Origin of the sequence: Enterobacter sp. 18A13, assembly GCF_007035975.1 — a bacterium.
Taxonomy (GTDB): Bacteria; Pseudomonadota; Gammaproteobacteria; order Enterobacterales; family Enterobacteriaceae; genus Enterobacter; species Enterobacter vonholyi.
The window spans coordinates 2456899-2514266 of record NZ_AP019634.1 but is presented as its reverse complement, the minus strand read 5'-3'; the positions used below and the strand labels follow the sequence as shown (position 1 = coordinate 2514266).

Below are 57368 nucleotides of genomic sequence, written 5' to 3'. Positions count from 1 at the left end.
GAAGCGCAATGGCGTCGCCAGAATGAATAAATAATTCCCTGCTAACCAGTGCTCCATACACACTATTTTTTTGGCTTCGTCTGAGATATCGCTCCCGCCCATGCGGAGCTGGCGGGAGCAGAGGTGGGCTATTCTAACAACTCACTAAACTTCGCCAGCCACTGCGGATGCGCAGGCCAGGCGGGAGCCGTCACCAGGTTACCGTCTACATGGGCCTGATCGATGCCGATAGTGGCGTAGTGTCCACCCGCGAGACGTACCTCAGGTGCGCAGGCCGGGTAGGCGCTACAGGTTCGTCCTTTCAGAATGCCCGCGGCAGCAAGCAGCTGCGGGCCGTGGCACACCGCAGCAATCGGCTTACGCGCGGCGTCAAATGCCTGTACCAGCTTTAACACGTCCTCATTTAGCCGCAGATACTCGGGGGCTCTCCCGCCGGGGATGAGCAGCGCGTCGTAATCCTGCTCCTTTACGGTTGAAAAATCGGCGTTGAGGGTAAAGCGGTGACCGGGCTTTTCGCTGTAGGTCTGGGCACCGTCAAAATCATGGATTGCCGTCATGATGTAGTCGCCTTTCGGTTTGTCGGGGCAGACCGCATCAACCTGATGGCCAATCATCTGCAAAGCCTGAAAAGGCACCATGGTTTCGTAATCTTCGGCGTAATCGCCAACCAGCATCAGGATCTTCTTGCTCATCATTCCTCACCTTTTTCAATAAAGATGATTAAGATATAGCCTGGCATGGCTGAATTGCCGGAAATAAAAAAGCCCGTCAGAGCACGGGCAACATAAGCAAATGAATAAATGATTCGTTATCAACGTTGTTGGAGGATAACGCCGTATATTTTACGCGGCAGTAAGACAAGCAGATACCTGACATATTCGGTAGGTGAAACAAGCGATTAAACGTGCGTTACAGTGCGTCGAAGGTCGGGTAAAGGCTATTTTCAAGGAATTCTACGAGATACCAGATCTCACCGCTAAAAATAAACCAGAAGCCAAATATAATAAGGAGCAAAATAATAAAGGTGAGTATTATTTCAGTTTTTCCCATTGCTGCTTTTACCCACCTGAAGCTAATTGATTCGAGGTGGGCATTGTAGCGGGGCTTTTCCGGATACTCCAGTTTCATGCAGCAAGGACTTTATTGCGTCCGTCATTTTTAGCGCGATACAGGGCATCGTCCACACGCTTAAACAGCTCGTCAATACTCTCCCCCTGATTGTGCCGCGCCACCCCAATGCTGACGGTAAACCGTGGCAAGCCCGGAATCGTGATGCGTGCAACGGCTGCACGGATTAACTCGGCAATCTGCAGGGCGGTATCGAGAGAGGTACGCGGCAGCAGGATAACGAACTCTTCGCCACCCCAGCGGAACACCATGTCGCCCTCCCGACTACAGGCTTCCAGCGTTCGGGAAAGGGCGATTAGAACCTCATCGCCTTTCAGATGACCGAACAGGTCATTAATGTTTTTGAAATGGTCGGTATCCACCAGCAGCAGGCTAAATTGCTGCTGCGCAGGAAGTTTATTACGGTTGCTTTGATCGGTAATTGCGTAGAACTGGCGCCGGTTGAGTAGTCCCGTCATGGAGTCACGTAACGCGGCATGTTCCAGCTCCTGCTCCAGCCTTTTTTGCTCGGTGATATCGTGGATGATGCACAGCATCAGCTTGTCGCCGTAAATCTCAATGGGCCCGGCATACGTCTGAACGTGGCGGGTGGTTCCATCGGCAAGGCGGTGAATAAAATTGAGCGGCTTATGACCACCGGGCAGCGCTGCAATCGCAGTCATAATGGGCATCACATCTCGCCCCAGCGTATTGATTTCCCAGGTATGCTTACTGCACATGTCATCATGTGAGTAACCATAAAAATTGAGTGCGGCCAGATTTGCATCGACGATTTGCCCGTCGCGGGCCGGATCGATTAACAGCATCGGGGCGCTGTTGGTCAGAAAAAAGCGCGCATAGAAACCCTGTTTTTTCCGTCGATAGGTGGCGGAACGGCTTGCCTTCAATCCTGAGAACATTTGTTGGGAGATGCCTTCGAAAACAATCACATCTCCCCAGGGAGCGTAGTGGGCGAGCGAGAGCCGACAGCTTAACGGCGTGTCCTGTCCATCCCGGCTAGCCGTCCAGATTTCGACGATCTCCTGCTCTGTTTTCAGTTCAGGTACATACATCGTCAGGAGGGTTTGCGCCCTGGCTGAATAGATCCCTTTGCGCAGGTCCTCGAGGGTTTTATCCCCCATGAGCTGCCTTGCTGCCACATTCGCAAAAATGATCTTTTCCGACACGGGTGAAACGAGCCACACGGGTGTTTTAATTACATTCAACGCATCAAAACAAGGTTGCGACATAGGCGTTTCCTGTTCATCGACAACATGTGCCTGACAATCATGTCAGAATTGACTCGCGTGTACTCCTTTGAAACATACTCCACTTAACCCCGTCAGGCATGATTTTTTTGTGAAATAAATGCGGGGTCCGTTTGAATTTTATTAATGGGGATAATCTGTTTGTCTGAGTTTATCTGCAGCAGTAGCCACGGTACCTGTTCGGCAGGTAAGGGCCGGGAGAAAAGATACCCCTGCAGGTAATCGCAGCCGAGACGGGTGAGAACCGCCTCCTGTTCTTCCGTCTCGATCCCTTCTGCCACCACATTCATCTCCATGGTCCGGGCGATACTGATTATGGTCTCGACCAGCTTGTAGCTTTTTTCATTCCCCAGCATCGATGTGACAAAGCTTCTGTCGATCTTGAGTTCTTTTGCGGGAAGCACGCTAAGCATCAGCAGGTTGGAATAGCCCGTACCAAAATCATCAATCGAGACGACGATCCCCGCATGATTAAACGCGTTAAGCAACTCAATGCTGCGGTCGAGATTTTTAAGCGCGGTGCTTTCCGTTACCTCCAGGATCAGTCGGGACGGAGGCAGGTTATATTTTTCCAGCATCGACGAGATGATCTGGAAAATGTCCGGCTGTTCGAACTGAACGGGGGATAGGTTGAGCGACAACGTCCACTGGCTGAACCCTTGTTCAGTCCAGAAATGAAGCTGTCGGCATGCCGCTTCAATGGCCCAGTTACCTACCGGAATAATTAAGCCTGTTTGTTCCAGCGAGGGGATAAACAGATTGGGCAATACAACGCCTTGCTCTGGATGTCGCCAGCGCAGAAGGGCTTCAAAACCATGAATCGTTTTCTCTCCCGCATGCCAGGTTGGCTGATACCAGAGTTCAAACTGATCCCGTTCAAGCGCCTGCGAGAGTTCCTGCAGAAAGCCGGGTTTCGCCGGGATCGCTGTTGACATCTCGGCCCGGTAAATCGCCCAGCCTTTACGGCCATCTTCCTTGACGCGGTGTAAAGCTGCATCCGCCTTGAGTTTCAGCTCATGCAGCGTTTCGCCATCCTGAGGATAGAGACTGACGCCCGCGCTGATCGTCGTGCTTAACGTATGCCCGCATATCGACAGAGGGCGTCGTACATCTTCGAGCAGCGCGGTGAGCAGGGCGCTGAGCTTGTCGTCATCACATTCAGGCACCAGCAGGATAAAGGCGTCTCCTCCCAGTCTTGCCAGGGTCATCTCACGCGTGAGCCTTGCCGTGATGCGCTGGGCGACAGCGATCAATAACTCATCACCGACGCTGTGACCCCACGTATCGTTAACGCGTTTGAAGTGATCGACGTTCAGGAAAATAACCGCAAATGGCTTCTTGCTCAGCAGCGCGCTGCGCAGACAGTCCTGCATGCGGAGATCCATCTGGTGGCGGTTTGCGAGCCCGGTGAGTGCGTCAAAACGCGCCTGCAGCTCTAGCTGACGGTTGAGCTGCTGCAGATTATCCGTCAGCCGGCTGGTGCGCCGGTGAGAATCGATAAGTGAAATGATTAACATCACGCCGAGCAGGCAGAGCGTGGTGACTGAAACCCAGATGGATAAACCCAGCTCGCCGATCCCTCCGGGGACGGCATGCGCCATTTCCTGAAACTGCGCGGCGCTCATGCCGGTATAATGCATCGCACAAATCGCGGCAGCCATAACGAAGGCCGCGATAATTCGATCGATAAAGACGCCTTTATGTTTATCGCGCAGTCGGAAAGCCAGCCACAGCGCCGTACCTGAGGCAACAACGGCAATGACCACGGATAACCCCACAATGCGTCGATCCCAGATGATGCTGCCATCCAGCATCAGGGCTGCCATACCGATATAGTGCATAGACACCACGCCAGCGCTCAGGAGCGTCGTGGCAAAGATCAGTCGAAAAGGGGAAAGTTTTTTACCCGTGACGGCAATATTAAGCGCCGTTGTCGACGCAATCACCGCGACGCCCAGTGACGCAAGGGTTAACCAGAGGTCGTAGCTCATCATCATGGGCATTTGCATCGACAGCATGCCGATAAAGTGCATCGACCAGATGCCAATACCCAGCGTGACCCCACCGGCAATCCGCCAGAAGAGTGCAGCCTTTCGGCTGGAGAGAGGGATCTTTCCGGCGCTGTCCAGCGCCACAAATGAGGCAATAAACGCCACCAGATAAGAGATAGCGATTAACACAGGGTCCCACGATATATTGAGCATTATGCAATCCCACGCCTGAGAGGGTTACCGATTTCGCCTGCCGGGTACATCTTTATCGGGCAACGAACATGCGCATTCAAACCATATTAGTTATTTATCGTGAATAATGACCAGTCATATTAATACTCTAAAACTCATCAAGAATATAAAATATATTCTTTTTGTTAATGTATTAAGCGTTGCTAAACAAGAACGAATAACAGTAGCAAAGCTCCTTAAATATGAGTGCGATCGTATCGTCTCACCGCGGGCGATACTATCGCTTAAGATGGCTGGAAACCAGTATTGCAGCATGCTGAGTAGAACATTTTTACTAATACGCTCTTTTAATCTGACTTAAGGTAAATCTCGGGATGCTAACGGCGAAACAAAAAACAAGCGTTGTTTGCGATGAAAAACTTCTGGGCCAATGCTATAAGTCTAAGTGCCGACTTAAATATAAAACGTGGGTATTATCATGCTAAAAAATATTAGTGTCAGGACCTTTATTATCGGGTTCCTTTTATCTCTTTTTTTGGTAAGTGCAGGTGTCGTTGTTCTATTTTCCAGCAATCCCTCTCTCTTTATTTCGCTTAATGCCATCAATTTCGTTGCACTATTTTTGCTCTGGGTCTACATGACGAAGTATCTTGTGACGCCGATCAATACGGTGAAGAAAAGTATTGAAGAGGTGACAGCAGGCAACCTTGGTGTATCTATCCCTGAGTTTGGCAATAACTGTGCGGGCCGACTCATCCCCGGGATCAATAGCCTTTCCGGTAATATTGCGACGCTTGTACGTGAGATCAGGGCGTCATCGCAAACCGCCATGACCCTATCGGATCAACTCTCGCAACGTAGCGCTCAGCTTTCGGTGAAAACCGAGCAGCAGTCTGCATCATTAGTGCAAACCGCAGCCAGCATGGAGCAAATGGCCGCGAGCACCAAAAACAATGCCGATAACACGCGTCTGGCGAGCGAGCAGGCAAATGTGGCGACGCTGCAGGCGCGCAAAGGCGGTGAGCTGATGGGACAGGTCGCCAGCAATATGCAGTCCATTACCGAATGTGCGCAGCAGATGACGGAGATTATTTCGCTCATTGACGGTATTGCGTTCCAGACGAATATTCTTGCGCTCAACGCGGCCGTTGAGGCGGCAAGGGCGGGCGATCATGGCAAGGGTTTTTCTGTGGTTGCGGAAGAGGTAAGAAACCTGGCACACCGCAGCGCAGAGGCCGCGAAGAATATCAAAACGCTGATTGAAGTCACCAGCAGTAACGTCACGCAGGGAGCCAGCGTTGTGTCACAGGCAGAGAAAAATATGCATGAAATCGTAACGGGTTCAGGGAATGTCAGCCGCTTAATGGACGAAATTTCCGCGTCGACGTCTGAGCAGGAGAAAGGTATTTCTCAGATCACGCTGGCGCTATCTGAGCTGGAGCGGGTCACGCAAAGTAATGTGGCAATGGCAGAGGAACTCAACGGCTCCTCTGATGTACTGCGTAATCAGGTGATTGAGCTGCAGGCCAGAACGCGCAATTTCAGACTTGACCAGAACCCTTCTTCCTCATTACCTGGCGGCTCGCCATCCTTCCTCCACCGGCCAGAACACTCTCTCTGATTAAACCTCAAAGCCTGGCGTGCCAGGCTTTTTTTTGCCTCTTGCCAGCATGTTCATTTCCTGAGCGATTTCAGCGCGATGGAAAACATAGTTGTTGATTAAGCCCTGATGGAGGCTAGACTGACACCGAAAGAGCTAAAAAGGCGGAGGCGCTGTGGAAAGCATTAAAGGATCTGAACTTAACGTTCCTGACGCAGTTTTTGCGTGGGTGCTGGATGGTCGCGGCGGTGCGCGACCGCTGGAAGATAATGATGCGATCGATAGCGCGCATCCCTGCTGGTTACATTTGAACTACACCCACACGGACAGCGCTGACTGGCTGGCCTCGACTCCGCTCTTGCCTAATAACGTGCGCGATGCGCTGGCGGGTGAAAGCCTGCGGCCCCGCGTGAGCCGAATGGGTGACGGGACGCTGATCACCCTACGCTGCATTAACGGCAGCACGGATGAACGCCCGGATCAGCTGGTTGCGATGCGTGTCTACATGGACGATGGGCTGATTGTGTCCACCCGGCAGCGAAAAGTTCTGGCGCTGGATGACATCGTCAACGATCTGAAAGAGGGCACCGGGCCAACCGACTGCGGCAGCTGGCTGGTGGACGTGTGCGACGCGCTTACCGATCACGCGAGTGAGTTCATCGAAGAGCTGCACGACAAAATCATCGACCTGGAAGATAACCTTCTCGATCAGCAGATCCCGCCGCGCGGTTTTCTGGCCTTGCTTCGTAAGCAGCTGATTGTGATGCGCCGCTATATGACGCCGCAGCGCGACGTTTATGCGCGTCTTGCCAGCGAAAGGCTCGCCTGGATGAATGACGATCAGCGACGCAGAATGCAGGATATTGCCGACAGGCTGGGCCGCGGGCTGGATGAAATAGATTCCTGTATTGCCAGAACGGCGGTGATGGCGGACGAAATCGCGCAGGTAATGCAGGAATCTCTGGCGAGAAGAACCTATACGATGTCCCTGATGGCGATGGTGTTTTTACCGAGCACGTTTCTGACCGGGTTGTTTGGCGTCAACCTGGGCGGTATTCCGGGGGGCGCTTATCGCTACGGCTTTACGGCCTTTTGCGTGATGTTAGTTGTTTTGATTGGGGGTGTTGCATGGTGGTTGCATCGTAGTAAATGGCTGTAAATTTACGCTTTTTTCCTCTTTTTCCGGGATTAAAACGCTCTTTTAATTGAGCGAAGTCAATAAACATCTACCCCGTAAGGTGCAATATTACTCCCGCAGGTGAATGCAACGTCAAGCGATGGGCGTTGCGCTCCATATTGTCTTACTTCCTTTTTTGAATTACTGCATAGCACAATTGATTCGTACGACGCCGACTTCATAGTCGGCTTTTTTTTGCCTCCTGATTCTCAGCGTCTACCCTAAAAGGGATGACAGCCAATTCTGGAGGGAATGATGAGCATCCTTTACGCTCTGCTACTGCAACATTCACGTCAATCCGATCCCATCCCCACCGATCCGGTGCCCATGCCCGATCCCATACCGCGTCCGCAGCCAATGCCCGACCCGCCGCCCGATGAAGAACCGATTAAATTGTCGCATCGGACCGCGAGATCTGCGAGGATACGCGCCATCTGACCGCTAAGATCACCACGAGAGACAATTGTGACCGCTTTTTCTACCCTGAATGTCCTGCCCGACGCCCAACTCGCTAACCTCAACGAGTTGGGATACCTCACGATGACGCCTGTTCAGGCGGCCGCGTTGCCCGCCATCCTCGAGGGCCGTGACGTACGCGTACAGGCGAAAACGGGCAGCGGGAAAACGGCGGCATTTGGCCTTGGCCTGTTGCAGCATATCGATGCGGCGCTTTTTCAGACCCAGTCTCTGGTACTGTGCCCGACCCGCGAACTGGCAGACCAGGTCGCGGGTGAACTGCGTCGCCTGGCGCGTTTCCTGCCCAACACCAAGATTTTAACCCTCTGTGGCGGACAGCCGTTCGGCGCCCAGCGTGATTCACTCCAGCATGCGCCGCACATTATTGTCGCCACGCCCGGACGCCTGCTGGATCACCTGCAAAAAGGCACCGTCTCGCTGGATGCGTTACAAACGCTGGTCATGGATGAGGCCGATCGGATGCTGGATATGGGCTTCAGCGATGCGATTGACGAGGTGATCCGTTTCGCACCGTCCGATCGTCAGACGCTGCTGTTCTCTGCGACCTGGCCCGAAGCTATCGCCGCCATCAGTGGTCGCGTGCAGAAAAATCCACTCACCATTGAAATCGACAGCGTTGATGCGCTGCCCGCCATCGAGCAGCAGTTCTTTGAAACCTCTCAGCAGGGTAAAATCCCGCTCCTGCAGAAATTGCTGAGCCAGCATCAGCCTGCATCCTGCGTGGTGTTCTGTAATACCAAAAAAGACTGTCAGGCGGTCTGTGATGCTCTGAATGCCGCCGGTCAGAGCGCATTGTCGCTGCATGGCGATCTGGAACAGCGCGATCGCGATCAGACGCTGGTTCGTTTCGCTAACGGCAGCGCCCGAGTTCTTGTCGCAACCGACGTCGCTGCACGCGGTCTGGATATCAAATCGCTTGAGCTGGTGGTGAACTTTGAGCTGGCATGGGATCCTGAAGTACACGTGCACCGTATTGGCCGTACCGCGCGCGCGGGAAACAGCGGACTGGCCATCAGCTTCTGCGCACCTGAAGAGGCGCAGCGCGCCAATATTCTTTCTGAGATGCTGCAGATTAAGCTGAACTGGGTGAATGCACCGGCCGGCGTTAGCCTTGTGCCGCTGGAGGCTGAAATGGCGACGCTGTGCATTGATGGCGGTAAAAAAGCTAAGATGCGTCCAGGTGACGTATTAGGCGCGCTGACCGGGGATGTGGGGCTGGACGGGGCGGATATCGGTAAGATTGCGGTCCATCCGGCGCATGCCTATGTCGCGGTTCGCCAGAAGGTTGCCCATAAGGCATGGAAGCAGCTGCAAAACGGGAAAATTAAGGGTAAAAGCTGTCGCGTACGTCTGCTGAAATAAAGAATGAAGCGTCTCAGACGGTTTTTCTGAGACGCTAATCGTTTACTTCACTTCAAGCACGTTCAGACGCAGCTCTTCAAACTGACTGTCATCTTCTTCCGGCTGCCAGCCCGCTGGCTGCATGGGAATATCTTCCCGATCGAACGCCAAGTCCCCGCCGTTCACAACTTCTGACTCGTGGTTGATGCCTTTAAAGTCGAACAGCTCCACATCCGCGAGATGGGAAGGGACGACATTCTGCATCGCGCTGAACATGGTTTCGATACGACCCGGATAACGCTTATCCCAGTCACGCAGCATGTCACCAATTACCTGACGCTGCAGGTTCGGCTGAGAGCCGCACAGGTTACATGGAATGATCGGGAACGCTTTCGCCTGAGAAAAACGTTCAATGTCTTTTTCGCGGCAGTAGGCGAGAGGGCGGATCACAATGTGCTTGCCGTCATCGCTCATCAGCTTAGGCGGCATGCCTTTCATCTTGCCGCCGTAGAACATGTTCAGGAACAGCGTTTGCAGGATATCGTCGCGGTGATGGCCCAGCGCAATTTTGGTCGCGCCCAGCTCCGTCGCGGTACGATACAGAATGCCGCGGCGCAGGCGAGAGCAGAGTGAGCAGGTGGTTTTCCCCTCCGGGATTTTCTCTTTCACAATGCCGTAGGTATTCTCTTCGACGATTTTGTACTCAACGCCCAGCTTTTCGAGGTATTCCGGCAGAATGTGCTCCGGGAAACCCGGCTGTTTCTGGTCAAGGTTGACCGCCACCAGGGAAAAATTTACCGGCGCACTTTGCTGGAGATTACGCAGGATCTCCAGCATGGTATAGCTGTCTTTACCCCCTGACAGGCAAACCATGATGCGGTCGCCTTCTTCAATCATGTTGAAGTCTGCAATGGCTTCGCCCACGTTACGGCGCAGTCGCTTTTGCAGTTTGTTGAGGTTGTATTGCTCTTTTTTGTTAATCTCTTGATTCTCTTGCATTGAGTACTACCTTCGGAGCCAGCAGGGGCAAACATTGTATGCCGCGTATGGTACGGATTCCGGCGACGAATACCAGCACGTTTTACAGCTCATTAAATCCGGAGCCGATACGCGAAAAGCGTAGCAGGCTTTCTGTGTGCCCCTGTGCATCCTGGGCATAAAAACAAATCGCAGGTTTTGATACTCCCATGAGGACCAGCGCGAGGAGAACTTACGTTGTCTTTTACCGGAACGAATTCAGCGAAGGTACTATCCTGGCCACTTAATCTCCGCTTACAGCACATCAACCAATTCAAATTCTTCTGCGATCAGTTCCATATCTTCAGAAAAATGGCCTTCGCAGACGAAAAATCGCTGATGCTCTTTCTGCCAGTATTCAAGGCTTAAATCACCTTCACCCTCTTTGCGAGCGAATTCTTCAGTAACATCGCAAAAACGCACCAGCCGCTGTGAAACCAGCCTGATCACACAGACCGGGACGTTTTGTCCATCAAGGATTATGTTGTAGCTACCCACCCGCGGTGCAGACACATCCTGCGAGTACGAGGCAAAAGATCCGCAGGTGGCCGTTTTGATTCCTTTTTTAATCAGGTCCGCAAGCTTGCTCGCCAGTTCCGGGCTGTCACCCATTTGCCAGGCCGCTGCGCCTGGGTACTTCGTTTTTAATTCCTCAACCTTAACCATTCAAATTCCTTCTTAACATTTGACTAAAAGAAACGAAGTAGCGTTTTTAGCATAACCCCCCTCGATATTAGAAGCGTAGTCGGCTTCCCTTCCACCTTTTTGCTCTGGTGGGTACGAAAACAAAGCGTTGCGCGTATTGCCCGACTAAATATAACCTTATGGGGTTATCTGTGTGGTGAATCTGCTGTCTTCAGCCAGGCGCGTGGCTTTGTATATCATTAACGTGTCACCAGGATGCAATCAGCACCATGCTTTTCTTATAACTTTATCCCATTGGAAGGGGGCACGTGTTCAAATTTAATTCATTACTACTGGCGGTTTTGCTGTTATCAGGCTGTAGTTCCGATCTTGTTCTCAATCCACCTACGCAACCCGAATACAAGTCAATGCCAGAAATTACGCAGTCTGTGACGCCAACGCAACAGCGTGCCATCATGGCTGGCGAGCGACCTGACTGGTCAGAAAGAACCCCGATCAATACAATAAAGCGGTACTAATAAACACTTATCCACCAGGGCTGCCGTTCGGCGGCCTTTTGTTTCCACCCCATCTGGCTTTCGAGAAAATTTCTGACGCCTGATATGGTATTTATTTCTTTATCAACCATGCTTAAGACGAAGATAATTCAATCACTTCAGGATCGCTGAAGCGGCAACTTTACTCAAATCGAGAACCCTAAATGCGCCATGCATCTATTCCCTTAGCTGCAGCCACGACAATGTTTTTGCTCGGCGTTTTTATCATCAATTTACAGGTTTGGTATTCTGCACGTGCTGACAGCCTGGCAGAGGCGCGCTACGTCGTACGGAACATGAACGTTATTCTTAAAGAAGCCCGTCATGCGACTCAGATGGCAATGCAACTTGCCGAGAATGAGTGTGATGCAGAAGGGCAATATCGGCTGGGTACCGAGGCAGCATTACAGCCTCACCTGAGAACGATCATTATTCTGAAAAATAACGCGGTCTGGTGCTCCTCATTACCGGGAAACCGCGTATTGTTGGTCAATAGCTCAGTGCTGCCTGAGTCATCATTGCTCCTGGTTCCTTCGGGGAGTACCGTCAACGGTCTTCCGGTTCTCTTATACCAGACAACCCACGCCGGAAGCCGAATCATCGTTAGTATAAGTGATAGCCATATCCGGGATGCGCTGGATATGCCATTAAACGGCGTTGAATATTCTCTAAGAGTAGGCAATACCCTTTTAGGCCTGACAGGCGATGTGACTACGGTAGACCATACGAAGAAAGAGGTATTAACGGTCAAGGCCTCAGCTTTTCCTTTCTCGGTACAATTTAATTCTCCACCTCTTTTTAGTATTAAGAGATTACTCAATCGAGCCGGAGGCGTAGTGTTATTCCTGCTGATAATATCGTCTCTTTCTGCTTATATTCTTCAGCGATATCTTTCTAAGGATGTTTCACCGGAAGAGTCACTGCGTACCGCCATATACAGAAATGAAATTATTCCGTATTACCAGCCCGTAGTCAGCGGCAAAGAGGGGGCGCTACGAGGTGTGGAAGTGCTGGCCAGATGGAAGCATCCACAGTCAGGGTTTATTTCTCCGGCTTCATTTATTCCTCTCGCGGAGAAATCAGGCTTAATCATTCCCTTAACTCAGAGCTTAATGCGTCAGGTTGCATCGCATATGAATTCGATCTCTACGTTGCTGCCAGAAGGGTTCCACGTCGGTATTAACTTCAGCGCGTCCCATATCGTTGCGTCCACCTTCGTTGAAGAGTGTCTCCATTACAAGCAAAGCTTTACTCGACAGGATCTTAACCTGGTCATTGAGGTGACCGAGCGTGAACCTCTCGATATCGATGACCATCTCGTTAAGACCCTCAATGCGCTACATGAGATTGGATTTGCCATTGCTCTTGATGATTTTGGTACGGGGTATTCTGGTCTGTCCTACCTGCAGGATCTGCATATCGATTACATTAAAATCGACCAAAGCTTTGTTGCCAGGGTTAATGCCAGTGAGGACTCAACCGTTATACTGGATTCGGTACTGGAACTGGCAAAAAAATTATCAATCAGTATTGTGGCGGAAGGTGTTGAAACACAAGAGCAACTTGATTATCTCACCCATAACCACATCAAGTTCTTACAAGGTTTCTTCTTCTACAAACCCACGCCGTTTAAGGAACTGGTAAAAGTCCTTCTGTCGAAACCAAAAGTGAAGATAATGGTGGAATGAGGTTTATCACATCGGAAAAATGGGGGGACATCACCCCCCTAAAGGAATGCAGATATTATTTTTTAACTACGGTGATATTTTGTTATTCATTGACCATCTGGTCAAATTAATTGTGTTCAACTGTAATGCTAAACGCTGGGCATGACACGACGCGGCTAAAAATTATCTGCTTGTTTTATAAATTGATCTCCATCAATATTTCTTACCCGTCTGTTTACACAGCCACTGCATTCGTTTTTATTTTGTTAAAGGGATGCACGCACAATGTGTTTTTGCAGTGAGCCGTTTCAGAATATTTTTTTAAGAAAAATATGTAAACTGCACGATTATAATGAAAGGATGCTTTACTGATTAATGCAGTTTAAATGTTAATCAGTAAAGCGCCAGGCATTCACCCTGTTTTAAAGAAGTAAACTTTACCTGTTTTGGGTATCATATGCCGTCGAAAACCGTTTAACAGCCTGTGACCAGAACAATGACTCTCAATCGCTTTTGCTATGTACTACTGATTTTCGCTGCTATTGCTAGCCTGTTGACTCCGAATCCGTTGGTAATCTGGTTTCTGCTGATCAATCTGCTGACAATAGTCATGTATGGCGCCGATAAAATGGCGGCGCGGAAGGGGATGCGCAGGGTGCCGGAAGCTACTTTGCTGGTATTTGGCGTAACAGGTGGCTGGCCTGGCGCCATTGTGGGGCAACAGCTCTTTCGCCATAAAACCCAAAAGCAGCCTTTCAAAACGTACTTTTTCATCAGCGTCGTGGTCAGCATCGCCATGATGGCGGTGGTTTACCATTTATCTTCTTATTCTTCTTTGTATTAATCCCTCCGTTACTGCCAATAGTAGTAGGGCTTTTCTTAAGGGGTTGCTGTTTTTTGCACAATCTGAATAATACGTGCAACAACACGGACGACAACATCCCATGAAAATAGAATCTCTTATACTGGCAGTGCTGGTGGTCTTTTCTGCGCCTTCCTGGTCTGCTTTTCAGGAGCGGGAATATAATACCTGGTATATGAAAAATGCCGTCCTTTATGATATGACACAGACCTCGGAAGGTTTCCCGGTCATGGTGAGTGTTTCTCAGCCAGGGAGGAAATCCGCTAACTTGCTGGTGTCATTTATTACTGAAGGCCGTTGTGGTGAAAACAACCAGTCGCTAAATGTTAATGGTAAGGAGCTGCCCGCAAAATATTATTGTGTTGAGGTAGGGCAAAATAGAATTGAACATTTTTCTGTGGTTGATGCGGACAGCGTCAATGGAATGGTGACGCATTTAAAATCAGATTTCACTATTCTGTTGCAAAACAATATCAAGGTTTGGGCTGCAAATATCAAAACGCCAAAGTATGGGCTGACGCCGAGATTCTAAATAGAGAATGCCTGTGTTGTCACAGGATTTTTTGGATGTAAGACAATCATTTATAAAGTAATAGTTTCTGCGCATTACTAATCAAAATGAAGGGTAAGTGGCCCTGTTTTTTTACGTGTTTAAATGTACTGTATGCAAACCAATACGAAACAGCAGAAGTAAACCTTGCTGAAATTATGGATAAAGCTCACTGCCAGACTTACGCTTGTTAGCAACTTTTTAGTTGTTCAACACATCTTTATTGGTAAGGAGCAGAAAATGTCACAACGTAATAGTCTGGATTTACTAAGCCGTAAAGAAGGAATGTGTTTGTTAGAGCAAAGCATGGGTTTTGTCTGGCAGGCAGCACTTCGGGCTGTCGCGGTATTAGGGGTCGCAGATCGTCTGGTTGAAGGAAAAAAAACCGTTACGCAACTGGCGGAGGAGCTTAATGTCGATGGCGACTATCTTCATCGGATCATGCGCTTATTGTCCTCTCGTGGAGTTTTCAACGAATTATCTGACGCTGAATACAGCCTTAGCCAATCAGCACAATTCCTCTGTTCTGAGCATGAATTTTCCTTGCGTGCAGCAGTGCTCATGCTGACAGACCAGACATTCTGGCAGCCAGCGGCAAAAATGGATGAGATATTGCAAGGCAAACCTGTCTTTAATGAATTGTTTGGCAAGCCTTTTTACGAGTACTGGCAGCATGACGATAGTGGGGCTGACAGCAACATTTTTCATGCCGGTATGGCCTCTATGTCATCCGTAGAGAATGAAGTCATCGCAGATAGCTATTCGTTCCCTCAAAACGCTGTCGTTGCCGATATCGCCGGTGGGCTGGGTAATTTATTGCTGGCCGTTTTACGTCGAAACCCGACCCTGACGGGGATCCTTTTCGATCAAACAGACGTGCTTGAGCGGAATCGACTGTATCTGTTGAATGATCATCGCCGATGGGAGACCGTAGAGGGCAGTTTTTTTGAAGCCTGTCCTGTAGCAGACATTTATCTACTTAAATACATTTTAATGGACTGGCCTGATGAAAAGGCCATTCAGATACTTCAATGCTGCAGAAATGCTATGAAAGAAAACTCCAGGCTATTAATTTTTGAGCCACTTATTAAAAAAGAAAATAATGAACAGGGACGATTTGAAATTGACCTTCTTTTGTTAACAAGCTTTGATGGAGGACGTGCAAGAACTGAGTCTGAGTATCAGACCTTGTTTGAAAAGACTCGTCTGAAGCTAAACAAAATAATAGACACCCGTTCGTATCTGTCGATTTTAGAAGTCGTACCTGTTTGAACTGTTTAAATATTATTCACAGATCATGTGTCTGGCATTCCGTTTTACCATATTCCTGCTACCCTTGTTTGTTGTACCAGGAGCATGAATATGAAAAACAAAGATGAACAAACCGGATTAGTGGGGCTGGCGATTGGGGCCGCCGTTATTGGGCTGGTTTCAGCGCAAAAACCGATCCATCGCAACAGTATAGTGGATGAACTGGTCAGACTCGGCAGGCAAAAAGGCGATGGTGTAGAAGACGAGGTTTTCGTTAAAGCGGCCGAGCTCGTGAGAAAAGGGGTATAGCCCATGGCTGAAAGACGAAATGCGAAGTGCCACTGCGGCGCGGTGGCATTCACCGTTGAACTTACTGATGGTCTCAACACCGCGCGGCGCTGCAGCTGTTCCTTTTGTCGAATGCGAGGCGCTGTCGTCGTTTCTGCGCCGCTGTCGGGGATTACGGTGACCAAAGGTGAGGATAAGCTCACCGAGTACCGCTTTAACACGGGAACGGCACGGCATTTCTTCTGCTCGGTGTGCGGGATTTACACGTTCCATCAGCGGCGTTCTAACCCAAACGAATATGGTGTGAATGTCGCCTGTTTTGAAGACGTTTCACCATTTGATTTTCCAGAGGTGAAGGTGATGGACGGGGTTAACCATCCCATGGATGGAGAAAGTGGCGTATTTGGCTATCTCACTTTTCGCGAGAAAGGTGAACAGCAGGCATGATTGCCGCCTGGCCACTCTTTAATCAGCCTGGCTATAGTGGAGAATGGTTATCTGATACAGGAGAAACTATGCTTTGTGTTGAAAAAGACGATCCGCGTGAGGCCCCTGAATCAGGCGATAAAAAGCCTCAACCTGTGAAAAAATAACGCGACCTATGCGTATATCCGCCACCGACACTGCTGGTGGCTTTTTGTTTCCAGGGAAACGGTCAACTGCCATCCAGATGGTTTAACAGCGCGCCGAGATGCCCGACAATATCACCAAAATCAAAAATTAACGCCATCCACACCAATGCTAAAAGGGTAAGAACGGCAAGAGATACACGACCGAACAACGCTGTTATCCTTAATGGAAAAGGGCTATCTCCGTAGTCTAACCAGCTTTCTTTCAACTTTCCCTCAACCAATCCCTTTCTGACACTATCTCTTGTGACTTACTTCAAAAACAAGCGAGCCCGCACCATGATGCGGGCTCTGACAATCAGAACTGGTAAACCAGACCTAACGCTACGACGTCATCCGTGCCGATGCCGTTGTTTTTGTAGAAGCTGTCATCTTCATCCAACAGGTTAATTTTGTAATCAACGTAGGTGGACATGTTTTTATTGAAGTAATAGGTCGCGCCTACGTCAGCGTATTTAACCAGATCCCGATCGCCCTGACCGTTGCCCAGATCCTTACCTTTCGACTGCAGGTAGGAAAGGGACGGACGCAGGCCAAAGTCGAACTGGTACTGGGCGGTCACTTCAAAGTTCTGGGTTTTATTCGCAACGGAATCGGTTTTATCACCATACGGGGTCATATTGCGGGTTTCAGAGTACATTGCCGCCAGATAGATGTTATTGGCGTCATATTTCAGACCCGCAGTCCACGCATCCGCTTTGTCACCGCCCGCTGTGGTATTCATGACCTGTTCGTTGGTACGGTCTGAAGAGGTGTACGCCGCACCTGCAGTAATGCCCATGCCGAAGTCATAGGTGGTAGAGATACCGAAGCCGTCGCCGTTCTCGTGACGCGTGTCGCGACCGTTGTTGGTGCCTTCCTGGTTGTTGCTGGCGTCTTCATTCTTGCCCTGATACTGCAGCGCAAAGTTCAGGCCCTGCACCAGACCATAGAAGTCGGTGTTACGGTAGGTTGCCACACCGTTGGCGCGGCTGGTCATAAAGTTGTCGGCTATAGAGTAGGAGTCGCCGCCGAACTCAGGCAGCATATCGGTCCAGCCTTCCACATCGTACAGCACGCCGTAGTTACGACCGTAATCGAAGGAGCCGTAGTCACCCACTTTGACGCCCGCGAAGGCCAGACGCGTCCAGGACTGATTATCAGACCCTTCGGTGTTATTTGCCTGAATGTTGTATTCCCACTGCGCGTAGCCGGTCATCATGTCGTTGATCTGGGTTTCGCCTTTGAAGCCCAGACGCATGTAGGTTTGATCCCCGTCAGCGCCTTTATCGTCGGAGAAATAGTGCAGACCATCTACTTTTCCGTACAGATCTAATTTGTTGCCGTCTTTATTATAAATCTCTGCTGCATGAGTTGCGCCAGCCATTAACAGAGCCGGAATCATCAGGGCCAGTACTTTTCTTTGCATTTTGATATTCCATTGTGGTTGTTTTTATTTAATTAACTGTTGAACTTTCAGAATGAGAAAGTTGTCTCATGCTAAATCACTCCGCTGCGAGAGTAATAAAATATAATTGTTACGAACTAAGTAAAATCTAAACCGAATAAATCAACTGAAACGGTCATTGACTTGATGAATGATTTAAAGTTAAGCATATTAAATTGAAATTATTAATCGGGCGTTAATTAAGGTAACCTTGATGCGTTATATGCCTTTAAGATCATTCATCCATAATTAACATGAATACTATTAAGTAAACAAAATAGATATTCATTGATTATCTGGATTCGCCCGGTGTGAATGCGCCGGGCTTTTTTATGGCAAAAATATGCCCGGACAAGCCGGGCAGAGGTACTAGTCGCTGGTCGGTTTTTCGGCTTTACCCGCCATTTGCGCCAGGAAGTCATAACGTTTTTGCAGATCGGCCGCGGCATCTTTCCAGAGCTGTTCGGCCACTTCCGGCTGCTGCGCGTTAAGGCGACGGAAGCGCTGTTCCTGCATTAAGGTCTCGGCCAGGGCATCTGACGGCGGACGCGAATCCAGCGCCAGCGGTAATTTACCCTCATCAGCACGACGCGGGTCGAACCGGTACAGCGGCCAGAAGCCCGTCGCGGTCAGCTGACGCATCTGGTCGTGGCTGAGCGCCAGATCGTAGCCATGCTCTTCGCAAGGGCTGTATGCAACGATCAGCGATGGGCCAGGATACGCTTCCGCTTCCTGAATCGCTTTTACCGTCTGGTTAAGCTGGGCACCCAGCGAAATTTGCGCGACGTAAACGTGACCGTACATCATCATGCTTACACCGAGATCTTTGCGCGCCTTGCGTTTACCGTGTTCGCCGAATTTCGTCACAGCGCCTAACGGTGTCGCTTTCGATGCCTGACCGCCGGTGTTGGAATAACACTGCGTATCCAGAACCAGGATATTGACGTTTTCGGTCAGGCTCAGCACGTGATCCAGCCCGCCAAAGCCGATGTCGTAAGCCCAGCCGTCACCGCCAATCAGCCAGATCGATTTTTCGACCAGCGCGTCCGCGTCGGTCAGCAGCTGCTCAGCTCCCGCCACGCCCTGAAGCGCCTGACGCAGCTCGGCGACTTGCTCACGACGTTCTTCTGGCGTTGCATCCGCATGAAGCGCGTCATTGAGCCCGGCAGGGAGCTGCCCGGCAAACTGCTCCAGCAGGCGCATCACGCGTGCGCGGTGCTGATCAACGGTCAGGCGGAAGCCCAGACCAAATTCGGCGTTGTCCTCGAACAGCGAGTTTGCCCATGCCGGACCGCGACCGTTGGCATCGGTGGTGTAGGGCGTGGAGGGCAGGTTACCGCCATAAATAGACGAACAGCCGGTTGCGTTGGCAATCAGCATCCTGTCACCGTACAGCTGGGTAAGCAGCTTGATATACGGCGTTTCACCGCAGCCTGAACAGGCGCCGGAGTATTCAAACAGCGGCGTGATCAGCTGCGAAGTGCGAATATCAATGCGTTCCAGTTTGCTGCGATCGATTTCCGGCAGGTTCAGGAAGTAGTCATAATTGACCTTCTCCTCTTCAACATGCTCCAGACGCGACATCATATTGATGGCTTTGATCTCCGGATCCTGCCTGTCTTTCGCCGGACAGACCTCGACGCACAGGTTACAGCCGGTGCAATCTTCCGGCGCGACCTGCAGAACGTATTTCTGTCCGCGCATATCGCGGGATTTCACATCCAGTGAATGCAGGCTCGCAGGCGCGGATTCCATCTCTTCCGGTGAAACCACTTTGGCACGAATGGCAGAGTGCGGGCAGGCCGCAACGCAGTGGTTGCACTGGGTACACAGCTCTTCTTTCCAGATAGGGATCGCTTCGGCGATGTTACGTTTTTCCCAGCGCGTGGTGCCCATCGGCCAGGTGCCATCCGGCGGCAGCGCAGAGACGGGCAGGGCATCACCCAGACCGGCCAGCATCGCCGCCGTCACGGTCTTAACGAAATCAGGCGCCGCATCGGACACCACCGGAGGGCGGTTCGGGCTTGCGGCATTGACCGGCTGCAGCGCTACCTCATACAGCGACTCGCGCGCCAGCGCCAGCGCCTGCCAGTTACGCTCGACTAATTCCTGTCCTTTGCTGCTGTAGCTTTTGGCAATCGCGCCCTGCAGTTCCGCCAGCGCGCTGTCGCCCGGCAGGATGTTCGTCAGATGGAAGAAGGCCATCTGCATAACGGTATTGATGCGCGCGGCCAGGCCACATTCGCGGGCAATTTTCGCCGCGTTCACCACAAAGAAACGGGCTTTTTTCTGGTTCAGCACCGCCTGCACTTCCCGCGGCAGGCGAGACCAGACTTCATCCACGCTGTATGGCGTATTCAGGAGGAAAATACCGCCAGGCTTCAGGCGCTCGGCCATCTGGTATTTATCGATAAACTGCAGCTGGTGACAGCCAACAAAATCAGCCTGAGAAATAAGATACGCAGAGCGGATGGGCTGTTCGCTCACGCGCAGGTGGGAAACGGTCAGGCCGCCTGCCTTTTTGGAGTCGTAAACGAAGTACCCCTGGGCATACCACGGCGTGGAGTTACCGATGATTTTGATGTTGTTTTTGGTCGCGGAGACGCTGCCGTCGCTGCCCAGACCATAGAACAGCGCCTCAAGTTTGGCGGTCGAGGGCAGGGTGTTTTCCGGCAGCGACAGGGACAGATTCGTCACATCATCATAAATACCGACGGTAAAGCGCGGCTTGGGCTTCGCTTCGCTAAGTTCGTTGAATACCGCCAGCACGCAGTCCGGCCCAAATTCCTTGGACGATAACCCATAGCGACCTCCGATCACGCGCGGCAGCGTTTCACGTTCGCCCTGATTAAAGGCTTCTGCCAGGGCCGTCATCACATCCAGATACAGCGGTTCCGCCTGCGCGCCCGGCTCTTTAGTGCGATCGAGCACCGCCACAGCGCGCGCGCTTTCAGGCAGAGCCGAAAGCAGATGTTTGGCCGAGAACGGGCGATAGAGCCGCACCTTAAGCACGCCAACTTTTTCGCCGCGCGTCAGCAGTTCATCAACAACTTCCTCGCAGGTGCCAATGGCCGACCCCATCAGCACAATGACCCGTTCCGCCTGCGGATGGCCGTAGTACTCAAAAGGTTTATATTCCCGACCGGTCGCGGCGGCAAAGTCATTCATAGCCTGTTCAACATGGTCGTAAACCGCGTTGTACCACGGGTTCGTGGCCTCACGGGACTGGAAATAGGTATCCGGGTTTGCCGATGTGCCACGAATAACCGGGTGTTCCGGATTAAGGGCCCGGGCACGGTGCGCGTCAATGTCCGCCTGCGGGAGCAGATTCAGGATTGTCTCGTCAGCCAGCGGGACGATTTTGTTAATTTCGTGAGAGGTTCGGAAACCATCAAAGAAGTGAATAAACGGCACGCGGCTTTTGAGCGTGGCGATATGCGAAATCAAGGCAAAGTCCTGGGCTTCCTGAACGCTGCTGGCGCACAGCATCGCGCAGCCGGTCTGACGTACCGCCATCACGTCAGAGTGATCGCCAAAGATAGAGAGCGCGTGAGTGGCAACGGTACGCGCCGCAACGTGCAGAACGAAGGGGGTCAGTTGACCGGCGAGTTTGTAAAGAGTAGGGATCATTAACAGCAATCCCTGAGATGAGGTAAACGACGTGGAAAGCGCGCCGGTTTGCAGCGCGCCGTGCACCGTGGCAATCGCACCGGCTTCAGACTGCATTTCTACCACTCTCGGGACATCGCCCCAGACGTTTTTTAACCCGTTACCAGCCCAGGCATCCGCCTGCTCGGCCATGGTAGAACTTGGCGTAATCGGGTAGATGGCGATAACTTCACTGGTGCGAAACGCGACTGAGGCAACTGCACCATTACCGTCAATAGTTTGCATAGGACAACACCCTTACATTGCGCAAAAAATAGGGGTCTGTATTACGGCAACAAACCCTGAATATTATCTGTGTATTCTAGCAAACGGGGGATTTTACGATTTTCGCTTTTGTGTCCTTGGTATTCTCGCCATCAATGAGTAGATCAAACTTTTGGCGAAAAAATTGCGAGAAATTGTTTCCGGAGCGCATAAATACGCACTTTCGCTCTCGACGACATGGGCTGTGATGCCTATTATGCATAGGTTTCGCATCATTTATGGGGGAGAAAGCATGCGCTCAGCGTTTTTGGTAGGGTGTGCCGCATTATTGTTGTCGGCATGTAGCAGTGAACCCGTTCAGCAGGCAACGGCAGCCCACGTGGCGCCGGGAATGAAAGCGGCGATGTCCAGCGCTGGTCAGGCTAACTGCGCAATGGTTGGCGGTTCGCTGTCTGTCGCTCGCCAGCTTGATGGTTCTGCTATTGGGATGTGCGCCTTGCCAAACGGCAAACGCTGTAGCGAACAGTCGCTTGCCGTTGGAAGCTGCGGTAACTACTGATTATTCTACACGCTTAAACATCAGCGTTTTATCGGCTGTCGCCAGCGTTAACTGGTCCTCAGTCAGGTCGACCTGCGCCCCTTTGCGCAGCATGTCGCCGATGGCCTGATCCAGCTCATTCAGCTGCGGTTCAGTACAAAGCTTGCGCGTCATGGCCAGCGTTTTAACCTTAAGCTCGCCTTCGGACAATTTCCCCTGTCCGTTGAAACGGTTACACATCTGGCCGGAAACGCTGATGTTATTCACCAGGCTGATATCAGGCAGCGCGCTAAAACTGAGCTCAGGTTGCGTTGTCGCGGTCTTCACGGCCTTACCGTTCACGTTTTCCAGCACGAAGCGGTGATTCTGAAGTTGCTCCGGCTGAACGGAGGCTTTACCCGGATTAACGCAGCCGGTAAGAACAAGACTGATAACACTTAACGCGATGAGCTTTTTCATTTTTCTTCTCAAACTATAAACACTGTGAATCTTTTTCCAGTGTAACGATACGCTGCCATGCGTTAATGGGGTTTATCTGAAAGTGCGGGGGAACAGGGCAACGCAGCGGTTGCCCGGAATGATGTTAATGCGATTTAAACCCTGCAGCCGTCATCAGCATACGGAAGAGCATGCTGACAGCAGCCAGTGCCAGTACGCTGCCGCCCCAGATAATGGCCAGCCACAGTAATCTTTTCCAGACCGGTTGTTGCATCAGTGATAACCCTCCCCATGCTGAACTTTTCCGCGAAATACGTAGTAACTCCAGAAGGTGTAGACCAGAATAACGGGAATGATCAACAGCGCGCCGACCAGCATAAAGCCCTGGCTTTGCGTCGGTGCGGCGGCCTGCCAAAGGGTGATCGACGGTGGAATAATATGCGGCCAGATGCTGATCCCAAGCCCGCTAAAGCCGAGGAATACCAGCCCCAATGTCAGAATAAACGGACGGCTATGGCTGGCGGGATTATTCAGGCAGCGCCACTGGTACAGGCTGAAAATCACCACCAGAGCAGGAACCGGCAGCAGATAAAACAGATTCGGCAGCGTAAACCAGCGCGCGGCGATGGCCGGTTGCGCTAGCGGCGTCCAGAGGCTAATGGCGGCAATAAACGCCAGCAGCACGATTAACAGCGTTTTCGATACCTCGCGCATCCGCTGCTGCAGCGCGTTTTCGCTTTTCATCACCAGCCAGGTCGAGCCTAACAGCGCATAGGCCACCACCAGCCCGGCGCCGCAAAACAGGTTGAACGCGGTAAACCAGTCAAAGGGGCCGCCGGTATAGGCCCGGCCGGTGACGGTAAAGCCGTTAATGACGGCGCCCACCGTCACGCCCTGGGTAAACGTCGCCAGAATGGAACCACCTATAAACGCCTTATCCCAGAACGGACGGTGCGCCGGGGTGGCCTTAAAACGAAATTCAAATGCCACCCCGCGGAAAATAAGTCCGATCAGCATTAACGTCAGTGGAATGGTGAGGGCATCCACGATCACCGCGTAGGCAAGTGGGAATGCGCCGAACAGCGCAGCGCCGCCAAGCACCAGCCAGGTTTCATTTCCGTCCCAGACCGGCGCGACGCTGTTGACCATTACGTCGCGATCGTCGGCGTTCTGCGTTGCCGGGAACAGAATGCCAATCCCCAGATCAAAACCGTCCATGACGATATACATCAGCGTGGCGAAAACGATGATCACAAACCAGATAATGGAAAGATCGATACCCATTATGGCTGCTCCTTATGTTCAGTTGTGACGGCAGAAAGCGGGCGCACCGGACGTCCGTCGGACTCGGTGGCGAAAGATTCATGCGGCTGCGGGCCTTTTCGGATGAGGCGCACCATATAGCTGTAACCCACGCCGAATACCGAGGTATAGACGACGAAGAAGGCCAGCAGGCTCACGCTCATATGCAAATCACCATGGGCAGAAACCGCATCCTTCGTTCGCTGAAGCCCATAGACCACCCAAGGCTGGCGGCCCACTTCGGTGGTGATCCACCCGGCCAGAATGGCAATTAGCCCGGATGGCCCCATCAGCAGCGCAAACCACAGGAAAGGGCGCGATGAATAAACGCGCTTTTTATATCGCAGCCAGAGAGCCGTTACCCCAAGCAGCAACATCAGCATGCCCAGGCCCGCCATAATGCGGAACGACCAGAAGACGATAGTGGAATTCGGGCGGTCTTCCTTTGGAAACTCTTTCAGCGCCGGAACCTGTTTATCCAGACTGTGCGTCAGGATGAGACTCCCCAGCGCCGGGATCTCCAGCCCAAAGCGGGTGCGCTCCTGCTCCATATCCGGCCAGCCAAACAGCAGCAGCGGGGTAGGCTCACCCGGCGGATTTTCCCAGTGTCCTTCAATCGCGGCTATCTTGGCGGGCTGGTGCTTTAAGGTGTTCAACCCGTGCATATCGCCAACCATGGCCTGGATGGGGGCGACAATCAGCGTCATCCACAGCGCCATCGAAAACATCGCCCGGATGGCGGGGGTATTATTCCCACGCAGCAGATGCCATGCCGCGGATGCGCCCACAAACAGGGCGCTGCTCAGGAACGCGGCTATCGACATATGCAGCAGGCGGTAAGGGAAGGAGGGGTTAAACACCACCGCGAACCAGTCCACCGGCACCACCTGACCGTTGACGATCTCATAGCCCTGCGGGGTCTGCATCCAGCTGTTTGAAGAGAGGATCCAGAAGGTAGAGATAATGGTCCCCAGCGCCACCATGCAGGTGGAGAAGAAGTGCAGACCCGGTCCGACCTTGTTCCAGCCGAACAGCATTACGCCGAGGAACCCGGCTTCGAGGAAGAAGGCGGTAAGCACTTCGTAGGTCAGAAGCGGGCCGGTAATACTGCCCGCAAACTGTGAAAAGCCGCTCCAGTTGGTGCCAAACTGGTAGGCCATCACCAGCCCGGAGACCACGCCCATGCCAAAGTTGACGGCAAAAATCTTCGACCAGAAATGGTACAGCGAGCGCCAGACCGGATTTTTTGTTTTCAGCCACAGCCCTTCGAGCACGGCAAGGTAGCTTGCGAGACCAATGGTAATGGCCGGGAAAATAATGTGAAAGGATACGGTAAAGGCAAACTGTATCCGCGCAAGGTGAAACGCATCCAAACCAAACATGCAAAACTCCGCGATGTAATTATGTCGATGCCATTCTAAGCCGCGTCTGGGGGAGGGGGCAGAAACAGACCCAGCTTATTTTGCTATAACAGTTTTCGCGCTTTTGAACATCCAGTAAGCACCTTTACTGATGTGACGAATAATAAATGAGCTGCCATAGCCATCAATATGGTGATGCATTCAGAAGGATATTGGCAAGTTTAGACGTATTATGGAAAGAGTATACGTCACCTCGAACACGCAGATATACACCATCGTCTTTAACATCGATTTTCACCGCAGGATCGTTAGTCACCATGAATGGCGTGGCCTGATCGATATGCGTTAAAAAATCTTCTTCGCTTCTTTTTGCATCTAATAAATAGTAATGATAGGTAAAGGATGTCATGGCTCCTCCATTAGCTTGTGTGACGTACAAAACAGCCCACTTATTAACGTTCACTTTTGAATGTAATTCTTGTTCGACAGGGAAGTTGGTGAAAAATAAAACCCATCCTGCGTAGGCGAGTGCGAAAAATACAGGTGCGAGTATATAGCGTTTTTTAAAACCCCGTTCTTGCTGCATAGTCTATTCCGCATTTTATCCAGAGTTGATCATTCGGGTCATCCCCAAAAGGAGGGGAACCATACCAGTGTCCATCATTTGAGTTGCCATTCCCTGACTTTGACTGCGCCCAGCCTGCAGCACGTAAAAGAATGGAGGCAGATATTCCAGCCGCAGTACCAACTGCACCATAGTGAAAATTACCAAAATTCTCGTATTGGCGGCCTATTCTTGTTTTATAATCCCATGGGCCATGTAACCTGACCTGTTGGTAAAACCACTCATATGTTAGTGCTGATGGGCCTCGATGAAATCTTGCCAGCATCATATTATTTATAATATTAACGCCTGGCGGAGAGAAAGATGAAATATCATAAGATGGATGAGGAGATACCGCTAAAGTTGGGTACCTCATGCTTGCGGTCTCTCATTCCAGTTGTCGCTAAACATAATGTTACCGTCACAGTGTTTCCAGGTGATTTTTTCATATCGAAATTCTACGCACTCGAGGTGATTATGTTTTTCCTTTGTGGGATCTTTTGTGTCATGCATCATTGGTGAGACACCGACGATTTTCACGCCTTCAAGAAACATGTTGAAGTATTCTTCTTCTTGCCCCGCATCATTAATCTTGTACCATCTAAACTCAGCCGATTTAAGAGTTTGACCGGTTGCAACTGCCTTATAAAGATACGGTGACGATGAATCAAAGTCTTTTTGTATGATTATGGATGAATGTTTGCGGGTACCGGTGATTTTTCCCGTAAGACCATCTGTAGGCAGACTGAGATTGTGGGAAAAACCATTAACTTCTATGCTTCCTTCCCGATTCTGTATATCAACCGCACCCTTAATATCCGCTCCGCCATCGTCTTTTATCCATAAATATGCTGGGATTGCCATGTAAAGCTCCTTTCTCATTAAGTCAATGGTATTTGTGAGTAATTTAATACTCCAGAACGGGCAAGCCAATTAGGCAAAAAATGGCATTTAAATTATTTATATTTCATGGGGTTATGTACTTGGTTGTAGCTATAGGCTTAATCAATATCCCACTGTAATGTGAGCATCACAGTTCAAAACTGTATTTTTATGCATTTTACACATAAAACAGCTTGCTTTGTCGTCAACGCCGTGCGTTAATGGTCTTCTGGTTTTGAGTCCAAATAAATATCTGACGTAGTTTTATAAAGCAGTTCTCATCACGTTGTGCCTCTCCGCAGCCTCTCTTGGGTCTTTATCTACATTCCGATTCGTTTTGTTTAAAACCATTATGCCCAATCGGCCCATTAGTAATTTACGTTTTTACGTTCACAGGAGAATCCTATGACTTCTTATATTCATTTCCGCTGCCCATGCTGTCATGGCTCGCAGTACCGTACCTCAGTCTTTGATGTGTCTGAGAAAAACCCACTCGGCGCGAAATGCATCTTTTGCAAATCGTCGATGATAACGCTCGATCACCTGGCCGCTGCGCGTCAGGCGCAAAGCCACGTTACCGAGTACCGCAAGTAATTCGTTTCCCGAACTATAACAGTTAGCTAAATCTTCTCTTTTTCTCCTGCTGATATACACTGTCAGCCACAAGGAGAATCTGATGAAAAAATACCAGCGTCTGGCGCAACAAATTATCTCGCAGATAGAGCTCGGCGTATGGCTGCCGGGCGATAAGCTGCCTTCTCTGCGAGAGCAGGTGGCGAGCAGCGGCATGAGTTTTATGACCGTTGGCCACGCGTATCAGATGCTGGAAAGTCAGGGGCGCATTGTCGCCAGACCGCAGTCGGGCTATTACGTTGCCTCGCGCCCGACCGCACATCAGCCTGCTCCACCTGCCCAGGTGATGCGTGACGAAGTCGTGGATATTAACACCTACATCTTCGACGTCTTACAGGCCAGCCGCGACCCGTCCGTTGTCCCTTTTGCCTCCGCCTTTCCCGACCCACGGCTTTTCCCGCTGCAGCAGCTCAACCGCTCGCTGGCGAACGTCAGCAAAACCGCGACGGCGATGAGCGTGATTGAGAACCTGCCGCCGGGTAACGTCGATCTCCGCCACGCCATTGCCCGCCGCTACGCGCAGCAGGGGATGAACATCTCCCCGGAAGAGATTGTGATCACCGCAGGCGCCCTTGAAGCGCTCAATCTCAGCCTGCAGGCGGTGACCGAGCCGGGCGACTGGGTGATAGTCGAAAACCCCTGTTTCTACGGCGCGCTGCAGGCGCTCGAACGCCTGAAGCTTAAAGCGTTGTCGATTGCGACGGACGTCCGCGAAGGGATTGACCTGAATGCCCTTGAACAGGCGCTGAAGGAGTATCCGGTTAAAGCCTGCTGGATAATGACCAACAGTCAAAACCCGCTTGGCTTCACGCTGAGCGCGGAAAAAAAAGCGCAGCTTGTCGCGCTATTAACGCAGCACAACGTTCCTCTGATTGAAGACGACGTCTACAGCGAGCTCTATTTTGGGCGCGAAAAACCGCTTCCGGCGAAAGCATGGGATCGTCAGGATATGACGCTGCACTGCTCGTCCTTTTCAAAATGTCTGGTGGCCGGTTTTCGCATCGGCTGGGTTGCGGCAGGAAAACACGCGCGACGTATTCAGCAGCTGCAGCTGATGAGCACGCTCTCCACAAGCTCACCTGTGCAGCTGGCGCTGGTTGATTACCTGGCGACGAAACGCTACGACGCCCATCTGCGCCGCCTGCGGCGTACGCTCGCCGAGCGAAAGCAGCAGGCCTGGCAGTCCCTTTTGCGCCATATGCCTGCCGGCGTCAAAATCCATCATAACGACAGTGGTTACTTTTTATGGCTGGAGCTTCCGGCGCATCTGGACGCGGGGCTGCTGAGCGAAAAAGCCTTAACGCACCACATCAGCATTGCCCCCGGAAAGATGTTTTCCACTTCTGACGCATGGACGCCGTTCTTCCGTTTTAATACGTCGTGGGCCTGGGGAGAGCGAGAAGAGCAGGCGGTCATTCAGTTAGGCAAATTAATTAGCACGATGCTGGAATAATCCTTTTTTCGTTTTTTAAATATTCATTTCTTATCCTGATGACGGCACTGTGAATATTTCGCGGTGCCCTGTCATAGGAAATCTGCATACCGTCTCTCGCGCCTAACTCCTTGTCTATAATCCAGTTAACGGGGAATGCGCCCTCGGTCACACCTTGATGAAATTTCCTGAAGCCGTACGGTGCGGCGCATTTGCGCGGTCTACGTTTAATGAGAGAGATATTTTTACGGCACGGCTGCCGCTAAATTTCATTGCGACAGGAGTAACCCTTATGAGCAAAAAATTTGCCCGCAGCAGCCTGTGCGCGCTCGGCATGACTATCATGACAGCGCAAGCCGCAGAACCTCCAAAGGCCATCGGCGACGGGGAAGGTCGACTGGATATTATCGCCTGGCCGGGATACATCGAACGCGGACAGACGGATAAAAACTACGACTGGGTCACCCAGTTTGAAAAAGAGACCGGGTGTGCGGTCAACGTCAAAACGGCGGCCACGTCGGATGAAATGGTCAGCCTGATGGCGAAAGGGGGATATGACCTGGTCACCGCCTCAGGTGACGCTTCCCTGCGCCTGATCATGGGCAAACGCGTCCAGCCGATTAACCCCGACCTTATCCCCAACTGGAAAACCCTCGACGGACGTATTGTGAAAGGGGAATGGTTTAACGTCGGCGGGAAAGTCTACGGCACGCCGTACCAGTGGGGGCCAAACCTGCTGATGTACAACACCAAAACCTTCCCGACGCCGCCTGACAGCTGGAGCGTGGTCTTTACAAAACAGGATCTGCCGGACGGGAAAACCAATCAGGGACGCGTGCAGGCGTATGACGGCCCGATTTACATCGCGGATGCCGCGCTGTTCGTCAAAGCCACGCAGCCGCAGCTGGGTATCAAAGACCCGTACCAGCTTACCGAAGCACAGTATGCTGCCGTGCTTAAGGTGCTTCGCGACCAGCATGCTCTGATTCACCGCTACTGGCACGACACCACCGTCCAGATGAGCGATTTCAAAAACGAGGGCGTCGTGGCCTCCAGCGCCTGGCCATATCAGGCGAATGCCCTGAAGGCGGAGAACCAGCCTATTGCAACCGTCTTCCCGAAAGAGGGGGTGACCGGCTGGGCGGATACCACCATGCTGCACGCGCAGGCAAAACACCCGATGTGCGCCTACAAGTGGATGAACTGGTCGCTGACGCCGAAAGTGCAGGGCGATCTGGCAGCATGGTTTGGCTCCCTGCCCGTGGTGCCGGAAGGGTGTAAAGCCAGCACGCTGCTGGGCGATAAAGGCTGTGAAACAAACGGTTATAACGAGTTCGACAAAATCATGTTCTGGAAAACCCCCATCGCCGAAGGCGGCAAATTTGTACCTTACAGCCGCTGGACGCAGGATTACATCGCCATCATGGGCGGTCGTTAATTGCCCGGGAGCAGAACATGACGTACGCGGTAGAGTTTAACAATGTTTCCCGTCTGTACGGCGACGTACGGGCGGTGGATGGGGTCACCATTGCGATTCGTGACGGAGAGTTTTTCTCCATGCTGGGGCCTTCGGGCTCCGGCAAAACCACCTGCCTGCGCCTGATTGCCGGTTTTGAACAGCTGTCAGGCGGGACGATCTCTATCTTCGGCAAAGAGGCGAGCGAACTGCCTCCCTGGGAGCGGGATGTAAACACCGTCTTTCAGGATTACGCGCTGTTCCCGCATATGTCGATCCTCGACAATGTCGCCTACGGGCTGATGGTCAAAGGCATCGACAAGAAAAAACGCCATGCGCGGGCCCGTGATGCCCTCGAAAAAGTGGGCCTGAGTTTTGCCGTTGCCCGCAAACCTTCGCAACTTTCCGGCGGCCAGCGGCAGCGTGTCGCCATCGCCCGCGCGCTGGTCAATGAGCCGCGCGTCCTGCTGCTGGACGAGCCCCTGGGCGCGCTCGATCTCAAACTGCGTGAACAGATGCAGTTCGAGCTGAAGAAACTTCAGCAGGAACTCGGCATTACCTTCATTTTCGTCACCCACGATCAGGGTGAAGCCCTTTCAATGTCAGACCGGGTGGCGGTGTTTAATAACGGGCGGATCGAGCAGGTGGATACCCCGCGCGATCTCTACATGCGTCCGCGCACGCCGTTTGTCGCGAGTTTTGTGGGCACTTCCAACGTCTTTGATGCCGGACTAGCGCAGAAAATTTGCGGTATGGAAGGTAGCTATTCCCTGCGTCCGGAACATATTCGTCTTAACGAGGGCGGAGACGTTCAGGTTCAGGGCATCGTGCAGGCCGTTCAGTACCAGGGGGCGGCCACGCGGCTGGAGCTGAAGCTTGCCGATGGCGCCAAACTGCTGGTGAGCCAGGCCAATCTCAGTGAAACCTCGCCGCTGAGCGGCATTGCGCCGGGGCAGGCGGTGATGGCGTCGTGGTCACGCGAGGCGATGATTCGCCTGCACGAGGAGAGGTGAAATGTCTATGAGTGTCGCGCATCCTCCCGCCTCGCACGGCCGCTTCAGCCGCATGACGGCGCTGTTCTGGCGAAAACCGTCGCTCGGCCTGTTCCTGCTTCTGCTCGCGCCGCTCATGTGGTTTGGCATCGTCTATTTAGGATCGTTGCTGACGCTGCTGTGGCAAGGTTTCTACACCTTTGACGATTTCACCATGGCGGTCACGCCGGATCTGACGCTGGCGAACATTCAGGCGCTTTTCAACCCGGCTAACTACGACATCATCCTGCGAACCTTAACGATGGCGATTGCGGTGACGATTGCCAGCGCCATTCTCGCATTCCCGATGGCCTGGTACATGGCGCGATACACCCGCGGCAAGTGGAAGGCTTTCTTCTATATCGCCGTGATGCTGCCAATGTGGGCGAGCTATATCGTCAAAGCCTACGCCTGGACGCTGCTGCTGGCGAAGGACGGCGTGGCGCAATGGTTTCTCAACCATATGGGGCTGGAACCGATCCTGACTTCACTCCTTACGCTCCCGGCGATTGGCGGCAACACCTTATCCACCTCCGGGCTGGGACGGTTTCTGGTCTTCGTTTACATCTGGCTGCCGTTTATGATCCTGCCTGTCCAGGCGGCGCTGGAACGCCTGCCGGCCTCGCTGCTGCAGGCCTCGGCCGACCTCGGCGCGCGCCCGCGCCAGACCTTTCGCTACGTCGTTCTGCCGCTGGCCATTCCGGGCATTGCGGCGGGGTCCATTTTCACCTTCTCCCTGACGCTGGGGGATTTCATCGTTCCGCAGCTGGTGGGGCCGCCGGGCTACTTCATCGGTAACATGGTCTACTCGCAGCAGGGTGCCATTGGCAATATGCCCATGGCCGCCGCGTTCACGCTGGTACCCATCGTGCTTATTTCTCTTTATCTGGCGTTCGTGAAACGTCTGGGAGCATTCGATGCACTCTGAACGCGCACCGCTGTTCCTGAAAGTGGCAGCGTGGGGAGGCGTCATCTTCCTGCACTTCCCGCTGCTGATTATCGCAACCTATGCCTTTAACACCGAAGACGCTGCCTTTAGCTTTCCGCCGCAGGGGCTGACGCTGAAGTGGTTTAGCGTGGCGGCGGGGCGCGGCGATATTATCGAATCCGTGACGCTGTCACTTCAAATTGCCGCGCTCTCCACCGCGATAGCCCTTGTGCTTGGCACGCTTGCTGCAGCGGCGCTGTGGCGAAGCGAGTTTTTTGGCAAGAATGCGATCTCTCTGCTGCTGCTGTTACCGATTGCGTTACCGGGCATCATCACCGGCCTGGCGCTGCTGACGGCCTTCAAAACGATCGACCTTGAGCCGGGCTTTTTCACCATCGTGGTGGGACACGCCACCTTTTGCGTGGTGGTGGTGTTTAACAACGTAATTGCCCGGTTCAGGCGCACCTCCTGGAGTCTGGTCGAAGCGTCGATGGATCTCGGGGCCGACGGATGGCAAACCTTCCGCTATGTGGTGCTGCCCAATCTGGGTTCAGCGCTGCTGGCCGGGGGTATGCTGGCGTTTGCCCTGTCGTTTGACGAGATAATCGTCACAACATTTACGGCGGGACACGAGCGCACGTTACCGCTGTGGTTGCTCAACCAGCTCGGGCGTCCGCGCGACGTGCCGGTCACCAACGTCGTGGCTCTGCTGGTGATGCTGGTGACAACTATCCCCATTCTGGGAGCCTGGTGGCTAACCCGCGACGGCGAAAACATTGCCGGCAGCGGGAAATAACAGTGAATTCAACAGGAAAATGCTATGCAAAAACATCTGCTGATAAACGGTGAACTGGTTGCCGGAGAGGGTGAGAAACAGCCGGTTTATAACCCGGCCACCGGAGAGGTGCTGCTGGAGATTGCTGAGGCGTCAGCGGCCCAGGTCGACGCGGCGGTTCAGGCTGCCGACCGTGCTTTTGTGGCGTGGGGACAAACGACGCCGAAAACCCGCGCCGAGAGCCTGCTGAAGCTGGCGGATGCGATTGAAGCCCACGGCGAGGAGTTTGCCCGGCTCGAATCCCTCAACTGCGGCAAGCCGCTGCACTGCGCGCTGGGTGATGAAATTCCGGCGGTGGTTGACGTTTTCCGTTTCTTTGCCGGGGCCGCCCGCTGCCTTAACGGGCTGGCCGCCGGAGAGTACCTTGACGGCCATACGTCGATGATCCGCCGCGACCCGGTGGGCGTGGTTGCCTCTATTGCACCGTGGAACTACCCGCTGATGATGGCAGCCTGGAAACTGGCACCCGCGCTGGCGGCAGGGAACTGCGTGGTGATTAAGCCCTCTGAGATTACGCCCCTGACCGCGCTTAAGCTGGCAGAGCTGGCAAAAGATATCTTCCCGGCGGGCGTTCTTAACGTGCTGTTTGGTCGGGGCAAAACGGTCGGCGATCCGCTTACCGGACATGAAAAAGTCCGTATGGTCTCGCTGACCGGTTCAATTGCTACCGGGGAACATATCATCGGCCATACGGCGTCCTCCATTAAACGCACCCACATGGAGCTGGGCGGTAAAGCGCCGGTTATCGTCTTTGATGATGCCGACCTGGATGCGGTTGTCGAAGGGGTGAGGACGTTTGGCTTCTACAACGCCGGGCAGGACTGTACCGCCGCCTGTCGTATCTACGCGCAAAAGGGCATTTACGCCGCGCTGGTGGAAAAACTGGGTGCCGCGGTTGCGAGCCTGAAAATGGGCGCACCCGAGGACGAATCAACCGAGCTGGGGCCGCTGAGTTCGGCGGCGCATTTATCCCGCGTGTGCAAAGCGGTGGATGAGGCCAAAGCCCTGAGCCACATCACCGTCGTGACCGGGGGCAGCAAAAAAGAGGGGGCGGGCTACTACTTCCAGCCAACCCTGCTGGCGGGGGCCAAACAGGAAGATGCCATTGTGCAGCGCGAGGTGTTTGGCCCGGTGGTGAGCGTCACCGAATTTGATGATGAGGCACAGGTGCTGGCCTGGGCAAACGACTCGCAATACGGCCTGGCGTCTTCGGTCTGGACCAAAGACGTTGGCCGCGCCCATCGCCTGAGCGCGCGCCTGCAGTATGGCTGCACCTGGGTGAATACCCATTTTATGCTGGTGAGCGAAATGCCGCACGGCGGCATGAAACTATCGGGCTACGGGAAGGATATGTCGATCTACGGGCTTGAGGATTATACGGTCGTGCGGCATGTCATGATAAAACACTAATCCTCCCAGCCTGGCCGCATGCGCGGCCAGGCGTTCTCCTTGCCCGCCACACGTGTTACGAAAGATACTCAATTGTCATTAGCCGTAATTTTTAAGTGGTTATTCTGTAACGAAAAAACTTGATCTGTGTCAACATATGACGCATATTGCGTGCGGTTATTTTTTCGGCTCTGGTATACAGAATGACGTTGTATCAAAAGATGTTGGTTTTTTACGCAATCATGGCTTCCATCTGCGCATTAATCACCTGGTTCCTCTCTAAAGACCGCAAACGTATCCGCCTGCTCAGCGCTTTTCTGGTGGGGTCAACCTGGCCAATGAGCTTTCCCGTTGCGCTGCTGGTCTCGCTTTTCTGAAGCACGCTTCCAGTTTTAAAAGATGAACATAGCATTCCTGATGTGGTGGCTGTATAAATACACAGTGCATCATAAAAAGGAGTGCTTATGAACAGTTTTTACTCGCAGCAGGCCGGTTGCACCGTGCGCTGGCATGACCTGCCCGGCACCGGCGATCCCGTGGTGTTTATTCACGGGCTGGGCTGCGCCTCTTCCTACGAATATCCCCGCGTCGTACATGACCCGCTGTTTGGCGCGCGCAGAGCGATTCTCATCGACTTGCCCGGCAGCGGCTACAGCGATAAGCCTGAGCACTACAGCTATAAAACCACTGACCAGGCGCACGTTGTCGCGGAACTGATTGACCATCTTGAGCTGGATTCCTTCTGGTTATACGGCCACAGCATGGGCGGCAGTATCGCTATCGAAACGGCGGGGCTGCTGGGGTCGCGCGTGAAGGGACTGATGGTGTCAGAGCCCAATTTCCACGCGGGTGGGGGCATGTTCAGCCGGTCTATTGCAGCGCAAACCGAGCAACAGTTTCTGGAGCAGGGTTATGACGCCATGCTTAGCGCAGAAAAAACGGCGTGGGCCGGGTGCCTGCAGAGTAATGCGCCGTATGCCGTCTGGCGGGGCGCATCGAGCCTGGTGGCGGGCGTTGAGCCCGAGTGGGAAGCGCAGTTCCTGTCACTCCCTTGCCCGGTAACGTTGATTTTTGGCGAGCTCTCTCTGCCGGATGACGATGCGGATAATCTGAAGCAAAAGGGCGTTGAGGTAAAAATTATCCCTGCGGCGGGGCACTCGATGTCGTGGGAAAACCCCTCTGCGCTGGCGCGGGCCTTAGCCGAATGTATGACGATGTGATTATTGTGCGATTTATAATCGTTGCGAAATGTAGGCCGGGTAAGCGCAGCGCCACCCGGCAAGAAGGGCGGCTACTTTATTAAAGCCCGCAGTGCCTGACGTGCGTCAGGCTGAACATCATGCGGGTGCTGGTAATCAATGTTCTCTATCGCGCGGCTATAGAGTGCGACCAGCCAGTCGTACACGTACGCGGTGGCCGCATGTACAGGCTGTTCTCCCAGGCGCGTCAAACGAGGCTCGGCTCTGCTGACCACCGGCGTGACGAAGATGGCCTGGCCCTTGCGGATGCGGCTTGCCGGACGCGTCGCCACGGGCGTCTGGTCGTAACCCAGCCAGCCAACGAAATTGCCCATCACGGCATGCAGCTGTGCCGCGCTACTTTTATCCGCTTCGACAATGCGCTGAAGCTGTTGAGGCAGATCCAGCCGGTAGCTGGTGACGACCAGCACATCCGCGATTTGCTGTAACACCTCAGGATCCAGCCCAAGACGGGCGGCGGTCGCCTCGTTGCGGCTCCACTGGCGCAGATGATTTATCCAGACTCGGTGCGCGAGACGCGCTTTGTCTTTTGTCTGGAACAGGCCAGTGCTTTCCTGGGCGTTCTCGGCAAACAGGTCAATGGTATCCGTAAATAGCCCGTTAACCTGCTCCTCGCGAGGCTGCTGAACGGCGAGCAGCGTTTCAAAGGCTTTCAGAGGCGGCAGCATGCCTTCAAGCAGTTCGCCGTGGCGGGCGGCGCTGCTTTGCAGCATGCGCACCATGTTTTCCGCCTGAGCGCGTCTTATCCCCGGTTCTTCAACCAGCGGTGCCAGATAGCTTTGCATCAGCGCCGACAGCTCCTGACGCAGCGCGTTTTTCAGCGTGCCGAGACGCTTCTGTCGCTGCGCGGGTAACGTGGCCTGAGACAGCCATTCGATGACGCGCTGCATGCTGTGGCTGTCCAGCGCCTGCAGCGTGCCCCAGCGTAAACCCGGCTTTCCGAGCAGATGCTGTACGGCTTCATCGAGATTCTGCCGGGTAGTAAAGCGGGCGTCATGCGGGGTGATCGCCCACACCAGCCCCGGCAGGGCAGATTCTTCAGCAGGCTGCGTCTCCTTCACCCAGTTCATTAACACTTTTGCTTTTTTGGCCGTCTGTTCGTGCTGTGCCGTCGCGTTGCAAATCACCAGCACATCCGGCTGAAGCTGTTGACGGTAATGTTCAAGAAGCCACTGGGATTTTGCCTGGCGTAGCGGATCGGCACGGTTATCTTCAAAAACCGGAATATCAATAATATCGACGTTATCCAGAGCCCCGTTCTCAACCGGCAGCACCAGCTCGCGGGTCAGGAATGCCAGCACGTCGACCGGGATGCTGATGGCGTTAAGCATTTCACCGCTATTCAGCGGATGAAGCAGCGTCTCCTGCGCGTCCTGAAGGTCTAACGCGCCGTCGTGCGTCAGGAACCCTTCACCCGGCAGCCCAAAGCTGTCCACCAGCAGGCTAAGCGGGGCAGCAAGATCGCCGGCATGGCTGGTCTGGTGCAGCACATGGGCCAGTTTTAACCACTGCTGGGTCAACTCCTGCTGCTCGCCCCAGAGCAGCGACCAGACGCTGGCTCGCGTGCTGAGATCGAGAGAAGGTACCAGTTGGGCAAACTCATGCCACAGGGCATCATCAATTTGCTGCTTAGCTGCGGGAACCGTGCTTTGCCAGAAGCGGGCAATCGTCCCCACTTCCTGAGCCGTGATGCCGGGCACGCTCTGCGGCTGGCGCAGCCCGCGCCACTTCTCCAGACGTGTCTCAATGACCGCTTTATCTACCGCACGCATCTGTGGGTGGAGGGTCGTACGGGCAATAAACAGCTGTACCAGCTCGGCCTCGGTGACAAGACTCAGACGCAGCGGGAACGCCTCATCCGCCACCTCCGTGTTTTCACGGGTAAAGCGGACGGCCATGTTGGTCAGGGCATGTCCCGGATTGATATGCGAAAAATAGTCAAAGGTGCGCTGGCCCGGCGTCACGTTCAGGCGTCCATTACCGCTGCCGCAAAGAGACAACAGCAGGTGCGCTTTCGCGCTCTGCGAATGGCCGTAAAGCCCAACGCTGCTCTGGCGGGTCATGGCGCGTTCAATGACCTGCTCCCGGGCCTGCGCCGCGTTGATGCGGGCAAGCAGGGCGTCGGCATCGTTATCCAGCACAGGGGCGTTCAGGCGCGTCTCATTAATCCACCCAATTAAGGCCTGAGTGGTGGTCGTCGTCGCTGTCATTTCAGGTATACGCTCCCGCTGTCGATCCAGTAGTGGCTACCGCTGTGTCGGCGATCGGCCAAAGTATTCAATTTGAAGGTTAATGCGTCAGACGCAACAGGCGTGCCGTCCTGCAGCCAGGCATCGCTCAGCTCGAAGGCCTCCGGCCCCTCCTGCTTGCTGCCGCCGCAGAGCCTGAGCCGCACGTTCAGCACGCCGTCACCGGCAATGGCTTTCGCCAGTTCAGCCGAGTTGATGCTGAGCGTGTAGAGCGGCGTGGCGGGCCAGCGCGCGTTCGCCAGCTGGCGGAAGCCGAGCGTCACGTTACCGCGCAGCGGGAAGTGCAGACGCGCGTCAAGCTTCGCGCCGGGTTTATCCAGATCGATATCCTGGTACCAGACGTTTTCCTCGCGCAGGGTATTGACGGTGTTATCCAGCACGCCCAGATAGCGCACGGTGGAATACGCGCCAATGTCCGCGGCTTTAAAGTTGAAGCGCGGCAGGCGCAGGTCAAGCGCCAGGCTGCAGAGCATGGCCCCGACGGCGGCTGTCGATTTCGGGTTGCCAATGCGCCCCTGCTGGCTGAACGGATACCACTCATGTACCTGGTATTTATCCAGCCAGACGATACGGTTGACCGGCACCGGCTGCAGATGTCGAATGAGCGCCTGCACGCCGGGCAGGCAGCCGGGGCGTCCGGTGATCAGCAGAATATCGCAGCTGTAATGTGAAATCGCCTCACACACCGCGTGCAGCGGGGAGGCCAGCGTAAACTGCCCGGCCAGCATCGCATCCTGCATTTCGCGGAAGCTGACGTGCAGCGGCACGGCGAACAGGTCGAAAGCGTCAGAGCCCGCAGGCAGGGCATGATCGATCGCCTGCTGCAGATAGTTCATCACGTTGCGCGTCGGCTTCTGCGGCAGGAGATCGCCAAAGGTGGCATGCAGACCGGCCAGCGGATCGTCAACGTCGCTCGATTCCCACGCGGCAAGAATGGCATGGCCAATCGGCATAAAGAGCTGCAGCGCCGTCTGCTGGCGGAGTACGGCCTGGGTATCAATACGCCCGGAGTCGCCGAACAGCGAGGCCATCAGCAGCGAGGCATCAGCAATACCGGATTTCTGCAGCTGCGTTTGCAGCGCGGGCAACACGTAGCGCTGAATCACGTCCAGAAGCGTATCGTCGCCCGCGACCTTAAATCCTTCACGGAACAGCAGCTGAGGGGTGATTTTGACGTTATTGCCGGAACCGTCGTCCAGCTGATAATGGGTGATCGCCATATCCGTTGTGCCGCCGCCGATGTCGATGGACGCTACGCGCAGCGCGCGGCCCGGCTGGCTACCCGGCTCAGGTTCGCGGTCCGGACGAGCAAGAGAGGCGAAGAAGGCTTCGGTCTGGCCGCCAAAGCGGGAGATGGCTTCGTTATACAGCCAGACCAGCTGACCGCAGCTGGCTTCATCCCACTCCATCTGGATTTCAGGTACCGGCACCACGCTTTTTTCCTGCTGTTTGCGGGTGACAAAATCCTCATCCTGCGGGTGCCATCCCATCGCTTTCCAGACGATGGCGATGGCTTCAAACATGCGGCGACGGAAGATCTCGCGCTCCTGCTTTGGCATGGCGGAGGGCAGAGTCAGGATCAGCGTGCGCAGCTGGCGCGGCGACGCCGGGAATCCCAGACGTAAGCGCGTGGCGACGCTGTTGATCTGCCCCAGCGCCTGCGCCAGCAGCTCGCACAGCATGTGGGTCATCAGCGTACTGCGGCTGTACTGCGGCGAGAAGACCGGCAGCCGCTCGTCCTGCGGCAGCGTGAAGAGCGGCTCGCCGTCATCGTTCATCAGGTTCATCAGCGGAAACGCGGTGGCAAGCGGTTCACGCTGGGTCTTGCTGTTCATCTGGCTAAAGCGCCAGTCCTGCACGACCGGCGTTTCATCCCACAGGTAGCGACGCGGGCTCGAGATGCCGCTGTTGCCTTCGGTCCCCAGGCGCTGCATCGCCAGCTTGCGGGCTTCATCACCCACGCGAACAATGGACGGCCAGACAAAGGCATCTTCGCGACCGCTTTCAACCGAGAAGTGCTGCTTGCCAAAACGCGCTTCCGAAAACTCGAGACGGCTGGTGAACAGCGGCGCATTCAGGAACTGCGGCTCGCTTAGCGAGCGAACCTGCAGCTCGGCGGTCTGGCGCAGGCCATCGTTGGCATCGCCGTGGTCTTCAATAATGACGCCACAGGTGTGGGTATTGCCCACGTCGAGGATCAGATCGACCGGAATGGCAGGCGTGCTGAGCGTATGGGTTACAAATTTCACTTCCGGCACGGTGAGCTGTTCACCGAGCATGGTCATCAGGTTGAGCCAGTGGGCCTGATATTCAAAACCGCGCATCGCCTGCTGGAGATCGCGTTCTGAGCGGTTTTCAACGCCGTCGGCATACTGGGTAAATGCCTCGCGCAGCCAGCCGTCAATCCACGTCTGGTCGAGGAAGCTTTCAACCTCCTTGTCTCGCCAGGCCAGCGCGAAACGGGTCCCGTTCAGAATATCGTTTTCGACCGGGGAAAGGGCGGACGTGGCGTGGTCAGCAATCTGGCTGTCAAGGGCGAGAGTGACGCGGTGCGTATTGCCTGCCGTGTCGGGTGTATCCAGCCTGCGCACCTGAACGCGCGCCCAGTTATCCGGCCCCTCAACGAAGGTTCGCGGCGGGTTGAAGCGCAGGAACGGAACCGGAAGCCAGACGCCGTCCAGCACCGCCAGGGACTGATGCAGCGGGATGGTGGTTTCCGGCTTAACCACTTCAGGCTGCCCGCCGTTCGTTCCCGGCAGGGTATAGCGCCCGTTAACCAGGTCGAAATCGAGTCGCAAAAGCGGGCCGTTCGCGGTTTTACGTACGAAGCGCCCGTTGCTGGCGGTGTCCTGCGGCGTCAGACCGAAATCAAGGAACTGCACGCCGCTGTTGGCAATAAGCGTGACGCTTTGTTTATAGTCGCAAAGATTTACCAGCATAGGATCAGGCACCTGCTTTCTTGAACGTCAGTGGAACGACGGTATTGGCATCATAACGGGCGCGACATTCTGCGATATCGCTGGCGCCTGCTTTACAGGCAACTTCCGGCATCGGGTAGCGGGAACCGTCGGTGCAGCGGGCAGTACCGCGACTTTTAATCATCAGCTCGCCGTTGCTGTGCAGCCCGGAGAAGACCTCCGCGCGGCAGACGACGTTGTCGCCATGGACAACCCGGGCGAAGCCTTTATTGTTCTGGATCTGATAGCGCATTGAAGGCGGCTTGCCGGTGACCGGATCTTTCACGTCGAGAACCGCACGCCAGGTACCGTTCAGGAAACGCGTCGATCCCGCTTTCACCTGATTCGCTTCCATCACCATGGCATCTTTCGGGATGGCGACAATCACCACCGGGGCAGGCTGTGGCGCAGGCGCCGGAGCAGGCTCTTTTTCTTTGTTTGCCAGGACCTCTGCCTGATGCAGCGGCAGTTTCATCGCCAGCGGCTCAACCGCTTTGATCGGCTTTGGCGCAATCTCGACGGGTTCTGGTGTGGGCACCGGTGCGGGCTCAGCGGAAGGCGACTGTTTTGGCCACAGCAGCGGTGCGGCAATGGCGGCAACGATCACGGCAGCAACCGGCAGCGTCCACAGGGGAACACGACGTTTTTTCGCGACGATCGGCACAGCTGGTTCCTGAGCGGGTTGCGCAACCGCCGGGGCTGGCTTTGGCTCATACAGCTCTTCCGGCGTGATGCGCACCACCGTGGAAGGGGCGATCAGCGGCTCGTCGGCGTGTTCAAAGGCTACAACCGGTTCTGGCTCAGGCTCGGGCTCAGGATCTTCAATCACAACGGGGGCAGGCTCAGGGACCAGCGATTCTCGCAGGCAGTCGAGAACATCGTCGCGCGCATTTTCGTTCAGGTTTACAAAGCCCCAGAAGCTGATGACAGGCTTTCCGTCCACCAGGAAGAGGAAGTTTTCACCCGGGAACTGAAACGCCTTTGACAGCAGAGAGCCAAAAAGCTGCTGCGCGGTTTTGGGGGACTGGAGGCATTTCTTGCTTAACGACTCGACGCTGGCGAGCGTGTTTTCCAGATAGCGCAGGGCGCGATAGCGGTCATCTTCATCTGCCGCTTTCCAGCTGGTTACGCTCCCTTCAACGGGAGAATACCAGTCCACGCGGTCACCGCTGTCGTTGACCTGAGGGATCGCCAGACAGTCGACGATGGCCTGTTGTTTGCGCAACCGGAGCGCTTCCCGGATTTGTAACGCTGATTCAAAAACGGCTTGTCCGCCGCCGCCAACGGCCTGAAAGTCATCCAGGTTACCGCTGCGTAAAAGAGTTTTTGCCACGATTTGATCCCATATACTTCTTCACACCGTTACTTTAACGAAATGAGGAAGCAACCAAACGGGGGAAGAGACGCTAAAAGGGCCGATTTCTTGCGGCATAGAAAGTGACGGTTGTGCTTGACGAATAATGGAACTTAAGGCAAATCATCTTTTTGGGCGCTGGCGGTTAAAACAGCAAAAAACGCGGCTTTAGAATAACCTGATAGTGTTTCGTTATTTGCCAGGTCAAAACGCCTGTGCTGTTATTACTGTCCTATATAATAAAACTGTCAGGGTTATAACCATGTCTACAGGGAAAACACTGCTCGCTCTTGCGCTGAGCGCGCTGTTACCAGCCGGTGCCGCATGGGCGGCAAACAACGACACCCTTATTTACTGTTCTGAAGCGTCCCCCGAGTCCTTCAACCCGCAAATCGCCAGCTCTGGCCCGTCTTTTGTGGCCAGTTCTCAGGTACTGTACAACCGCCTGATCAATTTCGACCCGGTGAAAAACACCCCTGTGCCGTCGCTGGCAGAGTCCTGGACAATCTCGCCGGACGGCAAGACTTATACCTTTGCCTTGCGCAAAGGGGTGAAGTTCAACAGCAATAAATATTTCAAACCGACGCGCGACTTTAACGCCGATGACGTTATTTTCTCGGTCATGCGTCAGAAAGACCCTAAACACCCATATCACAACGTGTCGCAGGGCAACTACGAATACTTTAACGATGTGGGTCTCGATAAGCTGATCCAGGACGTTAAAAAGGTCGACGATTATCACGTTCAGTTCACCCTCAGCGAACCCAACGCCGCGTTTCTGGCCGACTGGGGGATGGATTTCGCCTCCATTCTCTCCGCCGAATACGCCGACGCGATGCTGAAAAAAGGCACGCCTGAAAACGTAGACACTTGGCCGATTGGTACCGGGCCGTACGTCCTGCAGCAGTATAAGGTAGATTCGCTGATCCGCTACGTCGCAAACCCGAACTACTGGGAAGGCGAAGTGCCGACGAAGCATCTCATCTTCTCCATTACGCCAAACGTGGAAACCCGCCTGGCGAAGCTGCAGACCAACGAGTGCCAGATTATTCCTGCGCCATCCCCGGTTCAGTTTGACGCCATTAAGAACAACAAAGACCTGACGCTGCACTCGGTCGATGCGCTGAACGTCGGCTATCTGGCGTTCAACACAGAGAAAAAACCGTTCGATAACGTGCTGGTGCGTCAGGCGCTTAACTACGCGACCGACAAGAAGGCCATCGTTAATGCGGTCTTTATGGGATCGGGCACGGTGGCAAAATCGCCGATCCCGCCAAATATGCTGGGCTTCAATAAAGACCTGAAGGACTACAGCTACGATCCTGAAAAAGCGAAAGCCCTGCTGAAGCAGGCGGGTCTGGAGAAGGGCGCGGAAGTCACGCTGTGGTCAATGCCGGTTCAGCGTCCGTATAACCCGAACTCGCGCCGTATCGCAGAGATGATCCAGAGCGACTGGGCAAAAGTCGGCGTTAAAGCCAAAATTGTCTCCTACGAGTGGGGCGAATATCTCTCCGGAATGCGTAAAGGCGAACATGACTCCGCGCTTTTTGGCTGGATGTCCGATAACGGCGACCCGGACAACTTCGCCGATGTGCTGCTGGGCTGCAACAGCATTAAAACCGGCTCAAACGCCGCGCGCTGGTGCGATAAGGGGTATGATGCGCTGGTGCAAAAAGCGAAGCTGACCAGCAGCCCGGCCGAGCGCGCGAAACTCTACGGCCAGGCGCAGGAGATCTTCTACCAACAGGCGCCGTGGATCGCACTGGCAAACGGGAAAACGTTCTACGCGACCCGCAGCAACGTGACCGGATACAGCGTGAGCCTGATGGGCAGCGATTTCTCTAAGGCAAAGCTGAACTGATCGTTTGCCCGGTGGCGCTGCGCTTACCGGGCACATAACAAGGAGTGACAATGTCACATTTAAATGAAGTTATCGCCCGCGTCGATGCCGCCATCGAAGAGAGCGTGATTACCCACATGAACGAGCTGCTGATCGAATTAAGCGATGATGCTGAGCTCAGTCGTGAAGATCGCTATACCCAGCAGCAGCGTCTGCGCACCGCGATTTCGCACCACGGTAAGCAGCATAAAGAGGAGATGGACGCACGTGAGGAACAGCTGACGAAAGGCGGCACCATACTGTAACGTTTAAAACTGGCGTCGCGCCACCAGCCAGGCTCCGACCACCAGCATCACCGCACCGCACACCGGGCCAATCAGGGCGCGCAGCGGAATGCCATGGCTCCTCAGCACGTCCATTACCAGCCCGCCAATCAGCTGGCTTGCTACCAGCACGGCGATGGTCGTCGCCGCGCCAACGTTCTGATATCCGCTGATGCTGGCAAACACGAAAAACGACCCCAGCAGCCCCGGGATAAGCGTCCACCAGCGAACCGTTGCGGCCAGCTCGCTGAACCCGGCGACGCCCTGTTTCAGCAGCAGAATGCTGACAAACAGTACAATGCCGACCAGGGAGTTCAGCAGCATCGCGATGAGAATGGTGGAGGAGGACTGGGTGATACGCACCATCAAGGTGTTTTGCACCACCAGACCAATTCCCGCCGCCACCAGAAACGCCAGCGTCAGTGACTGATTCATGGGATAGCGTCCGGATCGCTGCGCTCGTCCAGCTGCAGCTGCATAAAGGTTAAGTCCAGCCAGCGGCCAAACTTGGTTCCCACCTGCGGCATCTGCCCCGTGATGACAAAGCCGAGCGTTTCGTGGAGGTGAATCGAGGCATGGTTTTGCGCTTCAATCCCGGCCACCATAACGTGTTTACCGATGGCGCGGGCCTCGTTTATCAGCGCGATCATCAGCGTGCGGCCAATGCCTTTTCCCTGATGTTCCGGGTGGACGTAGACCGAGTGCTCAACCGTATGACGAAAACCGTCGAAGGCGCGCCAGTCGCCGAAAGAGGCGTAGCCGGTAATCACGCCGTCTTCTTCGCTTACCAGAACCGGGTAACCCGCGAGAGTGCGTGCCTCAAACCAGGCAATTCGGTTATCGGTATCGACGGTTTTATCGTTCCAGATCGCGGCAGTATGCAGCACCGCGTGGTTGTAAATCTCTCCTATCGCAGCGCAGTCTTCTTTGCAGGCATGACGAACGATCATGATTAAACCTCTGTGTGTTGTTCACTATAGTATTACGTTGTGGCTACGATATTACACAATCGTATAGCTCGAACGCTACGGCATAAGCCATATTTTTTTGTTATCAAAAGCCCATTGAAATGCTCTTCATTCACTATAGTATGACGTCATGAACACCATAACAGACACGATGAATCAACGGATTAGCGCAAGAATTCGCCTGGAGCGTGAGTCTCGCGGATGGTCCCTGAGCGAGCTGGCCGACCGGGCAGGCGTCTCCCGCGCCATGATCCACAAGATTGAACGCGGGGACAGTAGCCCGACGGCCACCTTGCTTGCCCGCCTGTCAGGCGCGTTTGGCATCAGCATGTCCACGCTGATTGCCCGGGCCGAGATGCAGGAAGGCAAGCTGCTGCGCCTTGCAAACCAGCCCGTCTGGCGCGATCCGCAGACGCACTACCTGCGCCGTCATGTTTCTCCCCGCACCGATCTGCCCATCGACCTTGTTCAGGTTGAACTGCCTGCGGGCAGCGATGTTCCGATGCCTGCCTCTTCTTACGCGCTGGCGCGTCAGCTTATCTGGCTGCAGTCCGGTGAGCTGGTGTTTCAGGAGGGCGACACTCGCCACGAAATGCACGCCGGCGACTGTCTCGAACTGGGGCCGCCAAATGACTGCCGGTTCATCAACGAAACGAATGAAACCTGCATCTATCTGGTTGTACGGCTTAACCAGTCCGGCTCGTAATGCTAATGCGATAACGCCGATCGTGAGCCAGGCTGTAATAACATTTGTACCAGAAGGAGATCCTGATGAATCAATCTGTTTCGCAAAATCGCCGCTGGGTGCTGGCCTCTCGTCCTCAGGGCGCGCCGGTGGCGGAAAATTTTCGTCTGGAAACGCAGCCTGTTCCAGCCCCTGTTGAGGGGCAGCTTTTGCTTCGTACCGTCTGGCTGTCGCTGGACCCGTACATGCGGGGGCGCATGAGCGATGCGCCATCCTATTCACCGCCGGTTGAGCTGGGTGCGGTGATGGTGGGGGGAACGGTCAGCCGGGTTGAGCAGTCAAATCATCCCGATTTCAAACCGGGTGAATGGGTGCTGGGCTACAGCGGCTGGCAGGAGTATGACCTCTCGGACGGCAGCGGCCTTGTGAAGCTGGGCGAAAATCCGTCTCATCCTTCCTGGTCGCTGGGGATACTGGGTATGCCGGGCTTTACCGCCTATATGGGGCTGCTGGATATCGGGCAACCGAAAGCCGGTGAAACGCTGGTGGTGGCTGCGGCAACCGGTCCGGTTGGCGCGACCGTCGGGCAGATCGGCAAAATCAAGGGTTGTCGGGTGGTTGGTGTGGCCGGTGGCGCAGAGAAATGCCGCCATGCCGTTGAGGTTCTCGGGTTTGACCTGTGTCTGGATCATCACGCGGCCGATTTTGCCGACCAACTGAAGCACGCCTGCCCGAAAGGAATTGATGTCTATTATGAAAACGTTGGCGGAAAAGTATTTGACGCCGTGCTGCCGTTACTCAATACCTCCGCGCGCGTGCCGGTATGCGGTCTGGTAAGCGGCTACAATGCGACGGGATTGCCCGAGGGGCCGGATCGCCTGCCGCTCCTGATGGCGACCATCCTGAAGAAACGCATTCGTATGCAGGGCTTTATCATCGGACAGGATTACGGGCACCGCATTAAGGAGTTCCAGGAAGAGATGGGGCGCTGGGTGCAGGAGGGGAAAATCCACTATCGCGAACAGGTAACGGACGGGCTGGAGAACGCCCCCGAGGCGCTGATTGGCCTGCTGGAAGGACGAAACTTCGGCAAAGTCGTGATTCGCGTCGCGAGTGACAATAAATAAACAGCAATATGGCGGGGTTTCCCGCCATATTTATTTGTGAAGATACGATATATTGTCTTTAATTACTGGACATAGCTTTTCGCGCCATCATCCCGGATGAGCCCGAAAACGATAAAAAAACAAAATTTGCTTTTTTTGCTGTTTTTACGTACTTCCCACCACCAGGCATGACGATACAGGATATATCGGACCAGCGCCGTTTTATTAAAACTGGCGTTTAAAAATAGCATTAAGTTTTAGCTACAGGAATTCCACATGCTTGATTTGGATCACTTAGAAAAAGCCCAAAGGGTCAGTCTTACTATGCAAGTTGAACTCAGTTTGAAAGGAGCGTTAATTACAGGCTCACTCAAACCTGGGGCACGACTGATTACGAAAGAAATTGCCGATAAATTAGGAACCAGTATTACCCCTGTTCGCGAGGCGCTTTTGCGCCTGGTGTCATCAGGGGCATTACACGCTACGCCCGCGCAGGCATTTCTGGTTCCGGAGGTTACGCTGGAGCGCTATAACGAGATTAACGCCATAAGAAAACAGCTTGAGCCAATGGCGGTCGCCGCAGCCTGTCGGAATATGTCTGATAGCAAACTGGAGGCGTTGCGCAAATTGTCGGAGGCCTTCCATGAGGCCATGCGCAACGGGAATGTCCAGCAGGCGTTGCATGCGAATCGCGTCTTCCGGTTTACGCTGTATCAGTATGCGGAAATGCCTACGCTTAATGCATTAATTGAGCAGCTCTGGGTGCGCATCGGGCCCTGTATGAACTATCTGCATCAGGAGCTTAACGATATCAAAGCCTCGACATATCACTATGACGAACTCCTTTCCGCCCTTGAGAGAAGAGATGTTGTTGCCTGCCAGAAGGCGATTGATAAGGTGATTGATGAAGCGAATTTGCTTTTACAGCGACAATATTTTAACTAAGAGATTATTTAGCAGGGCGACTATATTTCGCACCTAATTATTTATCCGGTGAATAACTCCTGATGGTTTATTGCCATCAGGAGCGTTATTTCATTAATCAAATAAACTTTTCTTTTAGCTTACTCGAAGCGATAAGAGACCGACAGCCCGACCCCGTAGTTACGGCCAGGTGCAGGCTCGTAATAACGACCGTTAGACTCGTTGACAATAACCGAGCCCGCGTACTCTTTATCGAACAGGTTATCGACGCGGCCAAAGACGTCCATGCCCCAGCTGCCGTAGTTGAATTTGTACCCTGTGTTCAGCCCGACCACCGTATACGACGGCGCTTTCGCCGTATTCTCGTCGTCGGCCATGATATCGCTCATGTAACGCACGTCCGTGCCCGCGTACCAGCCTTCCTCCGGCTGCCAGCCAAACGAAGCGAAACCCATATTGCGGGCAATACCCGGCATCCGGTTACCGTTACAGTCTGCGTCGCTGCAGACGTTAGTCCGGTAGGTGGCATCCAGATACGTCCACGCCATCTTCAGCTTCCAGTTCTCAGCAAACTGCTGATCGAGGGAAACTTCCACACCCTGACGACGGGTTTTCCCGGCATTTTTATAGGTTGTGCGGCCGCCTGAACTGGAGTCCACCACGATCTCGTCATCCGTATCGGTGCGGAACAGCGCCGCCGTCAGCAGGCCGTTGCCGATTCGGGTTTTGCTGCCCACTTCATACGTATTGTTGGTGGACGGCTGCAGCCCAATGTTGAGGCCTCCCTGGTTATCGGCGCGATAGGAGAGTTCGTTGATAGTTGGCGTTTCGAATCCACGCCCTGCGGCAGCGTAGAGGTTCCATGCGTCCGTCACCGCATACTTCACGGAACCGGCCGGAAGCCATTTGTGATAGCTCGCGTCACCGCTGTCATCACCGTTGCCCGGCGTAACGTAATGATCGTTGGAATCAAACCAGACCGAACTGTAGCGCACCCCCGCATCAACAGAGAGTTTCTGCGTCAGCTGCCAGCTCGTTTGCAGGTAAGGGTCAACGTTCCACATCAGGTTACGTTCGTTTCGACGCTTATCACCCTTCACGCCGTAGTCCGGCACGCCGTTGCTCATCACGAAGTTCTCATAGCCGCGACGATCTTCACTCAGGTTTTCGTAGTTCAGACCGGTGGTAAAAGTCACCGGTACCAGCAGCTCGCCGCGATGCGTCCAGCGGGTATCCACGCCCTGATAGTGGCGCTGCATATCAATCACACCGCCGGAATGGGAGGCTTTTAGCTGCGGCTGATACGGAATCGACTGGTACTGCGTCATTTCACGCTCGCCGGCGTACATCATCACGCTCAGGTCGTCCTGAGCGCTGAGCTGGCGATCGTAGCGCATACCGGCCTGGGTCTGCTTGATGGTCTTGCGGGTGTTGTACTGGTCGCCGCGCGGAGACTGACGCGGATTGTTCTGCCACTCCTGATAGCTCAGCCCGCCCGGATCGTTGGCCTTCATGTCCACGCTGTTGAAAATCAGCGTCAGCTTGCTGACGTCGTCAATGCGCACGCCCAGTTTGGCGTTAGCGAGGTTTTTCCGCGCGCCGCTGTGGTCGCGGTAGCCTTTGGTGGTGAAACGGGTGGTGGAAACTGTGTAATCCACATCGCCCGCGTGGGTGCCATCACCCATCGCGCCGGTGGCTTTCATGCCGTAGCGCCAGGTACCGTAGCTGCCGTAATAGCTGCTGGCTTCAATGGTCGGCGGCTGCTTACCGGTCTGGGTGTTGATGTTAATCACGCCGCCGGAGGCGTTGCCGTACAGGGCTGAGAAGGGGCCGCGCAGCACTTCAACGCTCTCCACGCTGGAAAGATCGATGTTGGAGGTCTGGCCCTGTCCGTCCGGCATGGTGGCAGGGATACCGTCGACATACATACGGATACCGCGCACCCCGAAGGTTGAGCGGGCACCAAATCCGCGCATCGAAAGCTGGAGATCCTGGGCATAGTTCTGACGGTTCTGAATTTGCAGCCCGGGTACGCTGCCAAGGGATTCAGACAGGTTGATGCGCGGCGCGGCCTGGCGCATGTCATCGCCATTGACGACGCTGACCGCGGCTGGTGTATCGAGTTCCGATACGGTTTGCGGCGTGGCGCTGACGATCATGGTTTGTTCTTCCGCGCTCATTGCGGTGAGCGGCGGAAAAATAACAGGAACCAGCAGCAGCGGGAGAGAAGCCTTACGGGCAGAAATGATTTTCATGAATAAAACCGGTTGTGGTATGTAAACGAACCAAATGGAACATGTCCATATATGTTAAAGGTTTTGTAAAAGTTTTGAAAACTATAACCGCACATTGCGTTAATGGAAGGCGAAGCGGGAAAGAAAAACTCCACATTCAACTGATTAATGATTACTATTCTCATTATCAAAAGGCAATGCCATGACGTTGTCTGCCGGAAGTGATGTCAGCCCAAACCCCACTTTTCAGAAAAGGAATTGTTATGTCTTTACGTCATCTGTGCTCACCGCGTCTGAGCCTGTCACTGCTGTCTGCCACTTTACTGCTTGCCGGGACGTTCCAGGTGCATGCCGCCGAAGAGGTGCTGCGTAAAGCGGTGGGCAAAGGGGCGTATGAAATGGCGGTCAGCCAGCAGGAGAATGCGCTGTGGGTGGCGACTTCGCAAAGCCGTAAAACCGATAAGGGCGGAGTTGTCTACCGTCTTGATCCGGTCACGCTGGACGTGACGCAGGCGATCCATAGCGATCTCAAGCCCTTTGGTGCCACCTTTGACAAGGCGACTCAAACGCTGTGGTTCGGCAATACGATCAACGGCGCGGTAACCGCGATTGATGCAAAAACGGGTGACGTAAAAGGGCGACTGGTGCTGGACGGGCGTCAGCGCAGCGAAACCATCAAACCGCTGCAGCCGCGCCAGCTGGTGGCCGACGACGCGAGCAACACCATTTACATCACAGGTGTCGGTAAAGAGAGCGTGATTTGGGTGGTGGATGGCGCCACGCTGAAGCTAAAAGAGACCATTGCCAGGACCGGTACTTACAGCACCGGCCTGGCGCTGGATGCGCAGGCTAAACGTCTTTACACCACGAATGCGGACGGCGAGCTGTTAACCATTGATACGGCCACGAACAAAATCCTGAGCCGTAAAAAAGTGCAGGATGACGGGAAAGAGCACTTCTATCTGAACCTGAGCCTCGACACAGCCGGTCAGCGTGCGTTCCTGACTGATTCAAAGCAGCCGGAAGTGCTGGTGGTGAGCCTGAAAGACGGCAGCGTGATCGCGAAAATCGCCGCGCCGGAATCCCTGGCGGTCCTGTTTAACCCGGCCCGCAATGAAGCCTATGTGACGCACCGTGAAGCCGGCAAGGTGAGCGTGATAGATGCGAAAACGTATAAGGTGACTAAAACGTTCGACACGCCGGTCTACCCGAACAGCCTGGCGCTCTCTGCGGATGGCAAAACCCTGTACGTGACGGTGAAGCAAAAATCCACCCGCCAGCAGGAAGCCACCCAGCCTGACGATGTCATTCGTATCGCGCTGTAAGATAAAAAAAGGGAAGGCATTTGCCTTCCCTTTTTAATGCTTACCGGATGCTTAACGGGAGGTTTCTTCCACCAGCGGCGCGTCGTGTTTTTCATCATCAGGATGAACCGGCGCGGTGCTGTGAATTTCATGAACGCGTTTACGCACGCCGAACCAGCCCGCAATAAGCAGCACGGCCAGCAGCGGAATGGTCGCGATGGTGTAGGTGCCGTTCGGGTAGTCGAACGCCATCAGCACCAGCACGCTGAACAGGAAGAGCAGGGTGAGCCAGGAGGTCACCGGCGCGCCAGGCAGCTTAAAGCTGACGTCAGCGGCTTTGCCTTCTTTAATCGCTTTACGCAGACGCATCTGGCAGACCACGATAAAGCCCCAGGACGCGATAATCCCGAGTGCCGCCACGTTCAGAACGATTTCGAATACCTGAGACGGTACCAGATAGTTCAGGAATACGCCGAATACGTACACTACCAGCGTCGCCAGAATACCGGCGTACGGCACGTGCTGCTTGCTCATCTTCGACATGAATTTCGGCGCAGAACCGCCCATGGACATGGAGCGCAGGATACGGCCGGTAGAGTAAAGACCGGAGTTCAGGCTGGAGAGCGCTGCGGTCAGGACCACGATGTTCATGATGCTGCCAACGTAAGGCACGCCCAGCTTAGAGAAGAAGGTCACGAACGGACTCTGACCCGCCTGATAGGCAGTCCACGGGAGCAGCAGAACCAGCAGCACCACGGAGCCGACGTAGAACAGACCGATACGCCAGATCACGCTATTAATGGCTTTTGGCACCATGGTCTGCGGGTCTTTACATTCCCCTGCTGCGGTGCCCACCAGCTCGATGGAGGCGAAGGCGAACACGACGCCCTGAACCAGCACCAGCGCAGGCAGCAGACCGTGCGGGAAGAATCCACCGTTATCGGTTATCAGGTGGAAGCCGGTGGCATTGCCGTCCAGCGGCTTGCCGCTGCCGAGGAAGACGGTACCCACGACCAGGAACACCACGATGGCCAGTACTTTTACCAGCGCAAACCAGAACTCCATCTCCGCGAACCACTTCACGCCGATCATGTTCATGGTGCCGACAATCGCCAGCGCGCCAAGCGCAAAGACCCACTGCGGCACATCGCCAAACGCGCCCCAGTAGTGCATATACAGCGCTACGGCGGTGATATCGACGATACCGGTCATTGCCCAGTTGACGAAGTACATCCAGCCCGCAACGTAAGCGGCTTTTTCACCGAGGAATTCACGGGCATAAGAGACGAAGCTGCCGCTGGAAGGGCGATGCAGTACCAGTTCGCCCAGCGCGCGTAGAATGAAGAAAGAGAAGATCCCGCACACCAGATAGACCAGGGCGAGAGCCGGGCCAGCCATCTGCAGGCGTGCACCAGCACCTAAAAACAGACCCGTTCCGATAGCGCCGCCGATGGCGATCATTTGAACCTGACGGTTGCCCATCGCTTTGTGGTAGCCCTCTTCGTGGGAGTTCAACCAGCGACGTTTAGCAGCGTGATGATCGGCTGCGCTTTTATTGCTTGTTTTCATTGAGTTACCTGTTTGCCTGTCTGAACCATTATCGTGATAGTCCTGCCTGGCAGAGAGCAATACAAACGATTGCTTCTGCGCAAACACATGTCGCCTTCCCAGTCATTCTGCGTATGGATAAGGCGAAACATGGCGAGGCATCCTACCTGCAATTCATAAGCGACGCAAAATATAACCGTGCCGAAAGTGATGCACGTCGAAGGAAATCGTGTGGTCAGAGCAGACGGGGATCACAACACGCTGAATCGTGATGAGTTTTTAGTCAAAACAATCGCGAGGTTGATTATTTAATCATCAGAATATCTTAATTATTACCAGATGGTATAAATTGGGGTTACCTCAGAGCACCCGCCGTTAACATGAAACGGTAACAGGCGGGTGACGGATCTGCGATAACGCACAAAAATAATCTCAGGCTTCACAGACCCCGAACGGCTAACCGCCAAAAACGGCAATCGCCTGCTTAAGGCGCGTCGTGCGCTCCGTCAGGTGATTCGCGGCGTGAGTGACGTTATCCACCATCCCCGTATTGTTGTGGGTCATTGCGCCGATACGGGAGATGGATGCGTTGATGAGCGTCAGCGCCTGGGTTTGCTCCTGCGTGGCGTGGCCGATCTCCTTAATCAGGGAGGAGACCCGCAGCACGTTGTCGATCATAACCGTCAGCTGCGTTTCGGTCTGTTCCACTTTCTCCACGCCAGCGTTGACGCTGGCGACGTTTTTCTCGATCAGCGCTTTGATCTCTTTCGCCGCCGTCGCGGAGTGCTGCGCAAGATTACGCACCTCAGCCGCCACCACGGCAAAACCGCGCCCGGCTTCACCCGCACGCGCCGCTTCAACGGCAGCGTTCAGCGCAAGAATGTTGGTCTGGAAGGCAATGCGATCGATAACGCTGATAATATCAACGATCTGGCTGTTATCCTGCGACACGGACTGCATCATACCGATGGTCTCTTTCATCATCGCTTCACCGCGGTGTGCGCTGTCGCTGGTGCGATCGGCCATCTGGATCGCCTCGTTCGCGGTTTCAGCCGTCTGCTTCACCGCGCTGGCAATCTCTTCTACTGCCGACGCGGTTTGCTGCAGAAAGTCTGCTGTTTCTTCAGAGCGCGTCTGTAGCGCCGCACCTTCTTTGGCAACCTGCTGGCTGATGGTGCTAATTCCGCTGATTTGCGCCCCGACATCGTCAACCAGCGAATTCAGGTTCAAACCTGATTGATTCACCAGGCGCATCATCAGCCCGATGTCATCGATCCTGTCAAAATGGTAATAGTCCGTTTTACGTCCTGAAACCACGCGCTGCATCTGTTGCACAATGGATTTTAACGGACTGGCGATCTGCGCATGAAGATAATAACCCAGGGAAGTAAACAGCAGCACCAGACTTGCCGATTGCACAAATTTATCAGGAAATAAATACACGGCCAGACAGGAGAGTAACGCCGTCGTCGCAATACCAAGATGGATTCGTTTACGGGTACTGAGACATTTAAAGAGCGAGATAAATGAAAATAAACCGCGTCGAACCAGCAATCCTTTATAAAAACGGTAATGTTTTAATTCGTTATTACGCACTTTTGTATAGAGTTTTTCACTGGCCGCAATCTCCTCGCGTGTGGGTTTATTTCGCACGGAAATATAGCCCGTCAGGGAGCCGCCCTGCCAGACCGGCGTCACGTTTGCTCGCACCCAGTAGTGATCGCCATTATGACGACGATTCTTCACCAGCCCGGTCCAGGTCTCACCTTGCTGCAGGGTAAACCACATGTCGCCAAACGCTTCGGCAGGCATGTCGGGATGGCGGATGAGGTTATGCGGCTCGCCCAAAAGATGCTCTTCTTTATATCCGCTGGCTTCAATAAAAGCGGAATTAGCGTAGGTAATATGACTTTTTGTATCGGTGGTCGACATTAACGTCGAACCATCGTTAAGTAAATACTCGTTTTGTGTAACGGGAGTGTTACGCCTCATGAGTAACTCCATGGTGATGTGCAAGAATAAAAAACATCCGGAAAATGCTCCGGCAAGATGAGGGTGATTATTTTTTATAACTGTCTTGTTCTTATTCTCTCTGAAATTCTGACAGCCTGAAATACCCACCGTTCATTATTTTTAATCTGTTAATTTTGTCGGATGTAATAAAAATGAAAATATTTTCAGGGGCATTTTTGGATGGCGATGCAAATAAATGACATAACCCAAACTGCAAGAGGGAGATCGTCACTCTGAAAAAATTGTCATGCTGAAATAGCGTTTCGTTAACAGGATGAAAACGCTATCATTTGGTCAGTTTTCGTTAACACAGTGAGGCTGAGGTGAAAATTAACGTCATCGGAACCAGCGGGAGCGGAAAAAGCACGCTGGCGAAGCAGATTGCGACCGCGCTGTCTATTCCCTGTATCGAGATGGACAGACTCTACTGGCAGGCTGACTGGCAGGGCACGCCGGACGATGAGTTTCAGGAAAAGCTGGAGCAGGCGCTACAGGCTTCGCCAGACTGGGTGCTCGACGGAAACTACAACCGTACGCGACCGGTGAAATGGCGCAATGTAGACGTGGTGGTGTGGGTGGATTATGGGTTTGCCCGCACCCTCAGGCAGGCGGTCACCCGAGCAATAAAACGGGCCTGGCATAAACACGAGCTTTGGCCCGGAACGGGAAATAAAGAGAGTTTCCGGCGCGCGTTCTTCAGCAGAGAATCCATTATCATCTGGACGATCAAAACCTGGCGTAATAACCGCACGCGCTATGAAGCCGATCTGCAAAACCCGCAATACAGCCATATTCGCTTCGTCCGCATTACCCGTCGTGAGCAGGTGGAAACGCTGATCGCCTCCTTAAAGTCTTATTCTTAGCATGGTTTTATATATCTGATTTCCGGCAAACTAAATGTAAATTAATTGTTTCTCAGTGGTGAAATGCGCCTTTAATAATGTCGACATGTTAAGTCAAACGAGAACGCAACATGTCATGGCGAATCAGCATTCTGGATAAAAGCCCCATCGCTGAAAACGAAACGGCTGCCGATGCGCTGGCGCGTACCCTGGCGCTGGCGCAGCAGGCAGAAAATCTGGGCTATCACCGCTTCTGGATTGCCGAACACCACAACACCCCACAGCTTGCCAGCCCTTCGCCGGAGCTGCTGATTGCCTGGATCCTCGGGCAGACCACGCGCATTCGCGTTGGCTCTGGCGGCGTGATGCTCCAGCACTACAGCCCTTATAAAGTCGCTGAGAATTTCAACGTGCTGGCCGCGCTGGCGCCTGGCCGCGTCGATCTCGGCGTCGGGAAAGCCCCCGGCGGATTACCGCTCTCAACCCGCGCGCTGCAGCAGGGCCTGAATCAACAGGAAAAGGGCAGCTTTGCAGAACAGCTGGCTCAGCTCGATCGCTGGATCCGTCCTGAGCATCAGTCAAATGAAGAGGCCGTCCGCGCCACGCCGCTGCCGCCGTTGCCTGCTGAGGGTTTCCTGCTGGGCGCGAGTATCGATAGCGCGCTGCTGGCCGCCGGGCTCGACTGGAACTTTGTGTTTGCCGCGCACCTGAACGGCGATCCGGATCTGTTGCGCGAGGTGGTATCGACCTGGCGTAAGCACAGCGCACGGGACGTGATTGTGGCGGTGCAGGCGATCGTCGCGCCAACGCAGGCCGAAGCAGACGCGCTGGCGCAGAAGGTCGAAGTGTGGGGCGTTGAGCTGGCAAACGGACAGCGTGTCACCGTGGCCAGCGAAGAGCAGGCCTACGCGTTTGCGCGCCAGGCGGGCAGCGAGCCGGTGCGCATCGCACGTCGCGCGCAGTCGCTGCTGGCGGGCACCGCTGATTCGGTTCTGGAACAGCTCAACGCGCTGCATCAGCAGTGGGGCATTGACGA

The 57368-nt window shown here is 54.0% G+C and carries 54 protein-coding genes and 1 pseudogene (2 of these 55 only partly in view); 30 read left to right on the top strand and 25 right to left on the bottom strand.

Annotated elements, in window-relative coordinates; translation table 11 throughout:
- Positions 1–30 carry the 3' portion of a hypothetical protein gene (locus FOY93_RS12255; protein WP_133294543.1) on the top strand. The gene continues 726 nt to the left of window position 1, outside the view, so only the last 30 of its 756 coding nucleotides appear in the window; its start codon lies beyond the left edge, outside the window; its stop codon occupies positions 28–30.
- A 98-nt stretch (positions 31–128) separates the two neighbouring features.
- Here FOY93_RS12255 and FOY93_RS12250 read toward each other — a convergent pair whose 3' ends face one another.
- The 4 genes from FOY93_RS12250 to FOY93_RS12235 all read right to left on the bottom strand — a co-directional run bounded on the left by FOY93_RS12250 (position 129) and on the right by FOY93_RS12235 (position 4579).
- Positions 129–692: a DJ-1/PfpI family protein gene (locus FOY93_RS12250; protein ID WP_127732791.1), complete on the bottom strand. Its 564-nt coding sequence runs from the start codon at positions 690–692 to the stop codon at positions 129–131.
- 217 nt (positions 693–909) lie between these two features.
- A complete protein-coding gene (locus tag FOY93_RS12245) occupies positions 910–1050 on the bottom strand; it encodes an Ecr family regulatory small membrane protein (protein WP_143345725.1) in 141 nt (46 codons plus the stop codon).
- A 74-nt stretch (positions 1051–1124) separates the two neighbouring features.
- Entirely contained in the window at positions 1125–2357 is a 1233-nt protein-coding gene (locus FOY93_RS12240; RefSeq protein WP_136194955.1) for a sensor domain-containing diguanylate cyclase, read from the bottom strand.
- A 92-nt stretch (positions 2358–2449) separates the two neighbouring features.
- Positions 2450–4579, bottom strand: a complete 2130-nt coding sequence (locus FOY93_RS12235) for a putative bifunctional diguanylate cyclase/phosphodiesterase (RefSeq protein ID WP_143345191.1) — start codon at positions 4577–4579, stop codon at positions 2450–2452.
- A 457-nt stretch (positions 4580–5036) separates the two neighbouring features.
- Here FOY93_RS12235 and FOY93_RS12230 point away from each other — a divergent pair, with 457 nt between their 5' ends.
- The 4 genes from FOY93_RS12230 to dbpA all read left to right on the top strand — a co-directional run bounded on the left by FOY93_RS12230 (position 5037) and on the right by dbpA (position 9174).
- Positions 5037–6179 (top strand): methyl-accepting chemotaxis protein, encoded by a 1143-nt coding sequence (locus FOY93_RS12230; protein WP_115875321.1) that lies wholly within the window; start codon positions 5037–5039, stop codon positions 6177–6179.
- A 154-nt stretch (positions 6180–6333) separates the two neighbouring features.
- Positions 6334–7317 carry a zinc transporter ZntB gene (gene zntB / locus FOY93_RS12225; RefSeq protein ID WP_111965070.1) on the top strand — a complete coding sequence of 328 codons (984 nt, stop codon included), beginning with the start codon at positions 6334–6336 and terminating at the stop codon, positions 7315–7317.
- Positions 7318–7590: 273 nt separating this feature from the next.
- The gene (gene ynaL, locus FOY93_RS23720; RefSeq protein ID WP_115875320.1) at positions 7591–7773 is read left to right on the top strand and encodes a proline-rich small protein YnaL; all 183 of its coding nucleotides are present in this window, start codon (positions 7591–7593) and stop codon (positions 7771–7773) included.
- 27 nt (positions 7774–7800) lie between these two features.
- Positions 7801–9174 (top strand): ATP-dependent RNA helicase DbpA, encoded by a 1374-nt coding sequence (gene dbpA / locus FOY93_RS12215; RefSeq protein ID WP_143345190.1) that lies wholly within the window; start codon positions 7801–7803, stop codon positions 9172–9174.
- Between the two features lie 42 nt (positions 9175–9216).
- Here dbpA and ttcA read toward each other — a convergent pair whose 3' ends face one another.
- From ttcA to FOY93_RS12205, 3 genes and pseudogenes are all read right to left on the bottom strand, one after another.
- Positions 9217–10152, bottom strand: coding sequence for a tRNA 2-thiocytidine(32) synthetase TtcA (ttcA, locus tag FOY93_RS12210; protein ID WP_127731200.1), 936 nt, complete (start codon positions 10150–10152; stop codon positions 9217–9219).
- Between the two features lie 35 nt (positions 10153–10187).
- A pseudogene (locus tag FOY93_RS24055) lies at positions 10188–10338 on the bottom strand (site-specific integrase); the annotation flags it as partial.
- A gap of 87 nt (positions 10339–10425) precedes the next feature.
- On the bottom strand, positions 10426–10836 hold the full coding sequence (locus FOY93_RS12205; RefSeq protein ID WP_127731106.1) for an ASCH domain-containing protein: 411 nt from the start codon (positions 10834–10836) through the stop codon (positions 10426–10428).
- 679 nt (positions 10837–11515) lie between these two features.
- Between FOY93_RS12205 and FOY93_RS12200 the strand changes: the two genes are divergently transcribed.
- The 7 genes from FOY93_RS12200 to FOY93_RS23715 all read left to right on the top strand — a co-directional run bounded on the left by FOY93_RS12200 (position 11516) and on the right by FOY93_RS23715 (position 16562).
- Complete coding sequence (locus tag FOY93_RS12200; RefSeq protein WP_133294539.1) at positions 11516–13039, top strand: EAL domain-containing protein; 1524 nt, start codon at positions 11516–11518, stop codon at positions 13037–13039.
- Between the two features lie 475 nt (positions 13040–13514).
- Positions 13515–13862 (top strand): DUF1294 domain-containing protein, encoded by a 348-nt coding sequence (locus tag FOY93_RS12195; RefSeq protein ID WP_127731102.1) that lies wholly within the window; start codon positions 13515–13517, stop codon positions 13860–13862.
- A 100-nt stretch (positions 13863–13962) separates the two neighbouring features.
- Positions 13963–14412, top strand: a complete 450-nt coding sequence (locus FOY93_RS12190; RefSeq protein WP_115875309.1) for a hypothetical protein — start codon at positions 13963–13965, stop codon at positions 14410–14412.
- A gap of 258 nt (positions 14413–14670) precedes the next feature.
- Complete coding sequence (locus FOY93_RS12185; RefSeq protein WP_136194950.1) at positions 14671–15702, top strand: methyltransferase; 1032 nt, start codon at positions 14671–14673, stop codon at positions 15700–15702.
- A gap of 90 nt (positions 15703–15792) precedes the next feature.
- Positions 15793–15990 carry a hypothetical protein gene (locus FOY93_RS12180; RefSeq protein ID WP_023312007.1) on the top strand — a complete coding sequence of 66 codons (198 nt, stop codon included), beginning with the start codon at positions 15793–15795 and terminating at the stop codon, positions 15988–15990.
- A 3-nt stretch (positions 15991–15993) separates the two neighbouring features.
- Positions 15994–16416: a GFA family protein gene (locus tag FOY93_RS12175; RefSeq protein ID WP_133294537.1), complete on the top strand. Its 423-nt coding sequence runs from the start codon at positions 15994–15996 to the stop codon at positions 16414–16416.
- Positions 16417–16484: 68 nt separating this feature from the next.
- Positions 16485–16562 (top strand): hypothetical protein, encoded by a 78-nt coding sequence (locus tag FOY93_RS23715; protein ID WP_223239581.1) that lies wholly within the window; start codon positions 16485–16487, stop codon positions 16560–16562.
- A gap of 62 nt (positions 16563–16624) precedes the next feature.
- Here the strand turns inward: FOY93_RS23715 and FOY93_RS12170 are convergent, their stop codons facing one another.
- From FOY93_RS12170 to nifJ, 3 genes are all read right to left on the bottom strand, one after another.
- Positions 16625–16807 (bottom strand): hypothetical protein, encoded by a 183-nt coding sequence (locus FOY93_RS12170; RefSeq protein WP_136194949.1) that lies wholly within the window; start codon positions 16805–16807, stop codon positions 16625–16627.
- Between the two features lie 89 nt (positions 16808–16896).
- Positions 16897–18006, bottom strand: coding sequence for a porin OmpC (gene ompC, locus FOY93_RS12165; RefSeq protein ID WP_133294536.1), 1110 nt, complete (start codon positions 18004–18006; stop codon positions 16897–16899).
- 387 nt (positions 18007–18393) lie between these two features.
- Positions 18394–21918 (bottom strand): pyruvate:ferredoxin (flavodoxin) oxidoreductase, encoded by a 3525-nt coding sequence (gene nifJ / locus FOY93_RS12160; RefSeq protein ID WP_133294535.1) that lies wholly within the window; start codon positions 21916–21918, stop codon positions 18394–18396.
- 271 nt (positions 21919–22189) lie between these two features.
- Between nifJ and FOY93_RS12155 the strand changes: the two genes are divergently transcribed.
- Positions 22190–22456, top strand: coding sequence for a putative hemolysin (locus FOY93_RS12155; RefSeq protein ID WP_143345189.1), 267 nt, complete (start codon positions 22190–22192; stop codon positions 22454–22456).
- Here the strand turns inward: FOY93_RS12155 and hslJ are convergent, their stop codons facing one another.
- The 7 genes from hslJ to FOY93_RS12120 all read right to left on the bottom strand — a co-directional run bounded on the left by hslJ (position 22457) and on the right by FOY93_RS12120 (position 27004).
- Positions 22457–22894, bottom strand: a complete 438-nt coding sequence (hslJ, locus tag FOY93_RS12150) for a heat shock protein HslJ (RefSeq protein ID WP_133294534.1) — start codon at positions 22892–22894, stop codon at positions 22457–22459.
- Between the two features lie 124 nt (positions 22895–23018).
- On the bottom strand, positions 23019–23147 hold the full coding sequence (locus tag FOY93_RS12145) for a DUF2474 domain-containing protein (RefSeq protein ID WP_008501283.1): 129 nt from the start codon (positions 23145–23147) through the stop codon (positions 23019–23021).
- Entirely contained in the window at positions 23147–24157 is a 1011-nt protein-coding gene (cydB, locus tag FOY93_RS12140; protein ID WP_115875298.1) for a cytochrome d ubiquinol oxidase subunit II, read from the bottom strand. The genes FOY93_RS12145 and cydB overlap by 1 nt, the downstream gene beginning before the upstream one ends.
- A complete protein-coding gene (locus tag FOY93_RS12135) occupies positions 24157–25557 on the bottom strand; it encodes a cytochrome ubiquinol oxidase subunit I (protein ID WP_133294532.1) in 1401 nt (466 codons plus the stop codon). Before FOY93_RS12135 ends, cydB begins: the two co-directional genes overlap by 1 nt.
- A 163-nt stretch (positions 25558–25720) precedes the next feature.
- Positions 25721–26122, bottom strand: a complete 402-nt coding sequence (locus tag FOY93_RS12130; RefSeq protein WP_133294531.1) for a hypothetical protein — start codon at positions 26120–26122, stop codon at positions 25721–25723.
- Positions 26100–26516, bottom strand: coding sequence for a polymorphic toxin type 44 domain-containing protein (locus tag FOY93_RS12125; RefSeq protein WP_143345188.1), 417 nt, complete (start codon positions 26514–26516; stop codon positions 26100–26102). Before FOY93_RS12125 ends, FOY93_RS12130 begins: the two co-directional genes overlap by 23 nt.
- The gene (locus FOY93_RS12120; protein WP_143345187.1) at positions 26513–27004 is read right to left on the bottom strand and encodes an Hcp family type VI secretion system effector; all 492 of its coding nucleotides are present in this window, start codon (positions 27002–27004) and stop codon (positions 26513–26515) included. The genes FOY93_RS12125 and FOY93_RS12120 overlap by 4 nt, the downstream gene beginning before the upstream one ends.
- Before the next feature lie 423 nt (positions 27005–27427).
- On the opposite strand from FOY93_RS12120, the gene ymcF reads away from it, so the two are divergent.
- The 9 genes from ymcF to FOY93_RS12075 all read left to right on the top strand — a co-directional run bounded on the left by ymcF (position 27428) and on the right by FOY93_RS12075 (position 35946).
- A complete protein-coding gene (ymcF, locus tag FOY93_RS12115) occupies positions 27428–27616 on the top strand; it encodes a cold shock small protein YmcF (RefSeq protein WP_028013309.1) in 189 nt (62 codons plus the stop codon).
- Positions 27617–27698: 82 nt separating this feature from the next.
- Positions 27699–29108, top strand: a complete 1410-nt coding sequence (locus FOY93_RS12110; RefSeq protein ID WP_127731091.1) for an aminotransferase-like domain-containing protein — start codon at positions 27699–27701, stop codon at positions 29106–29108.
- A 271-nt stretch (positions 29109–29379) separates the two neighbouring features.
- On the top strand, positions 29380–30525 hold the full coding sequence (gene ydcS / locus FOY93_RS12105) for a putative ABC transporter substrate-binding protein YdcS (RefSeq protein ID WP_115875287.1): 1146 nt from the start codon (positions 29380–29382) through the stop codon (positions 30523–30525).
- A 17-nt stretch (positions 30526–30542) separates the two neighbouring features.
- Positions 30543–31556: an ABC transporter ATP-binding protein gene (locus FOY93_RS12100; protein WP_136194946.1), complete on the top strand. Its 1014-nt coding sequence runs from the start codon at positions 30543–30545 to the stop codon at positions 31554–31556.
- 7 nt (positions 31557–31563) lie between these two features.
- Entirely contained in the window at positions 31564–32502 is a 939-nt protein-coding gene (locus FOY93_RS12095) for an ABC transporter permease (RefSeq protein ID WP_411800915.1), read from the top strand.
- On the top strand, positions 32492–33298 hold the full coding sequence (locus tag FOY93_RS12090; protein ID WP_029741505.1) for an ABC transporter permease: 807 nt from the start codon (positions 32492–32494) through the stop codon (positions 33296–33298). The genes FOY93_RS12095 and FOY93_RS12090 overlap by 11 nt, the downstream gene beginning before the upstream one ends.
- Positions 33299–33322: 24 nt before the next feature.
- Positions 33323–34747 (top strand): aminobutyraldehyde dehydrogenase, encoded by a 1425-nt coding sequence (gene patD / locus FOY93_RS12085; protein ID WP_143345186.1) that lies wholly within the window; start codon positions 33323–33325, stop codon positions 34745–34747.
- 182 nt (positions 34748–34929) lie between these two features.
- On the top strand, positions 34930–35103 hold the full coding sequence (locus FOY93_RS12080) for a GhoT/OrtT family toxin (protein WP_013096478.1): 174 nt from the start codon (positions 34930–34932) through the stop codon (positions 35101–35103).
- 87 nt (positions 35104–35190) lie between these two features.
- Positions 35191–35946, top strand: coding sequence for an alpha/beta fold hydrolase (locus FOY93_RS12075; protein ID WP_133294525.1), 756 nt, complete (start codon positions 35191–35193; stop codon positions 35944–35946).
- Positions 35947–36017: 71 nt separating this feature from the next.
- On the opposite strand, the gene FOY93_RS12070 is transcribed toward FOY93_RS12075, so the two are convergent.
- From FOY93_RS12070 to FOY93_RS12060, 3 genes are read right to left on the bottom strand one after another with little or no spacing between them, the layout of a single operon-like run.
- A complete protein-coding gene (locus FOY93_RS12070; protein WP_143345185.1) occupies positions 36018–38195 on the bottom strand; it encodes a virulence factor SrfC family protein in 2178 nt (725 codons plus the stop codon).
- Positions 38192–41173, bottom strand: a complete 2982-nt coding sequence (locus FOY93_RS12065; RefSeq protein ID WP_143345184.1) for a virulence factor SrfB — start codon at positions 41171–41173, stop codon at positions 38192–38194. The genes FOY93_RS12070 and FOY93_RS12065 overlap by 4 nt, the downstream gene beginning before the upstream one ends.
- 4 nt (positions 41174–41177) lie before the next feature.
- Positions 41178–42524 (bottom strand): SrfA family protein, encoded by a 1347-nt coding sequence (locus FOY93_RS12060; RefSeq protein WP_143345183.1) that lies wholly within the window; start codon positions 42522–42524, stop codon positions 41178–41180.
- Positions 42525–42807: 283 nt separating this feature from the next.
- Here FOY93_RS12060 and FOY93_RS12055 point away from each other — a divergent pair, with 283 nt between their 5' ends.
- Complete coding sequence (locus FOY93_RS12055) at positions 42808–44406, top strand: ABC transporter substrate-binding protein (protein ID WP_045908830.1); 1599 nt, start codon at positions 42808–42810, stop codon at positions 44404–44406.
- Positions 44407–44456: 50 nt separating this feature from the next.
- Positions 44457–44690, top strand: coding sequence for a YdcY family protein (locus tag FOY93_RS12050; RefSeq protein ID WP_008501298.1), 234 nt, complete (start codon positions 44457–44459; stop codon positions 44688–44690).
- A 3-nt stretch (positions 44691–44693) separates the two neighbouring features.
- On the opposite strand, the gene FOY93_RS12045 is transcribed toward FOY93_RS12050, so the two are convergent.
- A complete protein-coding gene (locus FOY93_RS12045) occupies positions 44694–45143 on the bottom strand; it encodes a DMT family transporter (protein ID WP_143345182.1) in 450 nt (149 codons plus the stop codon).
- A complete protein-coding gene (locus tag FOY93_RS12040) occupies positions 45140–45658 on the bottom strand; it encodes a GNAT family N-acetyltransferase (protein WP_143345181.1) in 519 nt (172 codons plus the stop codon). Before FOY93_RS12040 ends, FOY93_RS12045 begins: the two co-directional genes overlap by 4 nt.
- Positions 45659–45806: 148 nt before the next feature.
- Here FOY93_RS12040 and FOY93_RS12035 point away from each other — a divergent pair, with 148 nt between their 5' ends.
- The 3 genes from FOY93_RS12035 to FOY93_RS12025 all read left to right on the top strand — a co-directional run bounded on the left by FOY93_RS12035 (position 45807) and on the right by FOY93_RS12025 (position 48412).
- Positions 45807–46382, top strand: coding sequence for a helix-turn-helix domain-containing protein (locus FOY93_RS12035; RefSeq protein WP_008501301.1), 576 nt, complete (start codon positions 45807–45809; stop codon positions 46380–46382).
- Between the two features lie 65 nt (positions 46383–46447).
- On the top strand, positions 46448–47488 hold the full coding sequence (locus FOY93_RS12030; protein ID WP_133294520.1) for an NADPH-dependent curcumin/dihydrocurcumin reductase: 1041 nt from the start codon (positions 46448–46450) through the stop codon (positions 47486–47488).
- 255 nt (positions 47489–47743) lie between these two features.
- Positions 47744–48412, top strand: coding sequence for a GntR family transcriptional regulator (locus tag FOY93_RS12025; RefSeq protein WP_111963665.1), 669 nt, complete (start codon positions 47744–47746; stop codon positions 48410–48412).
- A gap of 119 nt (positions 48413–48531) precedes the next feature.
- Here the strand turns inward: FOY93_RS12025 and pqqU are convergent, their stop codons facing one another.
- Positions 48532–50646 (bottom strand): TonB-dependent receptor PqqU, encoded by a 2115-nt coding sequence (gene pqqU / locus FOY93_RS12020; RefSeq protein ID WP_143345180.1) that lies wholly within the window; start codon positions 50644–50646, stop codon positions 48532–48534.
- A gap of 242 nt (positions 50647–50888) precedes the next feature.
- Here pqqU and yncE point away from each other — a divergent pair, with 242 nt between their 5' ends.
- The gene (yncE, locus tag FOY93_RS12015) at positions 50889–51950 is read left to right on the top strand and encodes a 7-bladed beta-propeller protein YncE (RefSeq protein WP_143345179.1); all 1062 of its coding nucleotides are present in this window, start codon (positions 50889–50891) and stop codon (positions 51948–51950) included.
- Between the two features lie 51 nt (positions 51951–52001).
- Here yncE and ansP read toward each other — a convergent pair whose 3' ends face one another.
- Both ansP and FOY93_RS12005 read right to left on the bottom strand, forming a co-directional pair.
- Positions 52002–53498, bottom strand: a complete 1497-nt coding sequence (gene ansP, locus FOY93_RS12010; protein WP_111963662.1) for an L-asparagine permease — start codon at positions 53496–53498, stop codon at positions 52002–52004.
- Positions 53499–53933: 435 nt separating this feature from the next.
- A complete protein-coding gene (locus tag FOY93_RS12005; RefSeq protein WP_143345178.1) occupies positions 53934–55469 on the bottom strand; it encodes a methyl-accepting chemotaxis protein in 1536 nt (511 codons plus the stop codon).
- Positions 55470–55813: 344 nt separating this feature from the next.
- Here FOY93_RS12005 and FOY93_RS12000 point away from each other — a divergent pair, with 344 nt between their 5' ends.
- Positions 55814–56353: an AAA family ATPase gene (locus tag FOY93_RS12000; RefSeq protein ID WP_115875251.1), complete on the top strand. Its 540-nt coding sequence runs from the start codon at positions 55814–55816 to the stop codon at positions 56351–56353.
- A gap of 110 nt (positions 56354–56463) precedes the next feature.
- Positions 56464–57368, top strand: the 5' portion of a protein-coding gene (locus FOY93_RS11995; protein ID WP_136194938.1) for an LLM class flavin-dependent oxidoreductase. 97 nt of this gene lie beyond the right edge of the window; the window shows 905 of its 1002 coding nt (coding positions 1–905); it begins with the start codon at positions 56464–56466; the stop codon falls past the right edge of the window.

Excerpts from the sequence above, each read along its gene's own strand:
- FOY93_RS12250 (WP_127732791.1), bottom strand. The coding sequence starts at position 692 with ATGAGCAAGAAGATCCTGATGCTGGTTGGCGATTACGCCGAAGATTAC.
- FOY93_RS12245 (WP_143345725.1), bottom strand. The coding sequence starts at position 1,050 with ATGGGAAAAACTGAAATAATACTCACCTTTATTATTTTGCTCCTTATT.
- FOY93_RS12240 (WP_136194955.1), bottom strand. The coding sequence starts at position 2,357 with ATGTCGCAACCTTGTTTTGATGCGTTGAATGTAATTAAAACACCCGTG.
- FOY93_RS12235 (WP_143345191.1), bottom strand. The coding sequence starts at position 4,579 with ATGCTCAATATATCGTGGGACCCTGTGTTAATCGCTATCTCTTATCTG.
- FOY93_RS12230 (WP_115875321.1), top strand. The coding sequence starts at position 5,037 with ATGCTAAAAAATATTAGTGTCAGGACCTTTATTATCGGGTTCCTTTTA.
- ynaL (WP_115875320.1), top strand. The coding sequence starts at position 7,591 with ATGAGCATCCTTTACGCTCTGCTACTGCAACATTCACGTCAATCCGAT.
- ttcA (WP_127731200.1), bottom strand. The coding sequence starts at position 10,152 with ATGCAAGAGAATCAAGAGATTAACAAAAAAGAGCAATACAACCTCAAC.
- FOY93_RS12205 (WP_127731106.1), bottom strand. The coding sequence starts at position 10,836 with ATGGTTAAGGTTGAGGAATTAAAAACGAAGTACCCAGGCGCAGCGGCC.
- FOY93_RS12200 (WP_133294539.1), top strand. The coding sequence starts at position 11,516 with ATGCGCCATGCATCTATTCCCTTAGCTGCAGCCACGACAATGTTTTTG.
- FOY93_RS12195 (WP_127731102.1), top strand. The coding sequence starts at position 13,515 with ATGACTCTCAATCGCTTTTGCTATGTACTACTGATTTTCGCTGCTATT.
- FOY93_RS12190 (WP_115875309.1), top strand. The coding sequence starts at position 13,963 with ATGAAAATAGAATCTCTTATACTGGCAGTGCTGGTGGTCTTTTCTGCG.
- FOY93_RS12185 (WP_136194950.1), top strand. The coding sequence starts at position 14,671 with ATGTCACAACGTAATAGTCTGGATTTACTAAGCCGTAAAGAAGGAATG.
- FOY93_RS12180 (WP_023312007.1), top strand. The coding sequence starts at position 15,793 with ATGAAAAACAAAGATGAACAAACCGGATTAGTGGGGCTGGCGATTGGG.
- FOY93_RS12175 (WP_133294537.1), top strand. The coding sequence starts at position 15,994 with ATGGCTGAAAGACGAAATGCGAAGTGCCACTGCGGCGCGGTGGCATTC.
- FOY93_RS23715 (WP_223239581.1), top strand. The coding sequence starts at position 16,485 with ATGCTTTGTGTTGAAAAAGACGATCCGCGTGAGGCCCCTGAATCAGGC.
- ompC (WP_133294536.1), bottom strand. The coding sequence starts at position 18,006 with ATGCAAAGAAAAGTACTGGCCCTGATGATTCCGGCTCTGTTAATGGCT.
- nifJ (WP_133294535.1), bottom strand. The coding sequence starts at position 21,918 with ATGCAAACTATTGACGGTAATGGTGCAGTTGCCTCAGTCGCGTTTCGC.
- FOY93_RS12155 (WP_143345189.1), top strand. The coding sequence starts at position 22,190 with ATGCGCTCAGCGTTTTTGGTAGGGTGTGCCGCATTATTGTTGTCGGCA.
- hslJ (WP_133294534.1), bottom strand. The coding sequence starts at position 22,894 with ATGAAAAAGCTCATCGCGTTAAGTGTTATCAGTCTTGTTCTTACCGGC.
- FOY93_RS12145 (WP_008501283.1), bottom strand. The coding sequence starts at position 23,147 with ATGCAACAACCGGTCTGGAAAAGATTACTGTGGCTGGCCATTATCTGG.
- cydB (WP_115875298.1), bottom strand. The coding sequence starts at position 24,157 with ATGGGTATCGATCTTTCCATTATCTGGTTTGTGATCATCGTTTTCGCC.
- FOY93_RS12135 (WP_133294532.1), bottom strand. The coding sequence starts at position 25,557 with ATGTTTGGTTTGGATGCGTTTCACCTTGCGCGGATACAGTTTGCCTTT.
- FOY93_RS12130 (WP_133294531.1), bottom strand. The coding sequence starts at position 26,122 with ATGCAGCAAGAACGGGGTTTTAAAAAACGCTATATACTCGCACCTGTA.
- FOY93_RS12125 (WP_143345188.1), bottom strand. The coding sequence starts at position 26,516 with ATGAGGTACCCAACTTTAGCGGTATCTCCTCATCCATCTTATGATATT.
- FOY93_RS12120 (WP_143345187.1), bottom strand. The coding sequence starts at position 27,004 with ATGGCAATCCCAGCATATTTATGGATAAAAGACGATGGCGGAGCGGAT.
- ymcF (WP_028013309.1), top strand. The coding sequence starts at position 27,428 with ATGACTTCTTATATTCATTTCCGCTGCCCATGCTGTCATGGCTCGCAG.
- FOY93_RS12110 (WP_127731091.1), top strand. The coding sequence starts at position 27,699 with ATGAAAAAATACCAGCGTCTGGCGCAACAAATTATCTCGCAGATAGAG.
- ydcS (WP_115875287.1), top strand. The coding sequence starts at position 29,380 with ATGAGCAAAAAATTTGCCCGCAGCAGCCTGTGCGCGCTCGGCATGACT.
- FOY93_RS12100 (WP_136194946.1), top strand. The coding sequence starts at position 30,543 with ATGACGTACGCGGTAGAGTTTAACAATGTTTCCCGTCTGTACGGCGAC.
- FOY93_RS12095 (WP_411800915.1), top strand. The coding sequence starts at position 31,564 with ATGAGTGTCGCGCATCCTCCCGCCTCGCACGGCCGCTTCAGCCGCATG.
- FOY93_RS12090 (WP_029741505.1), top strand. The coding sequence starts at position 32,492 with ATGCACTCTGAACGCGCACCGCTGTTCCTGAAAGTGGCAGCGTGGGGA.
- patD (WP_143345186.1), top strand. The coding sequence starts at position 33,323 with ATGCAAAAACATCTGCTGATAAACGGTGAACTGGTTGCCGGAGAGGGT.
- FOY93_RS12080 (WP_013096478.1), top strand. The coding sequence starts at position 34,930 with ATGACGTTGTATCAAAAGATGTTGGTTTTTTACGCAATCATGGCTTCC.
- FOY93_RS12075 (WP_133294525.1), top strand. The coding sequence starts at position 35,191 with ATGAACAGTTTTTACTCGCAGCAGGCCGGTTGCACCGTGCGCTGGCAT.
- FOY93_RS12070 (WP_143345185.1), bottom strand. The coding sequence starts at position 38,195 with ATGACAGCGACGACGACCACCACTCAGGCCTTAATTGGGTGGATTAAT.
- FOY93_RS12065 (WP_143345184.1), bottom strand. The coding sequence starts at position 41,173 with ATGCTGGTAAATCTTTGCGACTATAAACAAAGCGTCACGCTTATTGCC.
- FOY93_RS12055 (WP_045908830.1), top strand. The coding sequence starts at position 42,808 with ATGTCTACAGGGAAAACACTGCTCGCTCTTGCGCTGAGCGCGCTGTTA.
- FOY93_RS12050 (WP_008501298.1), top strand. The coding sequence starts at position 44,457 with ATGTCACATTTAAATGAAGTTATCGCCCGCGTCGATGCCGCCATCGAA.
- FOY93_RS12045 (WP_143345182.1), bottom strand. The coding sequence starts at position 45,143 with ATGAATCAGTCACTGACGCTGGCGTTTCTGGTGGCGGCGGGAATTGGT.
- FOY93_RS12040 (WP_143345181.1), bottom strand. The coding sequence starts at position 45,658 with ATGATCGTTCGTCATGCCTGCAAAGAAGACTGCGCTGCGATAGGAGAG.
- FOY93_RS12035 (WP_008501301.1), top strand. The coding sequence starts at position 45,807 with ATGAACACCATAACAGACACGATGAATCAACGGATTAGCGCAAGAATT.
- FOY93_RS12030 (WP_133294520.1), top strand. The coding sequence starts at position 46,448 with ATGAATCAATCTGTTTCGCAAAATCGCCGCTGGGTGCTGGCCTCTCGT.
- FOY93_RS12025 (WP_111963665.1), top strand. The coding sequence starts at position 47,744 with ATGCTTGATTTGGATCACTTAGAAAAAGCCCAAAGGGTCAGTCTTACT.
- pqqU (WP_143345180.1), bottom strand. The coding sequence starts at position 50,646 with ATGAAAATCATTTCTGCCCGTAAGGCTTCTCTCCCGCTGCTGCTGGTT.
- yncE (WP_143345179.1), top strand. The coding sequence starts at position 50,889 with ATGTCTTTACGTCATCTGTGCTCACCGCGTCTGAGCCTGTCACTGCTG.
- ansP (WP_111963662.1), bottom strand. The coding sequence starts at position 53,498 with ATGAAAACAAGCAATAAAAGCGCAGCCGATCATCACGCTGCTAAACGT.
- FOY93_RS12005 (WP_143345178.1), bottom strand. The coding sequence starts at position 55,469 with ATGAGGCGTAACACTCCCGTTACACAAAACGAGTATTTACTTAACGAT.